General features: G+C 69.5%; 56 protein-coding genes and 1 pseudogene (2 of these 57 running past the window's edge). 43 read left to right on the top strand and 14 right to left on the bottom strand.

What is annotated here, in order from left to right; genetic code table 11:
- From ACFYVR_RS15635 to ACFYVR_RS15620, 4 genes are all read left to right on the top strand, one after another.
- Window positions 1-1,131, top strand: the 3' portion of a protein-coding gene (locus ACFYVR_RS15635; RefSeq protein ID WP_387474560.1) for an AI-2E family transporter. 105 nt of this gene lie to the left of the window's left edge; 1,131 of the gene's 1,236 nt are visible here — the last part of the coding sequence; its start codon lies beyond the left edge, outside the window; its stop codon occupies window positions 1,129-1,131.
- 47 nt (window positions 1,132-1,178) lie between these two features.
- On the top strand, window positions 1,179-1,766 hold the full coding sequence (locus ACFYVR_RS15630; protein ID WP_387474558.1) for a PH domain-containing protein: 588 nt from the start codon (window positions 1,179-1,181) through the stop codon (window positions 1,764-1,766).
- A gap of 76 nt (window positions 1,767-1,842) precedes the next feature.
- A complete protein-coding gene (locus tag ACFYVR_RS15625) occupies window positions 1,843-2,520 on the top strand; it encodes a response regulator transcription factor (protein WP_387474556.1) in 678 nt (225 codons plus the stop codon).
- A 10-nt stretch (window positions 2,521-2,530) separates the two neighbouring features.
- Window positions 2,531-3,835 carry a sensor histidine kinase gene (locus ACFYVR_RS15620; RefSeq protein ID WP_387474554.1) on the top strand — a complete coding sequence of 435 codons (1,305 nt, stop codon included), beginning with the start codon at window positions 2,531-2,533 and terminating at the stop codon, window positions 3,833-3,835.
- Here ACFYVR_RS15620 and ACFYVR_RS15615 read toward each other — a convergent pair.
- Window positions 3,832-4,368: a GtrA family protein gene (locus tag ACFYVR_RS15615; RefSeq protein WP_387474552.1), complete on the bottom strand. Its 537-nt coding sequence runs from the start codon at window positions 4,366-4,368 to the stop codon at window positions 3,832-3,834. The two genes, ACFYVR_RS15620 and ACFYVR_RS15615, sit on opposite strands and share 4 nt — an antisense overlap.
- Before the next feature lie 187 nt (window positions 4,369-4,555).
- Here ACFYVR_RS15615 and ACFYVR_RS15610 point away from each other — a divergent pair, with 187 nt between their 5' ends.
- The 5 genes from ACFYVR_RS15610 (at window position 4,556) to ACFYVR_RS15590 (ending at window position 9,564) form a co-directional block, all read left to right on the top strand.
- The gene (locus tag ACFYVR_RS15610; protein ID WP_387474611.1) at window positions 4,556-5,785 is read left to right on the top strand and encodes a 5-(carboxyamino)imidazole ribonucleotide synthase; all 1,230 of its coding nucleotides are present in this window, start codon (window positions 4,556-4,558) and stop codon (window positions 5,783-5,785) included.
- Window positions 5,786-5,822: 37 nt separating this feature from the next.
- The gene (gene purE, locus ACFYVR_RS15605) at window positions 5,823-6,332 is read left to right on the top strand and encodes a 5-(carboxyamino)imidazole ribonucleotide mutase (protein WP_387474550.1); all 510 of its coding nucleotides are present in this window, start codon (window positions 5,823-5,825) and stop codon (window positions 6,330-6,332) included.
- 92 nt (window positions 6,333-6,424) lie between these two features.
- Window positions 6,425-7,531 carry a hypothetical protein gene (locus ACFYVR_RS15600; protein ID WP_387474548.1) on the top strand — a complete coding sequence of 369 codons (1,107 nt, stop codon included), beginning with the start codon at window positions 6,425-6,427 and terminating at the stop codon, window positions 7,529-7,531.
- A gap of 80 nt (window positions 7,532-7,611) precedes the next feature.
- Window positions 7,612-8,283: a TetR family transcriptional regulator gene (locus ACFYVR_RS15595; RefSeq protein ID WP_387474546.1), complete on the top strand. Its 672-nt coding sequence runs from the start codon at window positions 7,612-7,614 to the stop codon at window positions 8,281-8,283.
- Between the two features lie 123 nt (window positions 8,284-8,406).
- On the top strand, window positions 8,407-9,564 hold the full coding sequence (locus ACFYVR_RS15590) for an acyl-CoA dehydrogenase (protein WP_387474544.1): 1,158 nt from the start codon (window positions 8,407-8,409) through the stop codon (window positions 9,562-9,564).
- 239 nt (window positions 9,565-9,803) lie between these two features.
- On the opposite strand, the gene ACFYVR_RS15585 is transcribed toward ACFYVR_RS15590, so the two are convergent.
- The gene (locus ACFYVR_RS15585; RefSeq protein ID WP_387474542.1) at window positions 9,804-10,526 is read right to left on the bottom strand and encodes a TIGR03089 family protein; all 723 of its coding nucleotides are present in this window, start codon (window positions 10,524-10,526) and stop codon (window positions 9,804-9,806) included.
- 24 nt (window positions 10,527-10,550) lie between these two features.
- On the bottom strand, window positions 10,551-11,987 hold the full coding sequence (locus ACFYVR_RS15580) for an LCP family protein (protein ID WP_387474609.1): 1,437 nt from the start codon (window positions 11,985-11,987) through the stop codon (window positions 10,551-10,553).
- Window positions 11,988-12,207: 220 nt separating this feature from the next.
- Here ACFYVR_RS15580 and rfbD point away from each other — a divergent pair, with 220 nt between their 5' ends.
- The 4 genes from rfbD (at window position 12,208) to ACFYVR_RS15560 (ending at window position 15,930) form a co-directional block, all read left to right on the top strand.
- Complete coding sequence (rfbD, locus tag ACFYVR_RS15575; RefSeq protein WP_387474540.1) at window positions 12,208-13,053, top strand: dTDP-4-dehydrorhamnose reductase; 846 nt, start codon at window positions 12,208-12,210, stop codon at window positions 13,051-13,053.
- 10 nt (window positions 13,054-13,063) lie between these two features.
- On the top strand, window positions 13,064-13,945 hold the full coding sequence (locus ACFYVR_RS15570; RefSeq protein WP_387474538.1) for a glycosyltransferase family 2 protein: 882 nt from the start codon (window positions 13,064-13,066) through the stop codon (window positions 13,943-13,945).
- 1 nt (window position 13,946) lies between these two features.
- Window positions 13,947-15,041, top strand: a complete 1,095-nt coding sequence (locus ACFYVR_RS15565) for a sugar phosphate nucleotidyltransferase (RefSeq protein WP_387474536.1) — start codon at window positions 13,947-13,949, stop codon at window positions 15,039-15,041.
- 88 nt (window positions 15,042-15,129) lie between these two features.
- Window positions 15,130-15,930, top strand: a complete 801-nt coding sequence (locus ACFYVR_RS15560; protein WP_387474534.1) for an SGNH/GDSL hydrolase family protein — start codon at window positions 15,130-15,132, stop codon at window positions 15,928-15,930.
- Window positions 15,931-15,939: 9 nt separating this feature from the next.
- On the opposite strand, the gene ACFYVR_RS15555 is transcribed toward ACFYVR_RS15560, so the two are convergent.
- The 4 genes from ACFYVR_RS15555 to cofD all read right to left on the bottom strand — a co-directional run bounded on the left by ACFYVR_RS15555 (window position 15,940) and on the right by cofD (window position 19,570).
- Complete coding sequence (locus tag ACFYVR_RS15555) at window positions 15,940-16,596, bottom strand: O-methyltransferase (RefSeq protein WP_387474532.1); 657 nt, start codon at window positions 16,594-16,596, stop codon at window positions 15,940-15,942.
- 78 nt (window positions 16,597-16,674) lie between these two features.
- Window positions 16,675-17,226, bottom strand: coding sequence for an NUDIX hydrolase (locus ACFYVR_RS15550; RefSeq protein ID WP_387474530.1), 552 nt, complete (start codon window positions 17,224-17,226; stop codon window positions 16,675-16,677).
- Entirely contained in the window at window positions 17,223-18,614 is a 1,392-nt protein-coding gene (locus tag ACFYVR_RS15545) for a coenzyme F420-0:L-glutamate ligase (RefSeq protein WP_387474528.1), read from the bottom strand. The genes ACFYVR_RS15550 and ACFYVR_RS15545 overlap by 4 nt, the downstream gene beginning before the upstream one ends.
- Window positions 18,611-19,570, bottom strand: a complete 960-nt coding sequence (cofD, locus tag ACFYVR_RS15540; RefSeq protein ID WP_387474526.1) for a 2-phospho-L-lactate transferase — start codon at window positions 19,568-19,570, stop codon at window positions 18,611-18,613. Before cofD ends, ACFYVR_RS15545 begins: the two co-directional genes overlap by 4 nt.
- A gap of 509 nt (window positions 19,571-20,079) precedes the next feature.
- On the opposite strand from cofD, the gene ACFYVR_RS15535 reads away from it, so the two are divergent.
- Window positions 20,080-20,313, top strand: coding sequence for a WhiB family transcriptional regulator (locus tag ACFYVR_RS15535; RefSeq protein ID WP_387474607.1), 234 nt, complete (start codon window positions 20,080-20,082; stop codon window positions 20,311-20,313).
- A gap of 98 nt (window positions 20,314-20,411) precedes the next feature.
- Here ACFYVR_RS15535 and ACFYVR_RS15530 read toward each other — a convergent pair whose 3' ends face one another.
- The gene (locus ACFYVR_RS15530) at window positions 20,412-20,906 is read right to left on the bottom strand and encodes a metallopeptidase family protein (RefSeq protein ID WP_387474524.1); all 495 of its coding nucleotides are present in this window, start codon (window positions 20,904-20,906) and stop codon (window positions 20,412-20,414) included.
- A gap of 117 nt (window positions 20,907-21,023) precedes the next feature.
- Between ACFYVR_RS15530 and ACFYVR_RS15525 the strand changes: the two genes are divergently transcribed.
- The 17 genes and pseudogenes from ACFYVR_RS15525 (at window position 21,024) to secA (ending at window position 40,728) form a co-directional block, all read left to right on the top strand.
- Entirely contained in the window at window positions 21,024-21,401 is a 378-nt protein-coding gene (locus ACFYVR_RS15525; protein WP_387474522.1) for a DUF3499 domain-containing protein, read from the top strand.
- 167 nt (window positions 21,402-21,568) lie between these two features.
- On the top strand, window positions 21,569-22,945 hold the full coding sequence (locus ACFYVR_RS15520; RefSeq protein ID WP_387474520.1) for a phosphomannomutase/phosphoglucomutase: 1,377 nt from the start codon (window positions 21,569-21,571) through the stop codon (window positions 22,943-22,945).
- A gap of 129 nt (window positions 22,946-23,074) precedes the next feature.
- Window positions 23,075-24,211, top strand: a complete 1,137-nt coding sequence (locus tag ACFYVR_RS15515; protein ID WP_387474518.1) for a tobH protein — start codon at window positions 23,075-23,077, stop codon at window positions 24,209-24,211.
- Window positions 24,212-25,438: a mannose-6-phosphate isomerase, class I gene (manA, locus tag ACFYVR_RS15510; RefSeq protein WP_387474516.1), complete on the top strand. Its 1,227-nt coding sequence runs from the start codon at window positions 24,212-24,214 to the stop codon at window positions 25,436-25,438.
- A 121-nt stretch (window positions 25,439-25,559) separates the two neighbouring features.
- A complete protein-coding gene (locus tag ACFYVR_RS15505; protein WP_387474515.1) occupies window positions 25,560-27,122 on the top strand; it encodes an amino acid permease in 1,563 nt (520 codons plus the stop codon).
- A gap of 189 nt (window positions 27,123-27,311) precedes the next feature.
- The gene (locus ACFYVR_RS15500; RefSeq protein ID WP_387474605.1) at window positions 27,312-28,523 is read left to right on the top strand and encodes an alkane 1-monooxygenase; all 1,212 of its coding nucleotides are present in this window, start codon (window positions 27,312-27,314) and stop codon (window positions 28,521-28,523) included.
- Window position 28,524: 1 nt separating this feature from the next.
- Window positions 28,525-28,692, top strand: coding sequence for a rubredoxin (locus tag ACFYVR_RS15495; RefSeq protein WP_387474513.1), 168 nt, complete (start codon window positions 28,525-28,527; stop codon window positions 28,690-28,692).
- The gene (locus ACFYVR_RS15490) at window positions 28,689-28,862 is read left to right on the top strand and encodes a rubredoxin (RefSeq protein ID WP_387474511.1); all 174 of its coding nucleotides are present in this window, start codon (window positions 28,689-28,691) and stop codon (window positions 28,860-28,862) included. The genes ACFYVR_RS15495 and ACFYVR_RS15490 overlap by 4 nt, the downstream gene beginning before the upstream one ends.
- A 58-nt stretch (window positions 28,863-28,920) precedes the next feature.
- The gene (locus ACFYVR_RS15485) at window positions 28,921-29,556 is read left to right on the top strand and encodes a TetR family transcriptional regulator (RefSeq protein ID WP_387474509.1); all 636 of its coding nucleotides are present in this window, start codon (window positions 28,921-28,923) and stop codon (window positions 29,554-29,556) included.
- A 52-nt stretch (window positions 29,557-29,608) separates the two neighbouring features.
- Window positions 29,609-31,087, top strand: a complete 1,479-nt coding sequence (ahcY, locus tag ACFYVR_RS15480) for an adenosylhomocysteinase (RefSeq protein ID WP_387474507.1) — start codon at window positions 29,609-29,611, stop codon at window positions 31,085-31,087.
- Between the two features lie 85 nt (window positions 31,088-31,172).
- A complete protein-coding gene (locus ACFYVR_RS15475) occupies window positions 31,173-31,814 on the top strand; it encodes a dTMP kinase (RefSeq protein WP_387474505.1) in 642 nt (213 codons plus the stop codon).
- Window positions 31,815-31,911: 97 nt separating this feature from the next.
- Entirely contained in the window at window positions 31,912-32,589 is a 678-nt protein-coding gene (gene mtrA / locus ACFYVR_RS15470; protein WP_387474503.1) for an MtrAB system response regulator MtrA, read from the top strand.
- Between the two features lie 14 nt (window positions 32,590-32,603).
- A pseudogene (gene mtrB, locus ACFYVR_RS15465) lies at window positions 32,604-34,214 on the top strand (MtrAB system histidine kinase MtrB); the annotation flags it as partial.
- Between the two features lie 112 nt (window positions 34,215-34,326).
- A complete protein-coding gene (gene lpqB, locus ACFYVR_RS15460) occupies window positions 34,327-36,090 on the top strand; it encodes an MtrAB system accessory lipoprotein LpqB (protein ID WP_387474501.1) in 1,764 nt (587 codons plus the stop codon).
- A gap of 45 nt (window positions 36,091-36,135) precedes the next feature.
- On the top strand, window positions 36,136-36,795 hold the full coding sequence (locus tag ACFYVR_RS15455) for a ComF family protein (protein ID WP_387474499.1): 660 nt from the start codon (window positions 36,136-36,138) through the stop codon (window positions 36,793-36,795).
- A 173-nt stretch (window positions 36,796-36,968) separates the two neighbouring features.
- The gene (gene hpf / locus ACFYVR_RS15450; protein ID WP_387474497.1) at window positions 36,969-37,637 is read left to right on the top strand and encodes a ribosome hibernation-promoting factor, HPF/YfiA family; all 669 of its coding nucleotides are present in this window, start codon (window positions 36,969-36,971) and stop codon (window positions 37,635-37,637) included.
- Window positions 37,638-37,830: 193 nt separating this feature from the next.
- Window positions 37,831-40,728 carry a preprotein translocase subunit SecA gene (gene secA / locus ACFYVR_RS15445; RefSeq protein WP_387474495.1) on the top strand — a complete coding sequence of 966 codons (2,898 nt, stop codon included), beginning with the start codon at window positions 37,831-37,833 and terminating at the stop codon, window positions 40,726-40,728.
- 14 nt (window positions 40,729-40,742) lie between these two features.
- Here the strand turns inward: secA and ACFYVR_RS15440 are convergent, their stop codons facing one another.
- On the bottom strand, window positions 40,743-41,279 hold the full coding sequence (locus ACFYVR_RS15440) for an Rv3235 family protein (RefSeq protein ID WP_387474493.1): 537 nt from the start codon (window positions 41,277-41,279) through the stop codon (window positions 40,743-40,745).
- 178 nt (window positions 41,280-41,457) lie between these two features.
- On the opposite strand from ACFYVR_RS15440, the gene ACFYVR_RS15435 reads away from it, so the two are divergent.
- From ACFYVR_RS15435 to ACFYVR_RS15410, 6 genes are all read left to right on the top strand, one after another.
- Window positions 41,458-41,898 carry an HAD-IA family hydrolase gene (locus ACFYVR_RS15435; RefSeq protein WP_387474491.1) on the top strand — a complete coding sequence of 147 codons (441 nt, stop codon included), beginning with the start codon at window positions 41,458-41,460 and terminating at the stop codon, window positions 41,896-41,898.
- Window positions 41,895-43,328, top strand: coding sequence for a wax ester/triacylglycerol synthase family O-acyltransferase (locus ACFYVR_RS15430; protein WP_387474489.1), 1,434 nt, complete (start codon window positions 41,895-41,897; stop codon window positions 43,326-43,328). The genes ACFYVR_RS15435 and ACFYVR_RS15430 overlap by 4 nt, the downstream gene beginning before the upstream one ends.
- Window positions 43,329-43,337: 9 nt before the next feature.
- Complete coding sequence (locus tag ACFYVR_RS15425) at window positions 43,338-43,871, top strand: DUF6912 family protein (protein WP_387474487.1); 534 nt, start codon at window positions 43,338-43,340, stop codon at window positions 43,869-43,871.
- A 93-nt stretch (window positions 43,872-43,964) separates the two neighbouring features.
- Window positions 43,965-45,080 carry a ferredoxin reductase gene (locus ACFYVR_RS15420; protein ID WP_387474486.1) on the top strand — a complete coding sequence of 372 codons (1,116 nt, stop codon included), beginning with the start codon at window positions 43,965-43,967 and terminating at the stop codon, window positions 45,078-45,080.
- Between the two features lie 8 nt (window positions 45,081-45,088).
- Window positions 45,089-46,306, top strand: a complete 1,218-nt coding sequence (locus tag ACFYVR_RS15415; protein WP_387474484.1) for a fatty acid desaturase family protein — start codon at window positions 45,089-45,091, stop codon at window positions 46,304-46,306.
- 90 nt (window positions 46,307-46,396) lie between these two features.
- Window positions 46,397-47,638: a fatty acid desaturase family protein gene (locus ACFYVR_RS15410; RefSeq protein ID WP_387474483.1), complete on the top strand. Its 1,242-nt coding sequence runs from the start codon at window positions 46,397-46,399 to the stop codon at window positions 47,636-47,638.
- 338 nt (window positions 47,639-47,976) lie between these two features.
- Here the strand turns inward: ACFYVR_RS15410 and rsgA are convergent, their stop codons facing one another.
- Together rsgA and aroA are read right to left on the bottom strand one after the other, a co-directional pair.
- Window positions 47,977-48,888, bottom strand: coding sequence for a ribosome small subunit-dependent GTPase A (gene rsgA, locus ACFYVR_RS15405; protein ID WP_387474482.1), 912 nt, complete (start codon window positions 48,886-48,888; stop codon window positions 47,977-47,979).
- Window positions 48,889-48,989: 101 nt separating this feature from the next.
- Window positions 48,990-50,291, bottom strand: a complete 1,302-nt coding sequence (gene aroA, locus ACFYVR_RS15400; RefSeq protein ID WP_387474481.1) for a 3-phosphoshikimate 1-carboxyvinyltransferase — start codon at window positions 50,289-50,291, stop codon at window positions 48,990-48,992.
- Window positions 50,292-50,397: 106 nt separating this feature from the next.
- On the opposite strand from aroA, the gene ACFYVR_RS15395 reads away from it, so the two are divergent.
- Window positions 50,398-51,189 carry an SOS response-associated peptidase gene (locus ACFYVR_RS15395; RefSeq protein ID WP_387474480.1) on the top strand — a complete coding sequence of 264 codons (792 nt, stop codon included), beginning with the start codon at window positions 50,398-50,400 and terminating at the stop codon, window positions 51,187-51,189.
- Between the two features lie 60 nt (window positions 51,190-51,249).
- Here the strand turns inward: ACFYVR_RS15395 and ACFYVR_RS15390 are convergent, their stop codons facing one another.
- Both ACFYVR_RS15390 and ybaK read right to left on the bottom strand, forming a co-directional pair.
- On the bottom strand, window positions 51,250-52,245 hold the full coding sequence (locus tag ACFYVR_RS15390) for an LLM class flavin-dependent oxidoreductase (RefSeq protein ID WP_387474479.1): 996 nt from the start codon (window positions 52,243-52,245) through the stop codon (window positions 51,250-51,252).
- Between the two features lie 79 nt (window positions 52,246-52,324).
- Entirely contained in the window at window positions 52,325-52,819 is a 495-nt protein-coding gene (ybaK, locus tag ACFYVR_RS15385; RefSeq protein WP_387474478.1) for a Cys-tRNA(Pro) deacylase, read from the bottom strand.
- Between the two features lie 253 nt (window positions 52,820-53,072).
- Here ybaK and ACFYVR_RS15380 point away from each other — a divergent pair, with 253 nt between their 5' ends.
- The 4 genes from ACFYVR_RS15380 to ACFYVR_RS15365 all read left to right on the top strand — a co-directional run bounded on the left by ACFYVR_RS15380 (window position 53,073) and on the right by ACFYVR_RS15365 (window position 55,812).
- Window positions 53,073-53,726, top strand: a complete 654-nt coding sequence (locus ACFYVR_RS15380; RefSeq protein WP_387474603.1) for a sigma-70 family RNA polymerase sigma factor — start codon at window positions 53,073-53,075, stop codon at window positions 53,724-53,726.
- On the top strand, window positions 53,723-54,004 hold the full coding sequence (gene rsrA / locus ACFYVR_RS15375) for a mycothiol system anti-sigma-R factor (protein ID WP_387474477.1): 282 nt from the start codon (window positions 53,723-53,725) through the stop codon (window positions 54,002-54,004). Before ACFYVR_RS15380 ends, rsrA begins: the two co-directional genes overlap by 4 nt.
- 181 nt (window positions 54,005-54,185) lie before the next feature.
- Window positions 54,186-54,593: a YciI family protein gene (locus ACFYVR_RS15370; RefSeq protein WP_387474476.1), complete on the top strand. Its 408-nt coding sequence runs from the start codon at window positions 54,186-54,188 to the stop codon at window positions 54,591-54,593.
- A gap of 67 nt (window positions 54,594-54,660) precedes the next feature.
- Entirely contained in the window at window positions 54,661-55,812 is a 1,152-nt protein-coding gene (locus ACFYVR_RS15365) for an RNA polymerase sigma factor (protein ID WP_387474474.1), read from the top strand.
- A 60-nt stretch (window positions 55,813-55,872) separates the two neighbouring features.
- Here the strand turns inward: ACFYVR_RS15365 and ACFYVR_RS15360 are convergent, their stop codons facing one another.
- Window positions 55,873-55,947, bottom strand: coding sequence for a 50S ribosomal protein bL37 (locus ACFYVR_RS15360; RefSeq protein WP_095887907.1), 75 nt, complete (start codon window positions 55,945-55,947; stop codon window positions 55,873-55,875).
- Window positions 55,948-56,042: 95 nt separating this feature from the next.
- Here ACFYVR_RS15360 and ACFYVR_RS15355 point away from each other — a divergent pair, with 95 nt between their 5' ends.
- Window positions 56,043-56,153 carry the 5' portion of a biotin/lipoyl-binding carrier protein gene (locus ACFYVR_RS15355; RefSeq protein ID WP_387474472.1) on the top strand. 105 nt of this gene lie beyond the right edge of the window, so 111 of the gene's 216 nt are visible here — the first part of the coding sequence; the start codon lies at window positions 56,043-56,045; its stop codon lies off the right edge, out of view.

Here is a 56,153-nt window from a genome sequence, read left to right as displayed (position 1 = left end):
GTCGTCGCGATCGCCGGTGTCCATGCGTTCTCCGGCATCCTCGGCCCGGTGTTCCTGGCGTTGATGCTCGTCGTCGCGGTGCAGCCCCTCGGGAACCGGCTCCGCCGCAAGGGCGCACCGATGTGGGTGGCGGTGCTCGCGACACTGGCGTCCGTCTACTTCGTGCTGTTCGGATTGATCGGGGCGCTCGCCGTGTCGGTGGCGCAGCTCGCGACGCTGTTGCCGCAGTACGCGGACAAGGCCGATCAGCTGGTCGCCGACGTGCAGACTCGACTCGGGCAGTTGGACATCGGTTCCGACCAGGTCGAGACGGTGCTGTCGAACATCGACTTCGGCAAGCTCGTCGGATTGCTCGACGACGTCCTGCTCGGTCTGCTCGGGGTCTTTTCCAACCTGTTCTTCCTGGTTGCGGTGCTGCTGTTCATGGCGATCGATGCGGCGTCGTTCGGTGACCGCATGCGCGCGGTCGCGTTCTCGCGTCCCGACATCGCGTACGCCTTCTCGGCATTCGCGTCCGGCACCCGCAGTTACCTCATCGTGTCGACGGTGTTCGGTTTGATCGTCGCGGTGATCGACGCGGGCGCGCTGTGGGCGATGGGTATCCCGCTGCCGCTGCTGTGGGGACTGCTCTCGTTCATCACCAACTACATCCCGAACATCGGCTTCGTGATCGGGTTGATCCCGCCCGCCCTCATCGCACTGCTCGAGGGTGGCCCGGTGATGATGCTGTGGGTGATCGTCGTCTACAGCGTCATCAACGTCACCATCCAGTCGGTGATCCAGCCCAAGTTCGTGGGCGACGCCGTCGGGTTGTCGGTGACGGTGACGTTCCTGGCGTTGGTGTTCTGGGGATGGGTGCTCGGCCCGCTCGGCGCGTTGCTGGCGATTCCGGCGACGCTGCTCGTCAAGACGCTGCTGCTGGACATCGATCCGACGACGAGGTGGGCGAACGCGCTGATCTCGGGGTCGGCACCGACCCCGGAGGAGATGGTGGTCGCGGAGCAGGAGGCCGAGGTGCGAACGCGCGAACTGCAGAGCGCCGCCGAAGAGGATCTCACCGACGGCGAACGCGGCGAGGTTGTCGGGACCGTGGTCGGCGACGACGTGGACGGTGAGGTGGAGCGGGCGTAGGACGAGGGGAACGAAGGTGCCACGTCCGAGGTGGCAGACTTTTGGGAATGGGCTACCCGGACGACGCGCTCGCCGCAGACGAGGAACTGTTGCTGCACAGGCATCCCCACTGGAAGATGCTCGTGCTGCCCGCGCTGACGTTCATCGTCGCGACCGCAGTCGCGGGATTCGCCGCCGGTCTCGCGCAGGCCCGCCTGGACGGCACCGCCCGGACCGTGGTGTCCGTGATCGTGCTCGTCGCGTGGCTGGCCCTCGTCGGGTGGCGGTGTGTGGTCCCCCTGATCTCCTGGAAGTCCACGCATTTCATCGTCACCGACCGCCGGGTGCTGATCCGCCAGGGGGTGCTGACGCACAGCGGAATCGACATCCCGCTCAGCCGGATCAGCAACGTGCAGTTCCGGCACGGACTGCTCGACCGGATGATGCGGACCGGCACCCTCGTGATCTCGTCGGCGGCCGACGATCCGCTCGAGTTCGACGACATCCCGGACGTGCAACGCGTGCATTCGCTGCTCTACCACCAGGTTTTCGACGCCATGCAACTCGGCGACCGGCCGGGCGGCGAGCACCTCGACCACGGCACGGACGGTGGGGACGGCGAGGGCAGGCAGCCACGACGAGGCTGGCGCCGCTGATCCGCATGGCGCGGCGGTGCCGCTGATCCGCATGGCGCGGCGGCGCCGCGGCGTGGACGCTCCGTACTGTGGTGACGTGACTTCCGTACTACTGGCCGAGGACGACGAGGCCATCGCCGCGCCGCTGTCCCGGGCCCTGGGCCGTGAGGGCTACGACGTGACGGTCGAACAGACCGGCCCCGCCACCCTCGAGCTGGCGCTGAGCGGCACCTTCGACCTCCTGATCCTCGACCTCGGTCTGCCCGGCATGGACGGACTCGAGGTGTGCAGGCAGCTGCGCGTCAACGGGTCCGAACTCGCTGTTCTCATGCTCACCGCCCGCACCGACGAGGTGGATTTCGTTGTCGGCCTCGACGCCGGCGCGGACGACTACGTCGGCAAACCGTTCCGGCTGGCCGAGCTGATGGCCCGTGTGCGAGCGCTGCTGCGTCGCCGCGGCGGCCCGGACGACTCGGCGATCGAGGTCGGGGACCTGCGTCTCGAGCCGGCCGCCCGGCGGGTGCTCGTCGGTGGAAACGAGATCTCGCTGGCCAACAAGGAATACGAACTCCTCAAGGTCCTGATGGACCGGGCCGGTGAGGTGGTCTCACGCGATGTGATCCTGCAGGAGGTGTGGGGCGACGTCGACCTGCGCGGCTCGAAGACCCTCGACATGCACATGTCCTGGTTGCGGCGCAAGATCGGCGACGAGGGCCCCATCGCGGAACGCCGCATCGCGACCGTGCGCGGAGTCGGATTCCGCCTGAACACCTGAGTGCAGCGGAATGCGTCGCCGCATCCTGCTCTCCATCCTCGCCGTGGTCCTGGTGACCGGGCTGCTGCTCGGTCTGCCGCTGACCTACACGGCGTGGCTGTGGGTTGAGGACTTCACCCGTCGTGACCTGCAGGCCCGCCTCGACCGGATCTCCGCGGAGATCATCGACCAGGAGGGCCAGAGCGGGGTGGTCGAGGGCAGTCTCGACGTCGGTTCGCTGCGAGTGGCGGTGCCGGCGGGGGGACGCCTGTCGGTGGTCTATCCGTCGCGCGACGATCCGAACGCCCGGATCGACATCGGCGCCGCGGAGGTCGAGGACCCGCTCGTGGAGGCCATCTCGATGGGACGGTCCGGGTCGCTGCGGCTCGAGACGCCGTCCGCGGCGATGCGGACCCTGCAACAGCAGGCCGTCGGCGGGGTGGCGCTCATGGTGCTCGTGTCCCTCGCGGTCGGCACCGCGATCGCGACGGTCACCGCCCGGCGCCTCGCCGACCCCATGCAGGACGTCGCGGACCGGGCGGCGCGACTGGCCAAGGGCGACTTCCGCACCGACGCACGCCGGTACGGCATTCCGGAGCTGGACCGCGTCTCCGACGTCCTCGACTCCGTCACCGTCGAGATCGCGGGCCGGTTGCAGCGCGAGCGGGCGCTGGTCGGGGACGTGTCGCACCAGTTGCGCAGCCGGTTGACGGCGGTCCGGCTGCGACTCGACGAACTGTCGGTGCATCCGGATCCGGATGTCGTCGACGAGGCCAACGCGGCCATGGCCCAGGTGGACCGATTGACCGTCGCGATCGACGAACTGGTCCGTTCCTCGCGCATCGACGGTGTGGACCGCCAGTCGTTGTCGGTGGTGCGGGAGCTCGACGCGGTCGTCGCCGAATGGCAGCCGCAGTACCAGCAGGAGGGACGGTCGCTGGTGTTGCGGGGCGATCGCACCGTCCGGACGTCCGCGACCCCGTCGCGGCTGCGTGAGGCGGTCGCGGTGCTCGTCGACAATGCCCTGATGCACGGAGGGGGAACCTGCACCGTCGTGGTCCGGGTGCTGCCCGGTGTCGGTCCCCGGCGGGAGGCGATGGTGTGCGTCGAGGTCGGCGACGAGGGTGACGGTGTCAGCGATCAGCTCGCGCCGCACATCTTCGACCGCGGGTTCTCCGCTGGTGGTTCCACCGGTGTCGGGCTGGCGTTGGCGCGTGCGCTGGTCGAGGCCGACGGTGGACGTCTGGACCTGCAACGCAGGCGGCCGGCGCTGTTCGCGCTGTTCCTGCCGACCGAACCGCGCACGGACGTCGAGGCGTCGCTCGAGCCGCGTTAGCGCGCGGCCAGTTCGTCCGGTGTCGGGTCGAAGTCGGATCCGCCGCGCGCGTTCTCGTCGGGGAACGCGAACCGGCGCAGCGCCCAGAACCGGAACGCCATCTGCAGTAGGTTGCCGATGATGTAGTTGAGCACGAAGTCGATGATCACGACCGTCGTCACGCTGGCCTGGTCGGCGCGGACGTCGAAGATGTTGTTCGCGATCCACAGCGGCGCCGCGGAGATGACGACGCCGATCAGGCTGATCACGAAGAACAGGATCGCCTCGTGGTGGCGTTCGCGTCCGCCGCGGTTCTTGAACGACCACTCCCGGTTGAGGACGTAACTCAGGATCGTGGCCATCACACCGGAGATGACCTTGGCGATCACCGGCTTCTGCTCGAGCACCGTGAGGCTGAGGGAGTAGAAGATCGCCAGGTCGAAGACCATGGTGGTGCCGCCGACGATCGCGAACTTGATCAGTTCGCGGTGACGCAGCACAACGTCCCGTAACGGCCTGGGCACGTGGCTGAGCGCCTGATCGACAAAAGACACAGGAGGACATTCTACGAACCTCGTCGCGCCGGGTTCGACCGGACACTCCGATCACAGCCTGTTCTCAGATTCGGACCACGGAACCTGGGGACGGCCCGGGGGAGGCGTCGTGACACCATGGACAACCGTGAGCACCGATTCCGGATCCCAGCCCCGCCCCACGACTCCCCGCGGCCGGGATGCCGCGATGCCGGTGGTCACGATGATCGGCGGCGGCCAGCTGGCCCGGATGACGCACCAGGCGGCAATCGAACTCGGACAGTGCCTGCGGGTGCTCTCCGGCGGGCCCGACGAACCGGCCGCGCAGGTCAGCGCCGACATCGTGCTCGGCTCCCACACCGACCTCGACGCGTTGCGTGCCGCCGCCGTCGGGTCGTCCGCGCTGACCTTCGACCACGAGCACGTCCCCACCGAGCACCTCGACGTGCTGATTTCGGAGGGCGTGAACGTGCAGCCGCCGCCGCAGGCGCTGATCTACGCCCAGGACAAGCTCGCCATGCGTCGCAAGCTCGCCGAGCTGGACGTTCCGATTCCGGCATTCGCCGAGGTGACCTCGGTCACCGACGTCGAGAAGTTCGGGGACGAGCACGGCTGGCCGATCGTGATCAAGTCGATCCGCGGCGGCTACGACGGTCGCGGCGTGTGGATGCCCGACGAGCTCGGGGAGGCGTCGGAGATCGTCACCGAGCAGCTCGGCAAGGGTGTCGCGCTGATGGTGGAGCAGAAGGTCCCGATGCGCCGCGAGCTGTCGGCGATGGTGGCGCGGTCCCCATTCGGGCAGGGCGCGACGTGGCCCGTCGTCGAGACCGTGCAGCGCGACGGCCAGTGCGCCGTCGTGATCGCGCCGGCGCCGGAACTGTCCGACGAGCGGGCCGCGCAGGCCGAGCAGTTGGCGCTGACCATCTCGTCGGCGCTGGGCGCGACCGGTGCGATGGCGGTCGAGCTGTTCGAGACCGTCGACGGGGAGCTGGTCGTCAACGAGCTCGCGATGCGCCCGCACAACTCCGGGCACTGGACGCAGGACGGCGCCCGCACCTCGCAGTTCGAGCAGCACCTGCGTGCCGTGCTGGACTACCCGCTCGGCGACACCGCCCCGATCGCCCCGGTGACCGTGATGGCGAACGTGCTCGGCGCACCCGAGGCGCCCGAGATGAGCATGGACGAGCGGCTGCACCACCTGTTCGCGCGGATGCCGGACGCGAAGGTGCACATGTACGGCAAGGGCGAGCGCAAGGACCGCAAGATCGGGCACGTCAACGTGGTCGGCCCCGCGGCGGGTTCGCTCGACGACGCCGCGTACGTGGCCGCGGTCCGGGAGCGGGCCGAACGCGCCGCGCACTGGCTCTCCCACGGCGTCTGGACCGATGGCTGGGACCCGCACGCGGGTGGCGGCCGGGATCCGCACGCCGGCCACTGACGCATCAACGACCATCCACGACAGGAGACAGGCGACGATGACGGAGCAGCAGGGACCGCTGGTCGGACTGATCATGGGCAGCGACTCGGACTGGCCGACGATGGAGGCCGCCGCGGAGGCGTTGGCGGAGTTCGGCATTCGGTTCGAGGTCGGGGTCGTCTCGGCGCACCGCACCCCGCAGCGGATGCTCGACTACGCGAAGGACGCCGCCGGTCGGGGCATCCGGGTGATCATCGCCGGCGCCGGCGGCGCTGCCCACCTGCCCGGCATGGTCGCCTCCGCGACCCCGCTGCCGGTGATCGGGGTGCCGGTGCCGCTCAAGTACCTCGACGGCATGGACTCGCTGCTGTCGATCGTGCAGATGCCCGCGGGTGTCCCCGTCGCGACTGTCTCGATCGGCGGGGCCCGCAACGCCGGCCTGCTGGCGGCGCGGATCATCGGCACCACCGACCCGGCGGTCCGCGAGGCGATGGAGAGGTTCCAGGCCGGTCTGGAGTCGATGGTGCTGGAGAAGGACGCGGCGCTGCGGGAGAAGTTGCTCGGCTGATTTCGGCCCGGGGTGCGGGCGGGCGGCGATAGATTCGCGGGGATCGGTTTGCGTATCACCGTGAAACGGAAATCACCCCTGGGAGTGTCGCCATGCCCGCACCGCTCGACGAGTACCCGATCCACCAGACCCCGCTGCCGATGTCCCGAGTGGTCTCGAGCGACAAGAACTTCTACGACCGCTCCTACTTCAACGCCCTCGACGCCGGCAGTGACGTGTTCCTCGTCACCGGGTTCGGGGTGTATCCGAACCTCGGCGTCACCGACGCGTTCGCCACGGTCCGCAAGGGCGACCGGCAGTGGGCGGTGCGCTTCTCCGATGCCCTCGAGCACCGGTCGCTGGATCTTGCCGTCGGGGGCTACCGCATCGAGGTGCTCGAGCCGCTGCGGCGGCTGCGCGTGGTCTGCGAGGGCGACGACGCAGGCGGGGTCGGGTTCGACCTGACGTGGGAGGGTTCCTGCCCGGCCGTGCAGGAACAGCCGCACCTGCTGACCAACGGGTTGCGTCCGCAGCTGGAGTCGAGCCGGTTCGCGCAGACCGGGACCTGGACCGGCGTGTTGTCGATCGACGGCGAGGACGTCGTGGTCACCCCGGACCGGTGGATGGGCACCCGCGACAGGTCGTGGGGGATCCGCCCGGTCGGCGACCCCGACCCGGCGGGGCGGCTCGTCGACCAGCCGTCCGAGGGATTCTGGTGGCTGTACGTGCCGCTGCGCTTCGAGGGCTTCTCGGTGATCGTGATCGTCCAGGAGAACCCGGACGGGTTCCGCACGCTCAACGACGCCACCCGGGTCTGGGACGACGGCCGGGTCGAGCAGCTCGGCTGGCCCCGTGTCGAATTCAAGTACAAGTCCGGGACCAGACAGGCGCTCGCCGCGACCCTGAATCTGACGGCCACCGACGGCAGTCCCGTCACGATCGAGGTCACCCCGCGCACCGGCATCGCCCTGCACGTCGGCGCGGGCTACGGCGGCGACCCGGAGTGGACGCACGGGCAGTGGCGCGGTCGCGGCTGGTCGGACCGCGCGGTGTACGACCTCACCGATCCGGCGATCGCCGGCCGAATCCCGTACGGCGTCAGCGACTTCTCGGCATCCGCCACTTGCAACGGCATTCCCGGCGCAGGCCTGTTCGAGCACGCCAGTATGGGCAGGCACGACCCGACCGGCTTCGCCGATTGGACCTCCGTGGCACCGTGATGCGCTTCGCGCAGTGGTGCACTTGTGGAGGTCGGCACGTCCGTAAGTGCACCACTGGCGAAGCCATCTACCCTGGGCCCATGCCCGACGATGCAGACCGCTTCCGGCTCCAGGTGGTGTCGGAGGCTCTCCGGCTGTTCTCCGAGCAGGGGTACGAGGCCACCTCGGTCGACGAGATCGCCGAAGCTGCGGGCATTTCGCGGCGGACGTTCTTCCGGCAGTTCCGGTCCAAGGAGGACGTGGTCTTCGCCGACCACGAGGTGCTGCTCGAGCAGGTGTCGTCGTTCCTCGCCGCCGAGCATCCGGACCCGTGGAATGCGGTCTGCGACGCGGCGACGATCGTCTTCGAACGGTTCTCCGGCTGGAACGAGGTCGCGCGGCGTCGCTATGCGGTCGTGCACGAGGTGCCCGCGCTGCGGGACCGGGAGATCGTGACGATCTACCGCTACGAGCGACTGTTCGTCGAGTACCTGCGACGCGCTGCGCCGGGTGCGCCGGATCTGATGCGGGTGCAGTTCGCGGCCTCGGTCATCGCCACGCACAACTATCTGCTGCGCCGGATGGTGCGGGACGGCGCGCGGACGACCTCACCCGAGCTGCGCGCCGCACTCGCCGACATCCGCCGTCGTCTCGATCACGTCCCGGACGGCGCCCCCGGTGACGACGTGGTGGTCGCGGTGTTTCGGCGCGGCCTGTCTCCGAGCGCGATCGTCGACGTGATCGCGCAACGTCTCGAGCAGGACCAACTCTAGCTTGGCACTCGGTGCCGACCACGTGGCACGTCGGGCCTGGATGCTTGTGAAGTCGTCGGGTATGCTGAGCCAAGCGTGGCACTGAGTGCCGACCCTCCGACTACTCTCCACGAGGAGCGACTGATGGCTGGAAACCCGGACTTCGACCTGTTCAAGCTCGCCGACGAGCACGACGAGCTGCGGGCCGCGATCCGCGCGCTGTCCGAGAAGGAGATCGCGCCGTTCGCCAAGGAGGTCGACGAGAAGGCCCGCTTCCCGAAGGAGGCACTCGACGCCCTCGTCGCGTCCGGCTTCAACGCCATCCACGTCCCCGACGCCTACGACGGCCAGGGTGCCGACTCCGTCGCCACGTGCATCGTCATCGAAGAGGTGGCGCGCGTGTGCGGTTCCTCGTCGCTGATCCCGGCCGTCAACAAGCTCGGCACCATGGGCCTGATCCTCAAGGGCTCCGAGGACCTGAAGAAGAAGGTGCTCCCCGAGATCGCGGCCGGCGCGATGGCGTCCTACGCGCTGTCCGAGCGCGAGGCCGGCTCCGACGCCGCGTCGATGCGCACCCGCGCCAAGGCGGACGGCGACGACTGGATCCTCAACGGCTCCAAGTGCTGGATCACCAACGGTGGTCAGTCCAGCTGGTACACCGTCATGGCCGTCACCGACGGCGACAAGGGCGCCAACGGCATCTCCGCGTTCATGGTCCACAAGGACGACGAGGGCTTCGTCGTCGGCCCGCTCGAGCACAAGCTCGGCATCAAGGGCTCGCCCACTGCGGAGCTCTACTTCGAGAACTGCCGCATCCCCGGCGACCGGATCATCGGTGAGCCCGGCACCGGCTTCAAGACCGCGCTCGAGACCCTCGACCACACCCGCCCGACCATCGGCGCGCAGGCGATCGGCCTGGCGCAGGGCGCATTCGACGCCGCGGTGGCGTACACCAAGGACCGCAAGCAGTTCGGCACGTCCATCGCGTCGTTCCAGAACACCCAGTTCATGCTCGCCGACATGGCGATGAAGATCGAGTCGGCCCGGCTGATGGTCTACACCGCCGCCGCGAAGGCCGAGCGCGGCGAGAAGAACCTCGGGTTCATCTCCGCAGCCGCCAAGTGCCTCGCCTCCGACGTCGCGATGGAGGTCACCACCAACGCCGTGCAGCTGTTCGGTGGCGCCGGCTACACCACCGACTTCCCGGTCGAGCGGATGATGCGCGACGCCAAGATCACGCAGATCTACGAGGGCACCAACCAGATTCAGCGCGTCGTCATGTCGCGCGCGTTGCTCAAGTGAGCTGACTGTCCGGAGCGGGTTCCCGTTCGACGGCTTCTCACGCAATCGCGCCGTCGAACGGGAGACCGCTCCGAACGACGGTCGGCGACGCCTGTCCGTTCGGCGGTCCTGCGGAAACGCCCTCGTCTGTGGATGGATCAGCGGCTGTGGACACCCCGGAGCCGATGCACACGTCGTGCCCTCCATCCGTGGGTTCCGCGCTCCGAGGGCACGGAGCGTGTGCGGACTCCGTGCCGGGGTCAGTGGCGCTGTGCGGTGACCTTCTCCGATTCGATCCGCCGAGCGCGGCGCTCCTCGTCGGGGTTGGTCACCTGCACGAGTGACGCGCCGACGGCCAGCACGGCCAGCAGCCCGTCGACGAGTTCGTCGGCGGTGGCCCAGTCCGTGGTCGAGAGCACGCGGTCGACCGAGGAGAACCCCTGCGCGGCAGCGGAATCGGCGGCCCGCTCGAGAACGTCGGCGACGCTGCGTCCGTCGAGGGCGGGCGCTCCGGCCGGAGCTGGGTCGGGTCGGAACTGGTCGCCGTGCACCCGCACCGCCGTGGCGTAGTCGGTGACCCCGACCGGAAGGTCGGCGACCGGTCGTCCGAATGCGTCGAGGGACAGCACCGCGACCTCCGCCGCGTCGGCCGCCTCGTCGAGCCGGTCCGCGGTGACCAGCGCGAGGTCCGCGTCCGGGTCCGGTTCGAGCACGACCTCGGTTCCCGCCCACCAGCAGCCGAGCAGCACGGCCGCGGTCTGCCAGTGCGCCGGCAGCAGCACGCACACCCGCGCGCCGGGAACGAGGCCGAACTCGTCGCGGACCAGGTTCGCGGTCTTGGCCGCCCAGTTCGCCAGTGTCAGCGCCGACAGTTCGATCCGGGCACCGGTCTCGTCGTCGTAGTGCGTGATCCGCGGCCCGGCCGGATCGGTGCGCAGGATCGGATCGAGCAGTGCCGCAGTGAGATTGGTCGCTGCTGTCATGGTGGTGCGGTGCTCCTCACGCCGTCAGTTCACGCATTGCGGTCCGCTGCGGCCCGCGTCGATCGACGGGCCCGATGGAACCGGAGTCGGGCTGGTGCCCTGGTCCACGATGTCGGTGGCCGCGCCGGTCGTCGTGACCGACCCGGTTCCCGGACCCTCGTAGTCCGCGGCGAGGACCACCACGACGGTGTCGCTCGTCAGGGAGGAATCCTGCACCACCTCGAGTCCGCCGAGCGCGGCGGCCACCGACTTCGCCGCCTCCGAGTCGGGGTCGGCAACCCGCACGACGCTCGACGAGACCGGGGAGCCGTCGTTGTTACCGACGACGCCGGGTCGATATCCCTTGGTGGCCAGGGCCTGCGACACCCGCGCCGCGAGCCCGCCGATGCCGCTGTCGTTCGCGACGTCGACGGTCACCGTCGCCGGGTCCACCGTCGGGGTGGTGTCGGTCCGTGCATCCTCGGCGTCGTCCTCGCCGGCGAGGTCCGCCACGAACGCCCGCACGGCAACGGGATCGACCTGGACGACGGATTCGCCGTAGTCGGTCATCGCGTTGATGTCCTCGACGGGAATCGTCCGGAACTGCACCTGCCCACCGGCGAGATTCTGCAGCTCGCGGGCGAAACCGACGATGTCCCAGTCCTCGTCGAGCACCACCGACCGCTGCACCGCCGACGTCAGCTGGCCGAGCTTGCCCGGGCTGCTCAGGGTCTTCGCGCTGATCACCTCCTGGACCAGCGACGCCATGAACACCTGCTGTCGCACGATGCGGTCGAGGTCGCCACGCGGCAGGCCGTGCCGTTGCCGCACGAACGACAGCGCGCTCGCACCGTCGAGGGTCTGCTCGCCGGCCGGGAAGTTCGCCCCCGAGAACGGCTCGTCGACGGCGGCGTTGAGGCAGACGTCGACGCCGCCGACCGCGTCGGTGAGCAACACGAAGCCGAGCAGCCCGATCTCGGCGTAGTGGTCGACGGTGACCCCGGTCAGGTCGGCGACCGACTTGATCAGCGCCTCGCGGCCGGCCTGGGTCGCGTCCTTCTCGGCGGTCGCGTCGTCGACGCCCTCGTCGATCAGCTCCTGCTTCTCGGTCGCCTTCGTGGCGCCGAAGGCGGCGTTGATCTTCGACATCCCGATTCCGGGGACCTTCACGTAGGAGTCACGGGGAATCGAGATGGCGGTCGCGGACTCGCCGTTGTTCGGGATCCGGACCAGGACGATGGTGTCGGTGTTGTCGGATTCGGCGTCACCGGCACGCAGCGACGCGAGTTCCTGTTCGCTGAGCGGGTTGCCGTGCGCGTCGGTGCGGCTGTCCGTGCCGACCAGGAGCAGGTCGAGTGCGCCGTCCTTCGCGCCGCCGAGCCCGAGTCGGGCAGTGGCGAGACTCGACTCGAGGGCGTCGATGCCGCGCCAGGCGAAACCCGTCACCACCAGTGCGAGAACCGATGCCGCGGCGACCGCGATCCGGAGCGGGCGCTCCCCGGGTGTGCCGGTGCGGGGTGCGGGTTCGCGCCGCGAGCGTGGCCTCCGCGTGGTCGGCCGGCCCGGTGAATCCTCGCCCGGTTCCCTGTTGTCCGGCAACACTGCCCCTAATCCGTCTCGCAACTCACAGCTCGCGTCTCCACGTTACTGGGCGGTGGGCGCCTTCCGCGGCAGCCGCAACCGGCGTGCCAGACTTTGCCGTGTGATGAAGATCCTCGTGACCGGTGCCGGTGGCCAGCTCGGCACGCAGCTGATGCGGCGTGCGCCCGACGGCGTGAACATCGTGGGTGTCTCGTCGTCGGAGCTCGACATCACCGATGCCGCCGCCGTCCGGGACGCCGTCGAGCCGGGAACGGTCGTGCTCAACTGCGCCGCCTACACGGCGGTCGACGCGGCCGAGACCGACGAGGCAGCGGCGGTCGCGGTCAACGCGACCGGGCCGCGGAATCTGGCCGAGGCGACGGCCCGCGTCGGTGCCCGGCTCGTGCACGTGTCCACCGACTACGTCTTCCCCGGCGACGCGACCGAACCGTACGACGTGGATGCGCCGACCGGGCCGCGGACGGTGTACGGGCGGACGAAGCTGGCGGGGGAGCAGGCGGTGCTCGCCGCCGATCCGTCCGCCTCGATCGTGCGGACGGCGTGGGTGTACACCGGGACGGGGTCGGACTTCGTCGCCACGATGCGGCGCCTCGAGCGTGAGCGCGACACCGTCGACGTCGTCGACGACCAGATCGGGTCCCCGACGTACGCCGCCGATCTCGCCGACGGCCTCCTCGAACTCGCGACGGGGAACCGGGCGGGAGGGGTCCTGCACGCGACGAACAGCGGGCAGGCCAGTTGGTTCGAGCTGGCGCGGGCGGTGTTCGCCGGCGTTGGGGCGGACCCGGAGCGGGTGCGTCCGTGCACCAGCGCCCAGTTCCGGCGGCCGGCGCCGCGGCCCGCGTACTCGGTGCTGTCGCCGGCCGCCTGGCATTCCGCGGGCCTGACACCGCTGCGGTACTGGGGCGATGCCCTGGCCGCCGCCCTGGCGGAGGTTGCCGACTAGGGTGACGGGCGTGAGTTCGCAGCTGGCCGTGGTGACGGTGACGTATTCGCCCGGCAAACATCTCGAGGAGTTCCTCGACACCCTCGAGGACGCGACGGAGCTGTCGATGCAGGTCGTCCTCGCCGACAACGGGTCCACCGACGGCACGCCGGAGGCCGCCGAGCAGGCGCGGGACAACGTCCGGCTACTGCGGACCGGCGGCAACATCGGGTACGGCGGCGCGATCAACCGGGCCGTGGCGGAACTGGATCCGGCCGCGGAGTTCGTGGTCGTCGCGAACCCGGACATCCGCTGGGGTGCCGGGTCGATCGACGAGCTGCTGAAGGCGGCGGCCCGGTGGCCGCGGGCCGGCGCGTTGGGGCCGCTGGTGCGCGAACCCGACGGCACCGTGTACCCGTCGGCGCGGCACGTGCCGGGTCTGGTGTCCGGGGCCGCGCACGCGGTGCTCGGCACGGTGTGGCCGTCCAACCCGTGGACCACGCGGTACCGGCAGGAGGACGAGCAGCTCACCGAGCGTGGCGTCGGCTGGCTGTCCGGGTCGTGCCTGCTGGTGCGGAGGGCGGCGTTCGACTCCATCAACGGTTTCGACTCCCGGTACTTCATGTACATGGAGGACGTGGACCTCGGCGACCGGCTCGGCCGGGCCGGCTGGCACAACGTGTTCGTGCCGTCGGCGGAGGTCACCCACGCGAAAGGGCATGCGGCGGGACGGCATCCGGAGCTGATGTTGCCGGCCCACCACGCGAGTGCCTACCGCTTCCAGGCGGATCGTCATCCGCACTGGTGGCAGGCGCCGCTGCGGTGGGCGCTCAAGGGGGGTTTGGCGGTGCGATCGAAGGTGGTCGTGGCCGCGGCAGTACGAAACAGGGCGAAAGACGACGAGGGGAACTGACATGACGAACGCTGATGCGCCCGATGCCGGTGACGTGGATGCGGTGGTCCTGGTCGGCGGCAAGGGAACCCGGCTGCGGCCACTGACGCTGTCGGCGCCGAAACCGATGCTGCCGACGGCGGGCCTGCCGTTCCTGACACATCTGCTCGCCCGGATCAAGGCGGCCGGGATCACCCACGTGGTGCTGGGCACCTCGTTCAAGGCGGAGGTGTTCGAGGAGCACTTCGGTGACGGCTCCGAGCTCGGTCTCGAGATCGAGTACGTGACCGAGACCGAACCGCTCGGCACCGGCGGCGGCATCCGCAACGTGCTGCCGAAGTTGCGGGCGGACAACGTGGTCGTGTTCAACGGGGACGTCCTCGGCGGCATGGACCTGCGGGACGTTCTCGCGACGCACAGCAAGCACGAGGCCGACGTGACCCTGCACCTGGTGCGGGTCGGCGATCCGCGTGCGTTCGGCTGCGTCACCACCGACGAGGACGATCGGGTCACCCACTTCCTCGAGAAGACGCAGGATCCGCCGACGGACCAGATCAATGCCGGCTGCTACGTGTTCAAGCGCGAGATCATCGAGAAGATCCCGGCTGGGCGACCGGTGTCGGTCGAGCGCGAGGTGTTCCCGGGTCTGCTCGCGGACGGCCGCCGCGTGTACGGCTTCGTCGACAGCTCGTACTGGCGCGACATGGGCACCCCGGAGGACTTCGTCCGCGGTTCCGCCGACCTGGTTCGCGGTATCGCGCCGTCCCCGGCCCTCGACGGCCAGCGCGGCGAGTCGCGGGTGCATCCCGGCGCGGGGATTGCTCCGGGAGCGGTCCTGATCGGTGGCACCGTCGTCGGGCGCGGCGCGGAGGTCGGGGCCGGTGCGCGCCTCGACGGCGCCATCCTGTTCGACGGGGCGGTCGTCGAGGCCGGGGCGACGGTGGAGCGGTCGATCATCGGGTTCGGTGCGCGGATCGGTCCGCGGGCGCTGGTGCGGGACGCGGTGATCGGCGACGGCGCCGACGTGGGTGCTCGCTGCGAGTTGCTGCGCGGTGCGCGGGTGTGGCCGGGCGTGGCGCTGCCGGACGGCGGCGTACGGTTCTCCACCGACGTCTGAGACGCGAGGCGCTCCGGCTGCCCGTGCGTTGTTGCACGACGCAACCCGAGCGTCGGTGGTGACGGTGGCGGTGGCAGGATGGTTACCCGTGAGTACGCCGGAACCCGTTCTGCACCGTCCCGTCTTCCACCGCTACGTCGCCCTCGGCGACTCGTTCACCGAGGGACTGGGTGACCCGGCACCCTCGCGGCCGAACGGGCTGCGGGGCTGGGCCGACCGCGTCGCCGAGCAGCTCGCCGCGCGCACCGACGACTTCGCGTACGCGAATCTCGCCGTCCGCGGCAAGCTGCTCGGACAGGTCCTCGACGAGCAGTTGGACGCGGCGCTGGCCATGTCGCCGGACCTGGTGACGATGTACGCGGGCGGCAACGACATGATGCGGCCGTCGGTGGACATCGACGCGCTCGTCGCCCGCTACGACGACGCCGTCGGGAAGCTCACCGCCGCCGGCGCCCGGGTGGCGATCTGGACGGCCTACGACGCCGGCTGGGACTCGGTGTTCAAGGTGTTCCGGGGTCGCACCGCGATCTACAACGAGTTGGTGCGCGAGGTCGCCGAGCGGCACGGCGCGACACTGGTCGACTTCTGGCGGTTCGACGGCTACGACGACGACCGGATGTGGGACTGGGACCGGCTGCACATGTCGGCGGCCGGGCACCAGCGCATGTGCGTCGAAGTCCTCGACGCGCTCGGCGTCCCCCACGAGGTCACCGCGCCCGACCTCGGCCCCGCCCCCGTCCGCGGCAGGGCGGAGCAGAAGAAGATCGACTCGACGTGGCGCCGCGAGTTCCTGGTTCCGTGGTTCGGACGCCGGCTCACCGGAAAGTCGTCCGGCGACAACGTCGCTCCGCGTCGACCCGTCCTCGGGCCGATCGCGGCGACGGACTGACGGTTCGCCTCAGGTCCGGCAGCTCAGCTCGATCGTGTCGTGACGTTTCCCCGGCAGGTTGACCGAGGTGTAGCCGTTTCCGGGGTCGCGCACGTAGTCGAGATAGGGCATGGCGTCGGCACTCTCGGCGTTGTCGGCCAGGACGAGGGTGCCGGACGGCAACCGGTCCTCCAACAGGGTCAGCACCGGAAGGTAGAGGTCCTTCCAGCCGTCGAGGAGCACGAACCCGATGGGGCCTGTCACCTCGCCGAGGGTGGTCAACGCATCGCCTTCCAGGACGGTGACGAGATCGTCGATGCCCGCCTCGGCGAACGTCGCCGACGCCTGCGCGATCTTCTTCGCACTCATCTCGGTGGTGTGGATGTGACCGACACCGTTGTCGCGGACCGCCGCCGCCAGGTGCAGGGTGGAGATGCCGTAGGACATCCCGAACTCGACGATCTGTGCGGGTCGGGACGCACGGATCAGTGAATACGCCAGCCGGCCGGTGTCCGGGCTGATCGGCATGTAGATGTCGCTCGCGGCGTCGGCTCGTTCCTGCGCGGTCGCGGTGGTCGAGTGGTGGCGGCCGGTTCCACGGGGGCGGCCCGTACGCCCGGCGGCGTCCGCGTCGTACAGCCTCGCGAGGATGCCGGCGAGCGGCTCGGTGGTCAGCGAAGAGGTCATGAACCGAGAGACTATCCACCGATGCCGGCAATTCGGTGTGCGTCAGTGCCGCCGCGGCGGCGAGTGATCCGCGTCCGGTCACCGCCGCCGGCGGGCGAGAGCGACCAGGTGGTCGATGGTGTCGTGCTCGGCGGTGTCGGGGAGGGCGTCGACGGGCCACCAGCGCAGGTCGTCGGACTCGTCGCTGCGCACCGGCTCCGACCCGGTCGGTGCCCACACCAGGAATCGCAGGTCCAGGTGCCGGGTCGGCCTGCCCAGGGAGCACGTGATCGGGTGGGTGTGCGCGGACAACAGCAGCGGATCGATGCGCAGGCCGGAGATACCGGACTCCTCGGTGGCCTCGCGCAGGGCCGCCGTGACGACGGTGTCGTCGGCGGGCTCGCAGTGTCCGCCGAGCTGAATCCACCTGCCCACTCTGGGGTGCAGGGTCAGCAGCACCTGCCGCGCGTCCTCCGTGAGGACCAGTGAGGAGGCGGTGATGTGGCCCGGCTCGTGTTCACGCAGACACCCCGACGGCGACGCGTCGAGGAACGCGAGCATGGTGTGGCGCAGCGACTCGTCGGCCTCGTTCGGGGTCTGCCACTGCAGCAGGGCGGCCCGCGCCGACGTGTGCAGTGACTGTGCGCTCACCGCTCCACCAGGAGTTCGTGTGGCTCGACGGGCGGGCGCGGTGACAGCGGCTCGGACGGGTGCCCGATCGCGACCGATCCGAGCGGTGCCCAGTCGTCGGGCAGTCCGAGTTCGGTACGGACCAGTTCGGGCGTGAAGATCGTCGATCCGATCCAGCAGCTGCCGAGCCCCCGGGCGGCCAGCGCGACCAGCAACCCCTGCACGGCCGCACCGGCCGCCACGGTGAACATCGTCTGTTCGGCCGCGGTGCGAGCGGCATCGGGATACGAGTGCGCGCCGTCGGGAACGCAGAAGGGGATCACCAACTCCGGTGCGTCGAACAGTATGGCGCCGCGGTCGAGGCGTCGGATGATCGCCCGTTCGTCGAGACCGTCGGCCGTCAGGTCCGCCCGCCACCTCTCGCGCATCGCCCGCAGCAGTCGGTCGCGGGCCTGCGCCGTCCGGAGCCACACGAACCGCACGGGCCGGGTGTGGTGCGGCGCCGGTGCGGTCAACGCGTCGGCGATCGAATTCCGAATCGACTGGGGGTCGACGGCTTCGGCGGAGAACTCTCGGACGGACCGGCGCAGCAGCAGGGCTTCGCCGCGACCGCGCGTGATCGCCTCGTCGGCGCCGAGCCAGAACAGGTCCTCCTCGCCGCGGCGGATCAGGTCCGACGCGCTCGACCCGTCGTCGACGAGGGCGAGGCCGCGGACGACCGCGACCGGCAGACTGCCGGTCTTTCCCTTCACCAGATCGCCCGCGGCAGCCAATTCGTCGGCCACCGCGACCGAGGTGACCATCAGCTCGTTGCCCTGTGCGTCAACGGATCCCGCGTACCCGTGCAGCACCGGAACGCCGGCGGATCCGATGGCGGCATCGGTCTGGCCGTTGCGCCACGCGCGTCCCATGGTGTCCGTGATCACGACCGCCACCCGCACGCCGAGCAGGTCGGCGATCCGCGCGCGCAGCGTCCGGGCGCTGGCATCGGGATCCTCGGGCAACAGCGCGAGCTCGGTGGGGAGGACGTTCGAGCCGTCGATGCCGGAGGCGGCCTGCACGATTCCCAGCCGGTTCTCCGTGATGAGGGTGCGACCCTTGCGGGCGAGCACGCGGACCGCCTCCTGGTCCACCAGGCGTCGCCGTGCCGCGTCGCGTTTCTCGGGGTCGATGGGGGAGGCCACGATTCGGCCCTCGACCTTCGAGACGATCTTGCTCGTCACGACCAGGACGTCGCCGTCCGCCAGCCACGGTGCTGCCGCGACGAGTGCCGCGGCCAGGTCGTCGCCGGGTCGGAACTCGGGCAGTCCGGGGACGGGAAGGATCTCGATCGCGTCGCCGGCGCCGTGGTCGCCCACCTCGCTGCCGTGGTTCCCGACACCCGCGATCGCCGCGCCGTTGTCGTTCACAGCTCCACCCCGGCCAGGCGCAGCGCGGTGCGCGCCATCTCGGCGGTCGTCTCGGGGTCCGTCATCAGCAGTGGTACCGCCTGCACCTGAACGCCGGGCACCTCGGCGGTGTCCGTCTCGTGGATCAGCCAGCCGTCGAGGATGCCGGTGGTCGAGCGCGCGCCGTAGTGGCGGCCGACGGCCTCGGCGGAGGTCTCGACGCCGATGACGTCGAGGCACTCGTCTGCCATGCCGCGCAACGGTTTTCCGCCGACGACTGGCGAGAGTCCGACGACCTTGGCGCGTCCGGTGCGCAGGGCTCCGCGGATTCCGGGTACGGCGAGGATCGCGCCCACGCTCACCACCGGATTCGACGGGGCCAGCAGGACCGCGTCGGCGTCCGCGAGCGCCTCGAGGACGCCCGGTGCCGGCGTCGCGGAGTCCGCGCCGACATACGCGAAGCTGTGTGTCGGGATCTGCGCGCGATGCCGGACCCACCATTCCTGGAAGTGGATCGCGCGCTGCTCGCCGTCCTCGGGATCGGTTACGACCACGTGTGTTTCGCTGCGATCATCGGTCACGGGGAGCAGGCGTACACCCGGCTGCCAGCGATTGCACAGCGCTTCGGTCACGGCGGAGAGCGGGTAGCCGGCACGGAGCATCTGCGACCGGATCAGGTGCGTGGCGATGTCCCGGTCGCCGAGGCCGAACCAGTCCGGCTTCGCCCCGTAGGCGGCGAGTTCCTCCTTGGCATTCCAGGTTTCGCCGACATGTCCCCAACCGCGGACGGGATCGATGCCGCCGCCGAGGGTGTACATGCAGGTGTCGAGGTCGGGGCAGATCCGCAACCCGTGCATCCACACGTCGTCGCCGACGTTGACGATCGCGGTGATCTCGTCCGTGTCGGCGAGCAGACTGCGCACGCCCTGGAGGAAACGCGCCCCACCGACACCGCCGACCAATACAGTCACTCTCACGTTCCAAGAGCCTAGGCGTCGCTGCGAACGAGGTGGGCGGCGCACCCCCGGCCGGGGGCCGCCGACGCGACACGCCGGTGACGCGCACGAACGTGATTTCGTCATGGATTCGGGGTGTGTGATGGTAGGGCAATCGCCACTGACGGCTTGACCCTGTCCGGTGGGCCGTGTCTAATCACAGATGTGTCATTCCGCGGTCGCCGTGAGAACGATTGAGGTGGCTCCAGTTTCGAACACGCGTTCCCATTGGGGTGGGAGCGATGGTCGGGGGTTGGGGAACGGCATTGTCGGGGAGGCATTTTCAACTGTTCAGGAAGTTCTGCGCTATCAAAGGTGAGGAGGCGGAACGGATGCTCAATCAGCCCGAGTCGAAGACTCATCTCAGCGTGCTTGGCTACGAACCGCAGACCGATTCCAGGGCGGGCGCAGCGGGGGGCGTCTGCCAATCACAGGAGGAGCGGGAGGTCGATCGCCCGATCCTCAGTCTGATCGTCAACGGTTTCGACGAGATGTTCGACGCCGTGGAGGATCAGTGGCAGGACCGCGCACTGTGTGCGCAGACCGATCCCGAGGCGTTCTTCCCGGAAAAGGGTGGTTCGACACGGGAGGCGAAGCGCATCTGCCTCGGTTGTGAGGTGCGTGACGAATGCCTCGAATACGCGCTCGCGCACGACGAGCGATTCGGGATCTGGGGTGGGCTCTCCGAGAGGGAACGCCGACGCCTCAAGCGGGGCATCGTCTAGCGCGCGCCGAATTCCGAAAGGGATTGGCGCGCATTTGTTTTCGGACCGTGGATCACAGTCGGGTCACCATATGATCTCGGCGCTGTCACGGTTGATCGTCACTCGTCGGAGTCGTCCGGCAGGTCGGGGTCGATGATCTCGGGCTCCACGCCGAGGTAGGTCGCGACCTGCCGGACGAGCACCTCGTTGAGCAGATCGACGAGGTCCTCCGGGCGTTTCGCACGCAGTTCCAGCGGGCGACGGAACAGCACCAGGCGGGCGCGGGTCGCGTTTCCGTGCCGGTCGACGCCCGCCGGAACCAGACGCGACAGTGGCACCGGACCTTCGGCGACGACCTCCGGTGGCCACGTCACCGAGTCGGGATCGAGAGCGCGGATCTTGGGTACCTCGTCGACGGCGATGTCGAGTTTCGTGATGCGGTCGTGCCAGCGCGCGTCGATCGGCGCGAAGGCCTCCAGTACCAGCATGTCGAACTTCTCGGCGCGGCTGCGCCAGGCCGGCACGCTCGGCGGCAGTACGGGTCCACGGATTCCACGGCCACGCCTGGCCACCGAACGGGAAGACAGTGGTCGACCGTGTCGGGCTCTACGCATAACCGTTGATGCTACCGACGCCCACCGGCGGCCCGGTTCCCCCCGACTGTGCGGCGTCGAGCCCTTTCGGTGTGTCCGAGTAGGTCTCGTCGGGTCCGGGGCGTTACCCTCTCAGTCGTGAGAGGACTGCGTCGATGCTGCCGGCCCGGGTGCAAGAACCCCGCCGTTGCGACCCTGACGTACGTCTACTCCGATTCGACCGCGGTCGTCGGGCCGCTGGCCACCGTCGACGAACCGCATTCCTGGGATCTGTGCGAACAGCACGCGTCCCGGATCACCGCGCCCAAGGGGTGGGAACTCGTCCGCCACGAGGGCGGCTTCTCCAGTGCCACTCCGGACGAGGACGACCTGACTGCGCTCGCCGAGGCGGTCCGCGAGGCCGGTCGTGGTGAGCGGGGTGACGCGCGTGTGTCCGATGCCTCGGCGCCGACGTCGTTGACGGCCCGCACCGGCCGGCGCGGGCACCTGCGGGTATTGCCCGACCCCGGCAACTGAACGCGCTCGTAGACGCGACACCCCGGCAAACGACGGTGGGGCGGTGGCCCACTCCGGGCACTAGGGTGATCGGAGTACCGACGTCGTCTCGGTACGGGACGACGTCGGTACCGCGTTCGTCCGGTACCGCGTGACCGACACCGAAGTTCCGAACTAGGAGAACCGCTGTGGCCCGAACCGCCGAATCCGTCCATGCCCTGATCAAGGCATACGACGTCCGCGGTGTTGTCGGTGAACAACTCGACAGCGACTTCGTGCGGGACGTCGCGGGCGCGTTCGCCCGACTGGTTCGCCAGGATCCGACGCAGAACGCCACCCGCGTCGTGATCGGGCACGACATGCGGGCCTCGTCACCGGAGTTGGCCGCGGCGTTCGCCGACGGTGTCACCGCGCAGGGGCTCGACGTCGTGCTGATCGGTCTCGCGTCGACCGACGAGCTCTACTTCGCCTCCGGCCTGCTGGACTGCCCGGGCGCGATGTTCACCGCAAGCCACAATCCCGCGCGGTACAACGGAATCAAGATGTGCCGGGCCGGCGCGAAGCCCGTCGGCCAGGACACCGGGCTGTCCACGATCGCGAACGAGGTCATCGCCGGGGTTCCGGGTCACGAGGGACCGGTGGGCAGTGTCACGGAGAAGGACGTGCTCGGTGACTACGCCGAGTTCCTGCGCGGCCTGGTGAACCTGTCGGGGATCCGCCCGATGACCGTCGCCGTCGACGCGGGCAACGGCATGGGCGGGCACACCGTCCCCGCCGTGCTCGCGGGCCTGCCGCTGTCCGTCGAACCGCTGTACTTCGAACTCGACGGCACCTTCCCGAACCACGAGGCCAACCCGCTCGACCCGAAGAACCTGGTCGACCTGCAGGAGTACGTCCGGTCGACCGGTGCCGACGTCGGACTCGCCTTCGACGGCGACGCCGACCGCTGCTTCGTCGTCGACGAGAAGGGCGATCCCGTCTCGCCGTCCGCGGTGACCGCGCTCGTCGCCGAGCGGGAGCTGTCGAAGACGCCGGGCGCCACAGTGATTCACAACCTGATCACCTCGCGGGCGGTGCCCGAACTGGTCACGGAACTGGGCGGCACTCCGGTCCGGACCCGGGTCGGACACTCCTTCATCAAGCAGCAGATGGCCGAGACCGGTGCGGTGTTCGGTGGGGAGCACTCCGCGCACTACTACTTCCGCGACTTCTGGGGCGCGGACTCCGGCATGCTCGCCGCGCTGCACGTGCTGGCCGCGCTCGGCGAGCAGGACGAGCCGCTGTCCGAGCTGATGGCGTCCTACAACAAGTACGCGGCGTCCGGCGAGATCAACTCGACGGTCGAGGACGCCGGAGAGCGGACCGCGGCGGTGCTCGCGGCGTTCGTCGAGCGCACCGCATCGGTCGACCGACTCGACGGGGTGACGGTCGATCTCGGCGACGGTGCGTGGTTCAACCTCCGCGCCTCGAACACCGAGCCGCTGCTGCGCCTGAACGTGGAGGCGCCGACCGCCGAGCAGGTCGACGCCCTCGTCGCCGAGATCCTCGCTGTGGTGCGTGCCTGAGCCAGCCTCGATGAGCACCACACACTCGCGGGGCCTGCGGTGCGAGAATGGTGGCACCGGGCAGCGTGAGAGCCCCCGGCAGTGCGCACGGGCCGAGTTCCCGAGCGGTGGCGAGAAAGGAAGGTTGCCATGACGGCTCCGTCACCCCTTCTCGATCTCGACGACGCCGCGAGCGTCGCCGCCGCCGACACCGAAGGCGCCATGCGTGCCGCCGCGCTCGGTGGGGCGCAGGTCCGGTCGGTCGCCGCTGCCGTCTCCGAGGGCGCACTCGACCGAATCCGGGGCCTGCGGCCGCGCAGCGTCGTGCTGGTCACGACGGGAGGACGCGCCGGACGCGCCGCGGCACTGCTGCAGGCGGCGCTCGGTGCGCGACTGGGATTGCCGATCGTCCACGCGTCCGCTGTTCCGCCCTGGCTGGGTTCGCTCGACGTCGTGGTCGTGGCCGGCGAGGATGCCGGTGACCCCCGCCTGGTCGCCGCCGCCGACTCCACGTTGCGGCGCGGTGCAGAACTGGTGGTCGTGGCCCCCGCGGAGGGGCCGCTGCAGGCGGCCGCGGCCGGGCGGGGGTCGCTGCTCCCGCCGCGCCTTCCGGTGCCGGACCGGCACGGATTCCTGCGGTACGTCGCGGCCGGGCTGGCGGTGCTGTCGGTTCTCGAGTCGGGCCGGTCCGCCGGTCTACCGGCCGACCTGTCGACCCTCGCCGACGTCCTCGACGCCGAGGCGGCGCGCAACAGTCCGTCCGCCGAGGTGTTCCACAATCCGGCGAAGACGCTGGCCGTGCGCATGCAGGGGCGGCGCGTGCTGCTGGTGGGCGACGACGCCGCGACCAGCGTCCTGGCCGACCACGGCGCGGACATGATGCTGCGCACCGCCGGGGTGATCGCCGGAGCGGCCGGTCTGGCGGACGTGCTCGCCTCCGCGGCTCTGCTGAGCGCGGCGGCGGACGCCCCGCCCGGATACGACCCGATCTTCCACGACGAGGAACTCGACGGACCCGCACCCGTTGCGCCGGCCCGGGTGTTCGTCCTGGCCACGACGGAGTCGCGCGGATACACGGGGCGTCGGATGGCGGCGCTCGCGGATGCGGAACTGATCACGACCGCTGAAGAGGTCGACGAAATGGGAACGGGGGACAGGGAGATGACGGGTCGGGCCGCGGAGGGTCCCGCTCAGGGTGGGGGGAACACCGAGGTGGAACAGTTGGCCGTGATGGCCGTCAGGTTGGAGATGGCGGCCGTGTACCTGCGACTGATCGGCGGGCGATAAGTGCATCCGCTGCAGGGCGCGATCCGTACCTACGCCTGGGGGTCGCGCACCGCGATCGCCGAACTGTGCGGTCGTCCCGTCCCGTCGAACCATCCGGAAGCCGAACTCTGGCTCGGCGCGCACCCGGCGAACCCGTCCCGGTTGCTGATCGGCGACTCCGAGGTGTCGTTGCTGGCCGCGATCACGCAGGACCCGGTCGGTCACCTCGGTACCCGGGCCCGCGCGGGGTTCGGTGACCGGCTGCCGTTCCTGCTCAAGCTGCTCGCCGCCGACGAACCGCTCTCCCTGCAGGCGCATCCGAGCGCCGCACAGGCCAAGGAGGGCTTCGCCCGCGAGGAGGCCGCGGGGATCCCCCGGGACTCCCCGGTGCGGAACTACCGCGACGACAGCCACAAGCCGGAGCTGGTGGTCGCACTGACCCGATTCGAGGTGCTCGCCGGCTTCCGGGATCCGCGGCGCACGGTCGAGTTGCTGCGGGCGCTCGACGTGCCCGCGCTCGAGCACTACATCGCCCTGCTGGAGGGACAACCGGATTCGTCGGGGCTGCGCGCCCTGTTCACCACCTGGATCACGCTGCCGCCGCCGGCCCTCGGCACGTTGCTGCCGCAGATCCTCGACGGGTGCGTGCGGTACCTGTCCGGGCCGGCCGAGGCGCGCGAGTTCGCGGGCGAGGTGCAGACGGTCCTCGGTCTGGGGGAGTCCTACCCGGGTGACGCGGGTGTCCTGGCGTCGATGCTCCTGAACCGGATCACGCTCGAACCGGGAGAGGGCCTGTACCTGGCCGCGGGCAACCTGCACGCCTACCTGCACGGTCTCGGCGTCGAGGTGATGGCCAACTCGGACAACGTGCTCCGGGGCGGACTGACGCCGAAGCACGTCGACGTGCCGGAACTGTTGCGGGTACTGGACTTCGAGCCACTGACCGGTCCGGTGCGCACCGCGACGGCGGCGGAGGGAAGCGCGGGCGGCCCGGTCCACCTCTACGACACCCCGGCACCCGAGTTCTCCCTGTCCCGGATCGAGCTGACGGCGGACACACCGGCGGCCGAACTGGGATCCGCCGGCCCCCGGATCCTGCTGTGCACGTCCGGATCCGTCACCCTCCGGTGCGGCGACGACACCCTGGTCCTGGCGCGGGGTGAGTCGGCGTGGATCGCGGCGTCCGATCCGCCGGTGACGGTCACCGCGGAGACGGCCGCCCAGGTGTTCGGCGCGACCGTCGGCTAGGGGGTGTCTCGCGCCTCGTTGCCGAATCGTCGCCGCGGGGGACCCTCGAAATCGCCAAGTGTGACGGAGACGGCAATAGGCTCGGATCCGTACCCTTGTCGCCCTTGTCGAGGAGGCCGCCATGTCAGTGCACGAGGGACCGGGCGAGACGTCCGGACGCAAGGCCGGACTGTTCCGCACCAAGTCGGTCGAGCAGTCGATCGCCGACACCGACGAGCCGGACAGCAAACTCCGGAAGGACCTGACGGCATGGGACCTGACGGTCTTCGGTGTCGCCGTCGTCGTCGGTGCCGGCATCTTCACGCTGACCGCGCGGACGGCGGGCAACGTCGCGGGACCGTCGGTGTCGCTGGCGTTCGTGCTCGCCGCGATCGCCTGCGGTCTGGCGGCGTTGTGCTACGCGGAATTCGCGTCGACGGTGCCCGTCGCAGGCAGCGCCTACACCTTCTCGTACGCGACGTTCGGCGAACTCGTCGCCTGGATCATCGGCTGGGACCTGATCCTCGAGTTCGCGCTCGCCGCATCGGTGGTCGGGAAGGGCTGGTCGCTGTACCTCGCCGACGTCATCGGTGTCGAGTCGACGGTGGTGCAGATCGGCGACCTCGACTTCGACTGGGGTGCGGTCCTGCTGATCGCAGCCCTGACGGCGCTGCTGGCGACCGGGACGAAGCTGTCGTCGCGGGTGTCGGCGGTGATCACCGCGGTCAAGGTCTTCGTCGTGCTGTTGGTGATTGTCGTCGGTGCGTTCTACATCACCGGGTCGAACTACTCGCCGTACATTCCGCCGTCGGAGCCCGGCGAGACCGGGGAGGGAATCCACCAGTCGCTGTTCTCGTTCCTCACCGGAGCCGGCGGCAGCACGTTCGGCTGGTACGGCCTGCTGGCGGCGGCGTCGCTGGTGTTCTTCGCGTTCATCGGTTTCGACGTGGTCGCGACGACGGCGGAGGAGACGAAGAATCCGCAGAAGGCGCTGCCGCGCGGCATCCTCGGATCGCTCGCGATCGTGACCGTGCTCTACGTCGCGGTGACGCTGGTGCTGACCGGGATGGTCAAGTACACCGAACTCTCCGGTGAAGGGGCGACGCTCGCGACCGCGTTCGAGTTCCACGGCATCACCTGGGCGCAGTGGGTGATCAACCTCGGAGCGCTCGCCGGCCTGACCACCGTCGTGATGGTCATGCTGCTCGGTCAGACCCGGGTGGCGTTCGCGATGTCCCGGGACGGGCTTCTGCCGCGCCCGCTGTCGCACACCGGCAGGCACGGGACCCCGGTCCGGATCACCGTGATCGTCGGCGTGGTCTCCGGTGTGCTGGCCGCGTTCTTCCCGATGGGCACCCTCGAGGAGATGGTGAACATCGGCACGCTGTTCGCGTTCGTCCTGGTCTGCGTCGGTGTCATCATCCTCCGGCGCACCCGGCCCGACCTGCCGCGTGGATTCCGGGTGCCGCTCGTTCCGCTGATCCCGATCCTCGCGGTCGCGGCGTGCCTGTGGCTGATGATCAACCTCTCCGTCGAGACGTGGATCCGGTTCGTCGTCTGGATGGTGATCGGCATCGTCGTGTACTTCCTGTACGGACGCCGTCATTCGGTGTTGGGGCAGGGCGGCCGTCCCGTTCCCGGGGTGGCGGCGCGGGCACTCGACCACCTCGGCGGGCCCGACGAGCCCCGGCACCGCGGTCGATAGCCCCCACCCTCTCCCCGGCTGAAGGCCGCCTTCGTCTCGATCAACCGCACGAAGGGCGCCTTCAGCCGGAAACGAGGATTGTACAAATAGCGATAGTTTGTCTAGACAGAAGACATCTCGTGGAATATTGTCGTCACCCGAGTGGCTTGAATCACACTGTCGTCTTCTCGGGTGGAGGTAGTGGTGCGGATGCACAGCGAGGCGGGGGAGCGGATCCCCGTGCCGTGGCGGGACAGGAAGCGTCACCTGTGGTTGCTCGGTCTCGTCCCGCCGACCGCGGTGTTCGTGGCCGCCGGGCTGGTGTGGGGCTTCAACGAGCTCGGCTGGTCGGCGATGTCGCCGATCTGGTGGTGGATCGGCCCGATCCTGGTGTACGCGTTGCTACCGGTGCTCGACCTCTGGTTCGGGCCGGACGGGCAGAACCCGCCGGACGAGGTGATGGAGCGGCTCGAGAACGACCGGTACTACCGGTACTGCACCTACGCCTACATCCCGTTCCAGCTCGCCAGCCTGGTCTTCGCCTGCTACCTCTGGTCTGCGGACGACCTGGGTTGGCTCGGGGTGCCGGACGGTCTGGGTCCGGTGTCGAGGATCGGTCTCGCCCTGAGCATCGGAGTGATGGGCGGCATCGGCATCAACACCGCGCACGAGCTCGGGCACAAGAAGGACGACCTCGAGCGCCGGCTGTCGAAGATCACCCTCGCCCAGACGTTCTACGGGCACTTCTACATCGAGCACAATCGTGGCCACCACGTGTGGGTGTCGACTCCCGAGGATCCGGCGAGTTCGCGTCTCGGTGAGTCGTTCTGGGCGTTCCTGCCGCGCAGTGTGTGGGGCAGTCTGCGGTCGTCGTGGGAGCTGGAGAAGGCGCGCCTGCAGCGACTGGGGAAGGGGCCGTGGACGATTCGTAACGACGTCCTGAACGCCTGGCTGATGTCGGTGGTGCTGTGGGCGGGGCTGGCCGCAGTCTTCGGCTGGGAGGTGTTGCCGTTCCTGGTGATTCAGGGTGTGTACGGGTTCTCGCTCCTCGAGACCGTCAACTACCTCGAGCACTACGGGCTGTTGCGGCAGAAGACGGCCGGCGGGCGTTACGAGCGGTGCACGCCCGAGCACAGCTGGAACTCCGATCACATCTGCACCAACATCTTCCTGTGCCACCTGCAGCGGCACAGCGACCACCACGCCAATCCGACCCGCCGCTACCAGACGTTGCGCAGCATGGACGGTGCGCCGAACCTGCCCGGCGGGTACGCGAGCATGATCACCCTTGCGTACTTCCCGCCGGTGTGGCGGCGAGTCATGGACCGCCGGGTGCTCGCCCACTACGACGGCGACATCACGCGGGTGAACGTGCAGCCGTCCCGTCGGGAGAAGATCCACGCCCGTTACGGGGTGGCGTGAGATGGCCGCCTACGTCTGCCCGGTGTGCGACTACGTCTACGACGAAGCGAAAGGTGCTCCGCGGGAGGGGTTTCCGGCCGGAACACCGTGGGGTGCCGTCCCCGACGACTGGTGCTGCCCCGACTGCGGGGTACGCGAGAAGATCGACTTCGAGAGGAACGCGTCATGAAGCTGTACCGCTGTGTCCAGTGCGGATTCGAGTACGACGAGGAACTCGGCTGGCCCGAGGACGGGATTGCGCCCGGCACCCGCTGGGAGGACATCCCCGACGACTGGAGCTGCCCGGACTGCGGCGCGGCGAAGGCGGACTTCTACATGGAGGAGGTCGCCCGACCGTGACACGCCCCCGGCGGGGCCGGTGTTGACGGCCCACCGGTCTGCTGCCACCCTCGCGATCATGGCGCAGTCGTCCCGAGTCCCGTACCAGCAGGCCACCCGCACCCTCCTCCGGGAGTCGGTGCTCGGGGCGATGCGGGACCTGCTCGCCGGGAAGGACTGGTCCGACATCACGATGACCGAGGTCGCGACCGAGGCGGGGGTGAGCAGGCAGACCGTCTACAACGAGTTCAAGTCCCGTCAGGGTCTCGCCGAGGCCTACGCGCTCTCGCTCGCCGACACGTTCGTCAGCGCCGTGGACGACGCCGTGTACTCCAACGTCGGGCGGCCGCGGGAGGCGCTCGTCGACGGCTTCACGACCTTCTTCCGACGCGCCGCCGCCGACCCGCTCGTGCAGTCGCTGCTGACCGGTGACGTGAAGCCGGATCTGCTCCGGCTGATCACCACAGGCAGTGCGCCGCTGATCGATCGCGCGGCCACCCGGCTCGCGGACACCTTCACGCGGAGCTGGGTGCAGGCGTCGGACGAGGACGCCGCGATCCTCGGTCGCGGGATCGCACGCCTGGCCATCAGCTACGTCTCGATGCCGCCGGAATCGGATCGGGATGTGGCCGAGGATCTCGCGCGGGTGTTCTCGCCCTTCGTGGAGGCGATCACCGCCGCCGGGACTGCGCAGGTCACCACGCGATACCCGTAGCTCCGCCGGTACCGATAGCCTCTATGGGGATATTGCCAACCAGGAGAGGCAGATGACGACCAGCGTGTCTGAGAACAAGCTCGTGGCGGACAGCCGCAACGGTATCGACTTCAAGGTGGCGGATCTCTCGCTCGCCGAGTTCGGCCGCAAGGAGATTCGCCTCGCGGAGCACGAGATGCCGGGTCTGATGGCGCTGCGCCGCGAGTACGCCGAGGTGCAGCCGCTCAAGGGCGCACGCATTTCCGGGTCGCTGCACATGACGATCCAGACCGCCGTGCTGATCGAGACCCTCACCTCGCTCGGCGCGGAGGTGCGCTGGGCGTCGTGCAACATCTTCTCCACTCAGGATCACGCGGCGGCCGCGATCGTCGTCGGCCCGCACGGCACGCCCGAGGAGCCCAAGGGCACCCCGGTCTTCGCCTGGAAGGGCGAGACTCTCGAGGAGTACTGGTGGGCGGCCGAGCAGATGCTCACCTGGCCCGGCGAGCCGGCGAACATGATCCTCGACGACGGCGGCGACGCCACGATGCTCGTCCTCAAGGGCGCGCAGTTCGAGAAGGCCGGCGTCGTCCCGCCGACCGACGAGGAGCACGACTCCGACGAGTACAAGGTGTTCCTGGCGCTGCTGCGCAGGTCCCTCGAGGCCGACAAGTCCAAGTGGACCGCCGTCGCGGAGTCGGTCAAGGGTGTCACCGAGGAGACCACCACCGGCGTGCTGCGTCTGTACCAGGTCGCCGCGGCCGGTGAACTGACGTTCCCGGCGATCAACGTCAACGACTCGGTCACCAAGAGCAAGTTCGACAACAAGTACGGCACCCGGCACTCGCTGCTCGACGGCATCAACCGCGGCACCGACGTCCTCATCGGTGGCAAGAAGGCGCTGATCTGCGGCTACGGCGACGTCGGCAAGGGCTGCGCGGAGTCGCTCGCCGGTCAGGGTGCGCGGGTGCAGGTCACCGAGATCGACCCGATCAACGCGCTGCAGGCGCTGATGGACGGCTTCGACGTCGTGACGGTGGAGGAGGCGATCGGGGGCGCCGACATCGTCATCACCTCGACCGGCAACAAGGACATCATCCGGCTCGACCACATGAAGTCGATGAAGGACCAGGCCATCCTCGGCAACATCGGTCACTTCGACAACGAGATCGACATGGCCGGCCTCGAGCGTTCCGGTGCCACGCGCCTGAACATCAAGCCGCAGGTCGACCAGTGGACCTTCGAGTCGGGCAAGTCGATCATCGTGCTGTCCGAGGGCCGGCTGCTCAACCTCGGCAACGCCACCGGGCACCCGTCGTTCGTGATGAGCAACAGCTTCTCGAACCAGGTCATCGCCCAGATCGAGCTGTGGACCAAGCCCGACGAGTACGACAACGAGGTGTACCGGCTGCCCAAGCACCTCGACGAGAAGGTCGCGCGGATCCACGTCGAGGCGCTCGGCGGCTCGATCACCAAGCTGACCAAGGACCAGGCCGAGTACATCGGTGTGGATGTCGAGGGTCCCTACAAGCCGGAGCACTACCGGTACTGAGCGGCTCCGCCGCCCGTGAGTCCTGTCGGTCCCGTGGGGGTCCGGAAGTGCTCACGGGCGCGCAGCGCCTCTAGGCTGGCCCGTCGTGGGCATACTCATCGCACTCGAAGGCCTGGACGGCGCAGGCAAACGCACCCTCGTCGACAAGGTGGTGGCACACCTGGAGGCGGCGGATCTGAAGGTCGCCGTCCGAGCGTTCCCGCGGTACGGCGAGTCCGTGCACGCGGATCTCGCCGCCGAGGCGCTCAGGGGCGGTCACGGCGACCTCGCGCAGTCGGTGCACGGGATGGGCCTGATGTTCGCGCTCGACCGGGGCGGATTCGCCGACGAGTTGCACAACCTGTTGGGCGACAACGACATCGTTCTGCTCGATCGCTACGTGGCCTCGAACGCCGCCTACGGCGCCGCGCGGTTGCGTCAGGGCGCCGACGGTGACTACGTGCGGTGGGTCCACGACCTCGAGTTCGGGCGGCTCGGCCTGCCGCGGCCGACCCTGCAGCTGTTGCTCGACGTCCCGGTCGAACTCGCCCGGTCCCGGGCCCGCGCGCGGGAGGCGCAGGACGCGACCCGTGAACTCGACGCCTACGAGCGCGACGGCGACCTGCAGACCCGCACCGGGCAGGTGTACCGGGAACTGGCCGCCGCGAACTGGGTCTCGACCTGGCGAGTGCTCGCCCCCGACATCGATCCGGCCGCCCTCGCCGCGGATCTGGCACAGTGGTTGTGAGCGTGCACCACGCAGTTCACGCGCGGTGAACGCACGACACGCCACCGGAGCGGCGTTTGCGCCGGTTTTCGGGGTGGAGGGATGACACGATAGGGACATGAAGCCACGCATTCTGGTTGTCGACGACGACACGGCACTTGCCGAGATGCTCACCATCGTGCTGCGAGGGGAGGGATTCGAGCCCTTCGTGGTCGGGGACGGAACCCAGGCGCTCTCCGCGGTGCGGGAGATCCGCCCGGACCTGGTGCTGCTCGACCTGATGCTGCCGGGGATGAACGGCATCGACGTGTGCCGTGTGCTCCGCGCCGATTCCGGGGTGCCGATCGTGATGCTGACCGCGAAGACCGACACCGTCGACGTGGTGCTCGGGCTCGAGTCCGGTGCCGACGACTACGTGATGAAGCCGTTCAAGCCGAAGGAACTCGTCGCCCGGGTCCGTGCCCGGTTGCGCCGGACCGAGGAGGAACCGGCGGAGTTGCTGTCGATCGCGGACATCGTCATCGACGTACCCGCGCACAAGGTCACCAGGGACGGGCAGCTCATCTCGCTCACACCGCTCGAGTTCGACCTGTTGGTCGCGCTCGCCCGGAAGCCGCGCCAGGTGTTCACCCGTGAGGTCCTGCTCGAGCAGGTGTGGGGATACCGCCATGCCGCCGACACCCGGCTGGTGAACGTGCACGTGCAGCGACTGCGCGCGAAGGTCGAAACAGATCCGGAGAATCCGCAGGTGGTGCTCACGGTCAGGGGGGTCGGCTACAAGGCCGGACCGCCGTGATCCGTTCCACCCGCATGCGGCGCCGTATCAACGGCACGTTCACGCCGGTGATACGGCGGTTCCGTGACCTGAGCCGCTACCTCACACACCTGTGGCGTCGGTCGTTGCAGCTCCGGGTCGTCGTCTCGACCCTGTCCCTGTCCTTGGTGGTCATCACGATCCTCGGTGTGGTGCTGACCAGTCAGATCACCGACCGCCTCCTCGAGGCGAAGATCGCGGCGGCCACCGAGGAGATCGATCGCGCCCGGGGCACGGTGCAGAGCGAGCTCGCCGGGACCGACGACGCGGCCGCCGTCAGCACGCGGCTCGAGGGTGCGCGCGCCTCGCTGACCAACCGCAATTCCGAAGTCGGACCCGCGTCGGGTGCGGCAGGCACCTTCGATCCCGTGCTGATCGCCCGCGCCGAGGACTCGGCCGAGGAGCCGGTGGCGGGCCCGTCCGACCAGATTCCTCGGAACCTGCGCGAATTCGTGCACAACGGACAGATCAGCTACCAGTTCTCCACCGTGAACGATCCCGACGGCTACTCGGGTCCGGCGCTGATCGTGGGCAGCCCCGTGGTCACGGACATCCCGAACCTCGAGCTGTACCTGGTGTTCCCGCTGGCCGGTGAGGACCGCAGCCTCTCGCTGATGCGGAGCACCCTGCTGATCGGCGGCGCGGTGCTGCTGGTGCTGCTCGCGGCGATCTCGCTGATCGTCGCGCGTCAGGTCGTCCTGCCGATCCGCTCCGCGTCGCGGATCGCGGAACGGTTCGCCGAGGGCAAGTTGCGGGAACGGATGCCGGTGCGCGGCGAGGACGACATGGCGCGCCTGGCGATGTCGTTCAACGACATGGCCGAGTCGCTGTCCAAGCAGATCGCCCAGCTCGAGGAGTTCGGCAACCTGCAGAAGCGGTTCACCTCCGACGTCAGCCACGAGCTGCGAACGCCGCTGACCACCGTCCGGATGGCCGCCGACCTGATCCACGACGGCAGCGCCGACCTCGATCCGGCGCTGCGCCGGTCCTCGGAACTGCTCGTCGCCGAACTCGACCGCTTCGAGTCCCTGCTGAACGACCTGCTCGAGATCAGCAGGCACGACGCCGGTGTCGCCGAGCTCGCGGCCGAGAAGCTGGACCTGCGGATGAGTGCTCGCGCCGCGGTGTCCACGATCCGGCACCTGGCCCGTGAGACGGCCACCGAACTGATCCTCGACCTGCCCGAGGAACCGGTCCTGGCGACCGTCGACCCGCGGCGGGTCGAGCGAATCCTGCGCAACCTGCTCGCCAACGCGATCGATCACGGTGAGGGCAAGCCGGTGCTGCTGCGGCTGCGGGCCGACGACGACGCCGCGGCGTTCATCGTCCGCGACCACGGCGTCGGCTTGCGTCCCGGCGAGGAGAAGTTGGTGTTCAACCGGTTCTGGCGATCGGATCCGTCGCGGGTCCGCCGCTCCGGCGGCACCGGGCTCGGCCTGGCGATCAGCGTGGAGGACGCACGCCTGCACGACGGCCGACTCGACGCCTGGGGCGAACCGGGGGTCGGTGCCTGCTTCCGGCTGACGTTGCCTCTGGTACGCGGCCACAAGGTCACCAACAGCCCGCTGCCGCTGCGCCCCCCGAACCCGAAACGCGTCCAGGGCCGGGAACCGGACGGGGGGAGACGTCGTCGCCTCCGCAACAGCCGGAGTCGACGAAGAGCGAGCCGCTGGATCCGGACGAGACGGCGAGCGTCCCCGTGCTGCGGGAGCGTCGTCCGTGAACCGGGGTGCGGTGGCGGGGGCGCTCGCGGTGGTCGCGCTGCTGATCGGCGGCTGTGCGAGCGTGCCGTCCTCGTCGACACCACAGGCGATCGGCACCATCGAACGCGAGCCGGTGAACTCCGCGGTTCCGGAGCCCACGCCCGGCAGGGAACCGGATCTGCTGCTGCGGGACTTCTTCGCCGCGAGCACCGATCCCACCGACCGGCACGCGGCGGCACGGCAGTTCCTGACCGCGGACGAGAACGCCACCTGGGACGACTCGGCGAGCACGTCGATCGTCGACAAGGTCGACGTGCTCCCGGAGTCCCGGTCCGGCGACACCGCGAGCTACACGATCCGGGCCAACCGCGTCGGCGAGCTCGATGCCGGTGGTGTGTACCGCGCGGTCGAGGGCACGTTCGAGGAGACCGTGGAACTGGTGCGGAGCGGCGGCGAGTGGCGGATCGACGAACTGCCGCCGGGTGTTCTCCTCGACCGACCCCAGTTCCTGCGGACCTACCAGCGCAAGGCGCTGTACTTCCTCGACCCGACCGGCACCACCACCGTCCCGGACCTGCGGTGGATCGCGGCTCCGCCGCAGGACATGGCCGAGACCCTGATGCGGATGCTCGTCGCGGGCCCGAAGCCCGCGCTCGCGTCGGCGGTGTCCAACCAGTTGGCCGACGTCACGCTCGATGAACCGATCACGAAGGCCGACGGCCGCAGTGTCGGCGTCGGCATCGGTTTCGGAGGGCTGCGCATCGAATTCAGCGGCACCGGCACGCTCGACGTGGTCAGCCGGGACCGGATGGCGGCACAGATCGTCTGGACGCTCGCGAACGCCGACATCCCCGGCCCCTACGTGCTGATGGGCGACGGCAAACCGCTCGACGACCGGTATGTGAACGGGTGGACCACCGCCGACGTGTCCTCGACGAATCCGGCCGTGTCGGCGGAGAACGAGGTCGGTCTGCACGCACTGCGGGACGGCGCGCTCGTCCGGGTGACCGACGACCAGATCACCGCGTTGCCCGGGTACTTCGGATCGGGCCCCGGCCTGCGGTCGATCGCGCTGTCGCGGGACGGCAGCCTCGCGGCCGGCGTGGCGACCACCCAGCGGCCGGGTCAGTCGGATCAGGTCGCGAGCCTGATGGTCGGCCCCGTCGAGGGACTCGCGACGTCGGTGGTCGAGGGCGGGACACTGACGAGGCCCACGTGGGCGTTCGACGATTCCGCGGTGTGGACGGTCGTCGACGGTTCGAAGGTCGTCCGGGCCGCGCGTGCGCCGTCCGGGGAGTTGGTCGCCCAGCCCGTCGACACCGCCGAGATCGCCGGTCTCGGAACGAACATCACCGAGTTCCGGCTCTCCCGCGACGGCGTGCGGGCCGCGGCCATCATCGACGGCAAGGTGTACGTGACGACGGTCCAGAGCCGTGACGACGGCACCTACCGATTGGTGGGTGCGTTGCCGGTCGCGGTCGGGCTGGGCAGCCCGGCGGTCGGGTTGGACTGGTCGACCGGCGACGCGATCGTCGTCTCGCGCGCGGCCTCCGACATCCCGGTGGTGACCGTCTCGGTGGACGGTTCGCGGATGGACGCGCTGCCGAGTCGCAACCTGACGCCCCCCGTGGTGTCGGTCGACGCGTCGCCGACGATGACATTCGTCGCCGATTCCCGTGCGGTGTTCCAACTCAACGGCAACGACCCCCTCGGCGACCGGTACTGGCGGGAGGTTCCCGGACTGACCGGGGTCAAGGCGATCCCGGTGCTGCCGGGGTAGGGCACGTGCGTCGAGTGTGTCGGTACGGCGGTGCACACTGCCGCCATGCGCACCCTCCTCGATCTGGTCCTGCCCCGCGAGTGCGGGGGCTGTCGTGCGGTCGGCACCCTGTGGTGCCCGCGCTGCGCCGAGCAGCTGGCAGGGGAGCCGATCGCGGTTGCGCCGCGGGTGGATCCGGGACCGCCGGTGTGGGCGTTGGGAACTCACGCCGGACCGCGGCGCGAGGCCGTCGTCGCGGCGAAGGAACGGGGCCGGCGCGACCTGACCCGTCCGCTCGGAACTGCGCTCGCCGACGCGCTCCGCGCGCTTCGGGAGGCCGGTGAGATCGACCCACCGGAGCTGGCCCGCTTGACCCTGGTGCCCGCGCCGACGCGGCCTCGTGCGGCACGCGCTCGTGGTGGCGATCCGGTGCTGGCGACGGCGCGCCGTGCCGCCTCGGCGCTGGACAGGGAACCGGTTCGGGTCGCGCCGATTCTGAAATTCTCTGCGGGAGTGAAGGATTCGGTCGGTCTTTCGGCTCGCGAACGGGTGGCGAACCTCACCGGCCGGATTCGGGTGGCGCCGACGCGGGCCACCGGTCCGTCGGATTGCGTGGTGCTGACCGACGACGTGCTGACCACCGGGGCGACCGCCGCCGAGTCGGTTCGGGCGCTCGCGGCGGCGGGGGTGCGCGTCGACGCGATCCTTGTGATCACGACCGCATGAATCAATCGAGGTCAATACTGGCACTTGGCCCGAACTCGTACTAGCGTCGCCACCACAACCGACGAACAGGTGGGAGGTGATAGTTCCGATCCTGACGCCGGGCGGTCCCCTTCCCGGCGTAGCTCATCCGCCGCAGTCCAACTCATTGACTCGGCCGTATTCGGGAGGTACGCGTGACGACCCCTTCGACAGCAACTGCCTTTGTTCAGGACGCTGCAGAAACCACCGGGCAAACCGATGCCCCACGCTCCGAAATCGTGGTGAAGGGCCGCAATGTCGAGGTCCCGGACCATTTCCGGGTTTACGTTTCCGAGAAGCTCGCTCGACTCGAGCGATTCGACCCCACGATCTACCACTTCGACGTCGAACTCCAACACGAACGAAATCGACGGCAGGCGAAGAACTGCCAACGGGTCGAGATCACCGCGCGGGGCAAGGGCCCCGTCGTCCGCGCGGAAGCCGCAGCCGACAGTTTCTACGCCGCCTTCGAGAGTGTCACCGCGAAGCTGGAGAGCCGGCTCCGCCGAACCAAGGACCGCAGGCGCGTGCACTACGGTGACAAGACGCCGGTGTCCGTCGCGGAAGCGACCGCGGTCCTCGCCGAGGACGAGTCGCTCGGCATCTCACCGGAGCTGTCGCTCGAGCCGGAGCAACCGGAGGGTCCGGGACAGATCGTCCGGACCAAGGTGCACTCCGCGGTGCCGATGTCCGTGGACGACGCACTGTACGAGATGGAGCTCGTCGGGCACGACTTCTTCCTCTTCCAGGACAAGGAGACGGACCGCCCCTCCGTCGTGTACCGAAGGCACGCCTTCGACTACGGCCTGATCCGGCTCGCGTGACCGACGGCCGAAACCGCCGGACAAGCCTGAGCAACAGACAAGAATGAGCGGTCGATCGACTCGATCGGTCGCCGCAACGCCTACCATGGGATCCGGTCGAGGGGTTTGCTCCTCTCGACCGGATCCTGCTGTGAAGGCAGCCGGGGTCCACCGCGTACACACTGCCCACCGAGACCCGAGGACGTTCAAGCCCGTGCCGTCGCTGTCACTGTCCAAGCTGCTCCGTTTTGGTGAAGGTCGCATGGTCAAGCGGCTCAAGCACATCGCCGAGCACGTCGATTCGCTCTCGCCGGAGTACGAGACGCTGTCCGACCAGGAGCTGCGCGGCAAGACCGCCGAGTTCCGGGAGCGGTACGGCAACGGCGAATCGCTCGACGACCTGCTGCCGGAGGCCTTCGCGGTGGCTCGCGAGGCGTCGTCGCGGGTACTGGGGCAGAAGCACTATCTCGTGCAGATCATGGGCGGCGCGGCCCTGCACTTCGGCAACGTCGCGGAGATGAAGACCGGTGAGGGCAAGACCCTGACCTGTGTGCTCCCCGCCTACCTCAACGCCATCGCGGGCGACGGCGTGCACGTCGTGACCGTCAACGACTACCTGGCCAAGCGCGACTCCGAGTGGATGGGCCGCGTGCACCGCTCCCTCGGCCTCGAGACCAGCGTGATCCTGTCCGGCATGACGCCGGCACAGCGACGCGAGGCGTACGCCGCGGACATCACCTACGGCACCAACAACGAGTTCGGGTTCGACTACCTGCGCGACAACATGACGCACAGCCTCGACGACCTGGTGCAGCGCGGCCACAGCTTCGCCATCGTCGACGAGGTCGACTCGATCCTCATCGACGAGGCCCGCACCCCGCTGATCATCTCCGGGCCCGCCGACGCGTCGAGCAAGTGGTACGGCGAGTTCGCGCGGATCGCGCCGCTGCTGAAGAAGGACGTGCACTACGAGGTCGACATCAAGAAGCGCACCGTCGGCGTGCACGAGGCGGGCGTCGAGTTCGTCGAGGACCAGCTCGGAATCGACAACCTGTACGAGGCCGCCAACTCGCCGCTGGTCAGCTACCTCAACAACGCGGTCAAGGCCAAGGAGCTCTACCAGCGCGACAAGGACTACATCGTCCGCGACGGCGAGGTCATCATCGTCGACGAGTTCACCGGCCGCATCCTGGTGGGCCGGCGGTACAACGAGGGCATGCACCAGGCGATCGAGGCCAAGGAGAAGGTCGAGATCAAGGCCGAGAACCAGACCCTCGCGACCATCACGCTGCAGAACTACTTCCGGCTCTACGACAAGCTGTCCGGTATGACGGGTACCGCCGAGACGGAGGCGGCGGAACTGCACCAGACGTACAGCCTCGGTGTCATCCCGATCCCGACGAACAGGCCGATGATCCGCGCCGACCAGGGCGACCTGATCTACAAGACGGAGGAGGCGAAGTTCGACGCCGTCGTCGACGACGTCGCCGAGCGGCACGCCAAGGGGCAGCCCGTCCTGATCGGTACCACCAGCGTCGAGCGGTCCGAGTACCTGTCGAAGCAGTTCACCAAGCGCGGGATCGCGCACAACGTCCTCAACGCCAAGTTCCACGAGAAGGAGGCGCAGATCGTCGCGGAGGCCGGCCGGACCGGCGCGGTGACCGTCGCCACGAACATGGCCGGACGCGGTACCGACGTCGTCCTGGGCGGCAACCCGGACATCATCGCCGACGTCCTGCTGCGCAAGCAGGGCCTGGACCCGGTCGAGACGCCCGACGAGTACGAGGCCGCGTGGGACGACGCCCTCGCCCAGGTACAGGCCCAGGTGAAGGCGGACGCCGACCAGGTGCGCGCCGCCGGCGGCCTGTACGTGCTCGGAACCGAGCGGCACGAGTCCCGGCGGATCGACAACCAGCTGCGCGGTCGTTCCGGCCGGCAGGGCGACCCCGGTGAGTCCCGCTTCTACCTGTCGCTGGGCGACGAGTTGATGCGCCGGTTCAACGGCGCGGCGCTCGAGTCGATCATGACCCGACTCAACCTCCCCGACGACGTCCCGATCGAGGCGAAGATGGTCTCGAAGGCGATCAAGAGCGCGCAGACGCAGGTCGAGCAGCAGAACTTCGAGATCCGCAAGAACGTCCTCAAGTACGACGAGGTGATGAACCAGCAGCGCACCGTCATCTACGACGAGCGCCGCCGGATCCTGGCCGGCGAGGACATGGAGGGCCAGGTCGAGAAGATGATCACCGACGTGGTCACCGCCTACGTCGACGGCGCCACGGCCGAGGGTTACGTCGAGGACTGGGACCTCGACCAGCTGTGGGCGGCGCTCAAGACGCTGTACCCGGTCGGGATCGAGCACCGGGCGCTGACCGGCGAGACCGAGGACGGCGAGCGGGGCGACCTGTCCCGCGACGAGCTGCGGGAGGCGCTGCTCGAGGACGTCCGCGCCGCATACACCACCCGTGAGGCGCAGATCGACGCGATTGCGGGCGAGAACGGCATGCGGGAGCTCGAGCGGCGGGTGTTGCTGTCGGTCCTCGACCGCAAGTGGCGCGAGCACCTCTACGAGATGGACTACCTCAAGGAGGGCATCGGCCTGCGTGCGATGGCCCAGCGCGACCCGTTGGTGGAGTACCAGCGCGAGGGATACGACATGTTCACGGCGATGCTCGACGGCCTGAAGGAGGAGTCCGTCGGGTTCCTGTTCAACCTCCAGGTCGAGGCGGCACCGGCGCAGGCGCAGCAGCAGCCGTCCGGATGGACGGCCGCGGCCGCCGCCGCGCGCAGCGGCGCCGCCGCCGGTCAGCAGGCCGTTGCGCCCGCCTCGGGTGGGACCGCCCCGCTGCCGACCGAGGAGGCGGCGCGCGAGGGCGGGCGCACCGCCGCCCCCGCCGCCCCCGCCGCGCTGCGGGCGAAGGGTCTCGACGAGAAGGACGAGACCCGCCTGACGTTCTCCGGTCCCGCCGAGGACGGGACGGCGGCCGTGCGCACCAGCGACGACGGTGCGGGCGACGGCGGCGAGACCGCCGCTGCCGCCGGCACGCGGCGCCAGCGGCGGCAGGCGGAGCGGGACAGCCGGAAGGCGTCCCGGCCCAAGCGCAAGCGCTGAGTCGCCGCGGCGACTCAGCCGATCTGCAGGGACGTGAACATCCAGCCGCCCCGGGCGCCGGTTCCGCCGGTGCCCGGGGCCGCTGCCGTGTTCTCGAGCCGGCCCGCGATCGCGAAGGTCCGGTCGCCGCGGGTGTAGCTGCCGAACAGTTCGGCGCTGCCCGCGCCGGCGGGACACACGTGAATGCGCCGCACCCGCGCGACGCCGAGCCGCCGCCCCGGCAGGTCCCGGCGGCTGAGTGCGACGACGAGGTCGAACGGGGCCGGTGCGAGCATCGCGCGCAGCCGTGGTGGCTGGCGTCGCCGGTCGAGGACCTCGAGCGTCAGGCGCAGCGCGGTCTCGGCGAATCGGTGGGCCTCGGCGCAGAGCTGTGCCGGGTTCGGGTCCAGGCGTCCGGTCACCGCTGCCGTCGCGTGCCGGTGGCGCGGCGAGACCGCGTCGTGGGGGACGCGGCGCGGAGCGCGCAGGTCGGGTCGGCGGGGGCACCGCGGTGGAAGCGCTGCGGTGGCAGGGGGTTCCGCGTTCGGTGCGGCGGTCAGGTAGGTCCTCATGTCGGCTCTCCTCGTCGCGCCGGAGGGCGCGCAGGGCGTCGGGTGGTGCGCTGGGCGCGCGGTGGTCGAGCCCGGGGAGAGTCCGGACGATGCAGAGGATCGCACGAATCTCGATTGCTCGCACGGGTTCCGCGCCCTTGCGTCGCGCACAGCGGGCGGCCGCCCTATGGTTGGCGCCATGTGGGGCTTGCTGTTGGACGTCGGTGGTGTGCTCGACGGTGCGCGCGCGGACGTGGAGGTGCTGACCGCGTACGTCGCGGAACTGCGGTCGCGCGGGGTGCGTACGGCCCTGCTCAGCAACGACCCCGGCGGCCCCGGCGGTGAGCCGCTGCGGAGGCTGGGTGACGGGCGCTTCGTCGACGAGGTGGTGCTGTCCGGGGATGTCGGTGTCGCCAAACCCGATTCGCGGATCTATCGGCACGCCGCGGCGCAGCTGGATCTCGATCCGGGTCAGTGCGTGTTCGTCGACGACCTGGCGGTCAATGTGCGGGGTGCCGTCGCGGTCGGCATGGTCGGTGTCCACCACACGGATACCGCGACGACCGTGGCGGAGCTCCGGATACTGTTCGACCACGAGTTCGGTCACGGGCACGTCGGGACGGGGGACAGCGGGGAATGAACACGAGGTTGACGACGCAGGACGCGTCCTTCTACTTCCTGGAGGCGAGCAGCACTCCAATGCACCTGGGGTCCCTGGCGATCCTGCGACCCCCGGAGGGTGGGCTGGATTACGAGGACCTGCTCACCCACGTCGAGCGCAGGCTGCCGTTGGCGCCGCGATACCGGCAGCGGGTCCGGGAGGTCGCGTTCGGCCTGGCTCGGCCGGTGTGGGTCGACGACAGGGACTTCGACATCACCTACCACGTGCGCCGGTCCGCGCTGCCGAAGCCGGGTTCGGACGAGCAACTTCACGATCTGGTCGCCCGGTTGACGTCGCGGCCACTGGACCGCAGCCGCCCGTTGTGGGAGATGTATCTCGTCGAGGGGCTGGCCGACGATCGGATCGCGATCTTCACCAAGTCGCATTCGGCGTTGGTCGACGGTCTCGGCGCTCTCGAGATCGGCCAGGTGATCTTCGACGCCTGCGGCAAGCCGCGCGAGGTCGACGAGGAACTGTGGCGGCCGGAGCGGGAACCGCACGAGGCGGAACTGGTGGCGGGCGCGATCGCGGAGATGATCACGCGTCCCGCGGAGGGGATCGCGACGCTCCGGATGCTGGTCGGTGACATCGTCGGCTCCGCGACGAGCGCGGTGGGAAACGTGGCCGCACTGTTGCGGACCGCGGCCACGGTCGCGCCCGCGTCGCCGTTGAACGCCACCATTTCGCGCAATCGCCGGTTCACGACGGCGAAGACGTCGCTCGAGGACTATCGAACGGTCCGGGCGAAGTTCGGCTGCTCGGTCAACGACGTGGTGCTGTCGGTCCTGACCGGTGCGCTGCGGAACTGGTTGCTGTCGCGGGGGGAGCCGGTCACCGCGTTCTCGACGATCCGCGCGATGGTGCCGATCGCGGTCCACCGCCCGGGTGAGGGGCCTCCGGGCATGGATCAGGTGAACGGACCGGTCGAGCCGGGTACGGCGTCGGGCAACGAGGAGCGTCGCACATCGTCACTGTTGATCGATCTTCCTGTGGGAGAACCGAATCCGATCGTCCGGCTCTCGCACATCGCGCACGCGACGGAGGCGCACACCCGGCAGAACCGAACGATGACCGCGCAGACGCTGGTGCGGGTCTCGGGGACGGCACCGGCGACCCTGCACGCGATGGGCCTGCGGATGGCGAGCGGTCTGTCGCAGCGCATGTTCAACGTGATGATCACGAACGCGCCGGGGCCGCAGGCGGGCTTGTGCCTCGGCGGCGCCCACCTGCTCGAGACGTACCCGGTGTCACCGCTGATCCGGAATCAGGCCCTGAGCATCGGCCTGACGTCGTACGACGGCCACGTCTACTACGGTTTGAACGGTGACAGGGACGCGATGTCGGACGTCGATGTGATCACCGCGTTGCTGTACGAAGCACTGGACGAGTTGGTGGAAGCCTGCCGGTAAGGGGAATGCATGAGGGTCTACGTGCCCGCGACGATCGCGATGCTGCAGCGGTTGGTGGCCGAGGAGGAGCTCGTGCCGGTCAGCCGGACGGCGTTCGCGGTGACACCGACGCTGCGCGAGTCCTATGCGGCCGGCGACGACGACGAGCTGGCCGAGGTGGCCATGGCGGAGGCGGCGCGCGCGTCGTTGCGGCTGATCGCCGCCGAGACCGGTGACGCCGAGACGGGTGACTCGTCGTCCGGTGCGCGTGAGGGTGTGGTGTTCCGGCGGGCGGTGATCGCCGCCGACGTCGACGACGTGACGCTGCGGCCGGACCTGGACGACGCCGTCGTCCGGCTGGGTGCGCCGCTGACGCTGGCGTCGGTGGCGTCGGTGCACGTGGACCTGTCGGAGGCTGAGCGCGCGATCGAACGGGCGTCCGCGGTCGTGGACGACGCGGATCTGGGCGATGCGGACGCGGAGTTCGTGCTCGGCGACGCCGAGGACCACGAGCTGGCCTGGTACGCCACCCAGGAACTGCCCTTTCTGCTCGAGCTTCTCTGACGCCCGGACGGGTACCGTGGAGACTGCGTGACAGGTTGGCCGCCCGACGGGTAACCTACGGAACCGTAACCTGGGCGAGTGGACGGAATTTTCATGGGTTTGAGGAAGTGGCTCGAGGCACCGGCGGCTGACGTCTCGGCACCGCGACGGCCGAGTGTGAACATGTTGCGCGGCGCGGTGACAAGGGTGACGACCCCGCTGCTGCCGGACGACTTCCTGCACCTGGCGAATCCGCTGTGGTCGGCGCGGGAGTTGCGCGGCAAGATCGTCGAGGTCCGCGAGGAGACCTCCGATTCGGCAACCCTCGTCATCCGGCCGGGATGGGGTTTCGACTTCGACTACAAGCCCGGTCAGTACATCGGCATCGGGATCCTCGTCGACGGGCGCTTCCACTGGCGGTCGTACTCGTTGACCTCACCGCCGAGTCGGGACCACAAGCTGATCACCATCGCGGTCAAGGCGATGCCGGAGGGCCGGCTGTCGAGTCACCTGATCAACGGTGTCCCGGCGGGCACCGTGGTGCGGCTCGCCGCCCCGCAGGGCAACTTCTTGCTGCCGGAACCGCCGCCGGAGAAGATCCTGTTCCTCACCGCGGGCAGCGGCATCACCCCCGTCATGGCGATGTTGCGGTCGATGGTGCGCCGGGACACGCTCCCCGACGTGGTGCACGTGCACTCGGCCCCCACCGAGCAGGACGTGATGTTCGGCGACGAACTGGCCCGGTTGCACGACTCCCACCCGAGTTTCGTCCCGCATGTCCGGCACACCAGCACCGGTGGCCGGTTCCGGCTAGACGAGCTGGACGCGTTGTACCCGGACTGGCGGGATCGGCAGACCTGGGCGTGCGGTCCGGTCGAGATGCTCGACGAGGTCGAGAGGAAGTGGGCCGAAGCCGGCATCGCCGATCGTCTGCACACCGAACGCTTCACGATCTCCCGCGCGGACATGTCGGGGCAGGGCGGAACGGTCACGTTCGCCAAGTCCGGCCGGTCCGCCAAGATCGACGGCGCCACAACCATTCTCGAATCCGGAGAGAATCTCGGTGTGCAGATGCCGTTCGGCTGCCGGATGGGGATCTGCCAGACCTGCGTCGCGCCGCTGGTGTCGGGGCATGTGCGGGACCTGCGGTCGGGCCGTGAGCACGGCGAGGGCGAACGGGTCCAGACCTGCATCTCCGTTGCTGCCGGCGACTGCACGATCGACCTGTAGCGCACGTCATGGCCATCACCGACATCGCCGAGTTCGCCCACCTGACCGACGCCGACATCGACGAACTCGGTCGGGAGCTCGACCGGATCCGGCGGGACGTCGAGGACTCGCGCGGTGCGCGGGACGCGCGGTACATCCACAACGTGATCCGGCTGCAGCGGGCGTTGGAGTTCGGCGGCCGGCTGATCCTGCTCGGCAGCCGGTACCGGCCCACATGGCTGGCGGGCACCGCGATGCTCGGCGTGGCGAAGATCATCGAGAACATGGAGCTCGGGCACAACATCGTGCACGGCCAGTGGGACTGGATGAACGACCCGGAGATCCACTCGACGACGTGGGAGTGGGACCAGACCGGCCCGTCGGCGCAGTGGAAGCGCGCCCACAACTACTCCCATCACACGTACACGAACGTCGTCGGGATGGACGAGGACGTCGAGTTCGGGATCATCCGCATCACCCGGGACGTGCCGTGGCGCCCGGTCAACCTGGTGCAGCCGCTCGCGAATGTCGTTCTCGCGCTGGCCTTCGAGTGGGGAATCGCGCTGCACGACTGGCACATCACCCGGGAAGCCGAAGCACTGCGGGGGGAGGAGCACCGCCGCGAGGTGGACCGCGAGTTCGCGCGCAAGGCGACGCGGCAGGTGGTCAAGGACTTCGTGATCTTCCCGGCGCTGACCGGCCCGGCGTGGCGCACCACACTGACGGCGAACCTGGCCGCGAACGTGATCCGCAACGTGTGGGCGCACGCGGTGATCTTCTGCGGTCACTTCCCCGACGGGGCCGAGAAGTTCACGATCGAGGAGCAGAAGCGGGAGACGAAACCGCAGTGGTACCTGCGGCAGATGCTCGGCAGCGCCAACATCTCGGGGGGGCGGGTCACCGACTTCATGACCGGGAACCTCAGCTTCCAGATCGAGCACCATCTGTTCCCGGACCTGCCCAGCAACCGGCTGCGGGAGGTCTCGGTGCGGGTGCAGGAGTTGTGCGACAAGTACGACCTCCCCTACACGACCGGCCCGTTCGCCAGGCAGTATCTGCAGTCGTTGCGGACGGTGTTGAAGCTGTCCCTGCCGGACCGATACCTTCGGGCGACGGCCGACGATGCGCCGGAGACGTCGTCGGAGCGGAAGTTCCGTGGCGACCTGGCGAGGGTGGGACGGGTCGACCCGGTGACGGGACGTCGCGTGGGACTGCGCTCGGCGCTGCGGCGCCTGCGGGGCCTGTGAGTCTACTCACAGGAACTTGGCCGTAACCTACGGAGCCGTAACCTACGGTATGGTAAGGCCGGTAACCGCAGTCTACGTCCGGGAGATTCGATGGCTATATCGGACATCAAGGAATACGCACACCTCACCGAGGCCGACATCGAGACGCTCGGTCGAGAGTTGGACGCGATCCGCCGGGACGTCGAGGAGTCGCGCGGAGAACGCGACGCCCGGTACGTGCGCAACACCATCCGCCTGCAGCGGTCCCTGGAGATCGGTGGTCGTGCGGTGCTGTTCGGCAGCCGCCGGCGTCCCCTGTGGCTGCTCGGGGCCGGCATGCTCGGCGTCGCGAAGATCATCGAGAACATGGAACTCGGGCACAACGTGATGCACGGGCAGTGGGACTGGATGAACGACCCCGAGGTGCACTCCGCCAACTGGGAGTGGGACAACGCCGACCCCTCCGCGCACTGGAAGCAGACGCACAACTACCTGCACCACAAGTACACGAACATCCTCGGCATGGACGACGACGTGGGATACGGCCTGCTGCGGGTCACCCGCGACCAGCGGTGGTCGCCGTTCAACTACGGCAACATCGCCTACAACGCCCTGCTGGCACTGCTGTTCCAGTACGGCGTCGCGATCCAGCACCTCGAGCTGGGCAAGGTGGCCAAGGGTCGTGACGACCGCGAGGAGACCAAGCGCAAGCTGCGCGAGGTCGGCGAGAAGGTCGGCAAGCAGGTCCTCAAGGACTACGTGCTGTTCCCGGCGCTGACCGGCAAGGCGTGGAAGTCCACGATGACCGCGAACATGACCGCGAACGTGATCCGCAACCTGTGGACGAATGCCGTCATCTTCTGCGGACACTTCCCGGACGGCGCCGAGAAGTTCACGAAGGAAGACATCGAGAACGAGAATCAGGCTCAGTGGTACCTGCGTCAGATGCTCGGCAGCGCCAACATCTCCGGTGGTCGCGGCATGGACTTCATGACCGGCAACCTCAGCTACCAGATCGAGCACCACCTGTTCCCCGACCTGCCGTCGAACCGGTACGCGGAGATCGCGGTGCGGGTGCGCGAGTTGTGCGAGAAGTACGACCTGCCGTACACCACGGGGCCGCTCCTGGTGCAGTACGCGAAGTCGTGGCGCACGATCGCCAAGCTGTCGCTGCCGAACAAGTACCTCGTCGACACCGTCGACGATGCGCCCGAGACCGCGTCCGAACGCAAGTGGGACGGTCGTGAGACCGTCCTCGTCGTGGACCCGGCCACCGGCCGGGCGCGGGGCCTGCGGACGGCGATCCTCGAGTCGAGGAAGAAGCGCGGACTGCGCCGCCTGGTCAGGCGTTGACACGCCGACGCCGCGTCCGGGTGCCCTCGGTGCATCAGGACGCGGCGTGTCGGTTCAGGAGCCGACGATCGACGATCCGAGATCGACGAGGGTGGCGATGATGCTCTTGACGTCGCCGAGAATCGAGGACCCGGCCGCGAGGACTTCGTCGAAGCTACCCATCTGGAAATCTCCCTTGTGTCGTGACGGCGGACGATCCGTCCGGATCGTGATGGCGGGCGACCGCCGGTGCCGTGACCTTGTGAGCTGATTCGAATCAGAGTGAGCTCGTACAGTGTAAACACCGGTGTCGCGTGATTGTTGCGCCCGTCACACGCTCGACGTGCAACCGTGATCTGTCACCAGGTGTCGTTGGACGACAGCGCGACCAGGAGTTGACGCACGGCGCCCGCCCGGCGGGCGGCCTGGCCGTCGAGTCGGTCGAGTGCACATTCGGGGTCGGCGGGCGGGCCGAGGTGGGTGCAGCCGCGCGGGCAGTCCTCGATGGCGGCGGCGAGGTCGGTGAATGCACCCATCACGTCGTCGGGGGAGATGTGCGCCAGCCCGAACGACCGGATGCCCGGGGTGTCGACGACCCAGCCACGCGCGGGGTCGGGTGCTTCATCGGCCAGGGCCGGCAGCGGTAGCGCGACCGACTGCGTGGAGGTGTGTCTGCCCTTGCCCACGCCGGAGACCACGCCGGTGGCCCGATCCGCATAGGGCACAAGACGATTGACGAGGGTCGACTTGCCGACGCCGGAGTGTCCGATCAGTGCGGTGACCGTGCCTGCCAGGGTGTGCCGCAGCGCGTCGAGTGGCTCGGCGGTGCCGGCCAGCACCACCGGCACGTCGAGGTCCTCGAACGCGGCGGCGAACTCGCGGTGATCGGCGAGATCCCCCTTCGTCAGGCACAGGATCGGCTCCAGTCCGCCGACGTACGCTGCGACCAGAGCCCGCTCGACGAATCCGGTGCGCGGGGGAGGGTCGGCCAGCGCGACCACGATCAGCAGCTGTGACGCGTTGGCGACGACCACGCGTTCGTACGGGTCGGTGTCGTCCGCGGTGCGGCGCAACACCGTCGTGCGGTCCTCGACGCGGACGATGCGGGCGAGGGTGTCCACTCGGCCGGAGAGGTCGCCGACCACGCCGACCCGATCGCCGACGACGATCGGTGTCCGCCCGAGTTCGCGTGCCCGCATTGCCACCACCAGGCGGTCCGGGTCGCCGCCCAGTACGCACCCCCACCGCCCGCGGTCCACCGAGACCACCATCGCGGTCTCCGCGGCCTTGTGCTCGGGCCGGGTCTTGGTGCGCGGCCGCGAGCCCTTGCCCGGACGGATCCGGACGTCGGACTCGTCGTACCGGCGGGCGTTCAGGAGTGGGCCTCGATCGGGCGGTTGAGCATTGTCTCCCAGAGCTTTTCGAATCCGGGGAGGGTCTTCGCCGTGGTCTCGACGTCCTCGATGTCGACGCCGTCGACGACCAGCCCGACGATCGCACCGGCGGTGGCCATGCGGTGGTCCGCGTACGAGTGCCAGCTGCCGCCGTGCAGGTCGCGAGGTTCGATGCGGAGGCCGTCCTCGGTCTCGCTGACGGCGCCGCCGAGTTTGTTGATCTCGGTGGCCAGCGCGGCGAGGCGATCCGTCTCGTGGCCTCGGAGATGTGCGATGCCGCGCAGGACGGACGGGCCGTCGGCGAGGGCCGCGAGGGCCGCGACCGTCGGGGTCAGCTCGCCGATGTCGTGGAGGTCGATGTCGATGCCGCGCAACGACTCCGGGCCCGTCACGGCGAGTGTGCCGTTCTCGAGACGGACCTGCGCGCCCATGTCGGTGAGGATGTCGCGGATGGCGTCGCCCGGCTGCGTCGTGCGCGACGGCCACAGCGGCACCCGCACGGTGCCGCCGGTGACGGCGGCGGCCGCGAGGAACGCGGTCGCATTCGACAGGTCCGGCTCGACCACCCAGTCCACGGCACTCACCGTGCCGGGCAACACCGTCCAGGTGTCCGCCGTGCCGCCGTCGCGGGGTGTCAGGACGGTCACCCCGGCGGTGCGCAGCATCTCGACCGTCATGTCGATGTGCGGCATCGACGGCAGCGACCCGCCGGAGTGGCGAACGGTGACGCCCGCGTCGAAGCGGGGCGCGGAGAGCAGGAGACCGGACACGAACTGCGACGACCCGGACGCGTCGATCGTGACGTCGCCGCCGGGCACCGCTCCGCGTCCCGTCACGGTGAACGGGAGACCGTCGCCGTCGACGGTCACCCCGAGGCGGCGCAGTGCGTCGAGGATGGTGGCGAGCGGCCGGGTGCGTGCCTGCTCGTCACCGTCGAACGAGACGGTGCCCGCGGCCAGCGCGGCCGCCGACGGCAGGAACCGCATGACCGTGCCGGCGAGGCCGCAGTCGACCGCTGCGCCGTGCAGCGGCCCGGGGGTGACGCGCAGGGTCGTCGGTGTGCCGTCGACCTCGTCGATCCGGACGCCGAGCCCGCGCAGGCCGTCGATCATCAGGTCGGTGTCGCGGCTGCGCAGCGCGCCGGTGATCGTGGAGGGTCCGTCCGCGAGCGCCGCGAGAATCAGGGCCCGATTGGTGATGGACTTCGACCCGGGCAGGGTGACCGTCGCGTGCACGGGCGATTCGGCGAGGGGCGCTCTCCACAGACTCACGTGCACCATCTTCCCGCATCGCCGTCGGTTCCGGTGCAGCGCCCGGCATCGCGGTCGTTCGTCGACCCGAGGTGCGCCGATCGCGGTTGTCGGAGAGCGGGGACACAATGGGGTCATGTGCGGCAGATATGCGACGACCGTGGACCCGGCGCTGCTCGCGGTCGAGCTGGATGCGATCGACGAGGCGGCGTCGGCGCCACCCCAGCCGACGGAGCGGTACAACGTCGCGCCCACCGATCCGGTGCTGGCGGTGGTTGCGCGCCACGACCACGACCATCCGGAGGGCCCCGCGACGCGGCGGATCCGCCGGATGCGCTGGGGTCTGGTGCCGCCGTGGACGAAGGCCGGTGACGACGGTGCCCCGGTGCGGTCGGCGCCGCTGTTCAACGCCCGCTCGGACACCGCTGCCGACAAACCCGCGTTTCGGGCGGCGGTGAAGTCCAAGCGGGCCCTGGTGCCGATGGACGGCTGGTACGAGTGGACGAGTGAACCCCGAGCGGGCGGCAAGGTCGCGAAGGTGCCGCACTTCATGACCCCGGCGGACGGGTCCACCCTGTTCATGGCCGGACTGTGGTCGGTGTGGCACGCGCCGGGCGCCCGGCCCGGCGCGGCGCCGCCCCTGCTGAGCTGCACCATCCTCACCACCGACGCGGTCGGTGCGCTGCAGTCGGTGCACGACCGGATGCCGCTGATCCTCACCGCCGAGCACTGGGACCGCTGGCTCGATCCCGACGCGGACGTGCCTGCCGACCTCCTGGCCGCGGGGATCTCGGAGGAGATCGCCGCGGGCATCGAGATCCGGGATGTCTCCGACCGCGTGAACAGTGTGCGCAACGACGGCCCCGACCTGATCGCGCCCGCCGGACCCGCCGGATCCGCGGTGGGGGAGCAGATCAGCCTGCTCTGACCGCCCGGGGCCGGGCATCCGACAGCGACGTCACGGTCCTGTCTCCGACAGGACCCGGAGTCAGTGGGCGAGGCTGGTCAGCTCGCTGACCTCGGCGACGAGCTCGAGCGAGCGCAGCCACGCGGCGCGTTCGGTGACGGAGGAGACGACCATGAGCTCGTCGGCTCCGGTCCGGTCGGTGAAGGAGTCGAGGTAGTCGCGCACCTGCCGCGCGGTGCCGACGCCGGTGTGGCGCATCATGCCCAGCACCTGCCGGCCCGCCGGCGACTCGAGGACGAGGTCGGTCTCCTCCGGGGTGAAGGTCCGGCCGCGCCCGACGAACCGTTGGACGCGACTGCGTTTGGTCGCGGTGAAGAGGCGCTGGGCCTCGTCCTCGGTGTCGGCGGCGATGACGTTGACGGCGGCGATCAGGTACGGCTGCTCGAGCTGCGCGGACGGCCGGAACTCGCGACGGTAGAGCGCGACGGCGTCGTCGAGTGCGTCCGGCGCGAAGTGCGACGCGAACGCGTAGGGCAGGCCCAGCATCGCGGCCAGCTTGGCGCCGAACAGCGACGAACCGAGGATGTACAGCGGCACCCCGGTGCCGCGGCCCGGCACCGCCTCGATCCCCGGGATCCGGGACGGTCCCGTGAGATACCCCTGCAGTTCGAGCACGTCCTGCGGGAACGAGTCCGCGGACGACGGATCGCGGCGCAGTGCCCGCATCGTCTGCTGGTCGCTGCCGGGCGCCCGGCCGAGCCCGAGGTCGATGCGTCCGGGATGAAGTTCCGCGAGGGTGCCGAACTGCTCGGCGATCGTCAGCGGCGCATGGTTGGGCAGCATGACGCCGCCGGAACCGAGCCGGATGGATTCGGTGTTGGCGGCGATGTGTGCGATCAGCACGCTGGTCGCGGAGGACGCGATGGACGGCATGTTGTGGTGCTCGGCGTACCAGATGCGCCGGTAGCCCTGGCGTTCGGCGGCCTGGGCCATCCGGACGCTCCACCGGAAACTGTCCCCGGAGCTCTCGCCCTCGCCGATCTGTGCCACGTCGAGGATGGAGAGGGGGACGGTCACGAGGGCACCCGCTTTCTTCGCTGTCGGAAACATGTTGTGTCGTGCAACCGTCCGGCCGGAGAGAGTATTTCCCGACGCGTCAACCAGCGGTGATCGGAGCGAGCACGGCGCCGGTGAGGCGGACGAGATCCGCCGGATCGAGATCGATCTCGAGGCCGCGTCGTCCCGCACTGCACAGCACCCGGTCCCAGGTGGTGGCCGAGGAGTCGATCACGGTCGGGAGCGTGCGGCGTTGGCCGAGCGGGGAGATGCCGCCGAGCACGTATCCGGTCGAGCGCTGCGCCTCCGCCTGATCGGCCATCACCGCCTTGCCCGAACCGAGAGCCGCGGCGGCGGCCTTGAGGGAGAGCTTGTGCGGCACCGGGAGGACCGCCACGGCGAGTTTGCCGTCCGCGGTCTTGACGACGAGCGTCTTGAAGATCTGCGCCGCGTCCAGGCCGAGCTCGCCGGCGAGCGCGTCGACGGCCTCGGTGCCGTACGAGGCGCTGCCGGGATCGTGGTCGTAGCTGTGGACCCGGTGCGCGACCTTGGCCTTGACCAGCGCCTGCGTTGCGGGAGTAGCGGAACCTGCCATGCCGTCCGACTCTAGGTCCCCGCCGTGCGTCCCTCGCGAGCGGGAACAGTCGCCGCCCTCGGCGCGTTGCACGAAACACCCTGGTCCATGTCGGAAGGAGCCGCCGGTGTCGGTGCAGTGCCTCGAACGTCCCGCAGTGCAGAGTTCGCGTGATGCTGCCGCTCGGTCGGTCGGTGCGGGGGCGGTAGCCTTGATCTCTGACGAGAGCGAAGGGATCACCGTGCCCAACGACCTGAGCGAAGTGCCCAACGACCTGAGCGGACCCGGCGACGTCGCCGCGGACGCACCCCCCGGGGCAGACCCGGCCGTCGAGTCGGAGGCGGAGCTGACGCAGCGTTTCGAGCGGGACGCCCTCCCGCTCCTCGACCAGCTGTACGGCGCTGCGCTGAGGATGACCCGCAATCCGGCCGATGCCGAGGACCTCGTGCAGGAGACGTACGTCAAGGCGTACTCGGCGTTCCGGTCCTTCAAGGAGGGCACCAACCTCAAGGCGTGGCTGTACCGGATCCTGACGAACACCTACATCAACTCGTACCGCAAGAAGCAGCGTCAGCCCGCGCAGTACCCCACGGACGAGATCACCGACTGGCAGCTCGCCGCGACCGCCGAGCACACCTCCCAGGGGCTGCGTTCGGCGGAGGTGGAGGCGCTCGACGCGCTCCCCGACGACGACATCAAGAACGCCCTGCAGCAGCTTCCGGAGGAGTTCCGGATGGCCGTGTACTACGCGGACGTGGAGGGTTTCCCGTACAAGGAGATCGCGGAGATCATGGGCACCCCGATCGGCACCGTGATGTCGCGGCTGCACCGCGGCCGCAAGCAATTGCGCGGACTGCTCGCCGATGTGGCCCGCGACCGTGGTTTCAACCGGGCCGGCGCAGGCCAGGAGCAGGAGGCGTCCCGGTGAGCGAGCAGAACGAATTCGACCGGCTCGACTGCTCGGCCGTGATCGCCGACGTGTGGTTGATGCTCGACAACGAATGCGACGACCGCACCCGTGCGCGGCTGCAGCAGCACATGGAGGACTGCGGGTCCTGCTTCGAGGCGTACGGCATCGAGGCCAAGGTCAAGTCGTTGCTCGCGCGCAAGTGCGGCGGCGAACACGCCCCGGACAGCCTGCGGCAGCGGCTGCGCGTCCAGCTGAGCCAGACCACGATCATCACCCGGGTGGATCCGGGGCAGTAGGCGTCCGCGCCACAGCGAAGCCACCACAACGAACCCACGGCCCGGGCCGGGACCAGTCGGTCCCGGCCCGGGTCGTTTTCTCTCCGACGAGTTCGACAGGTGATGTCGAGAAGCCGAAGCCTGCTCCGTCCCAGCTGTGAACGCGACCACAATGGGTTGCACAGCGCAGAGGAGAATCACCATGGCCAAGTACCTGCTGCTCAAGCACTACCGCGGCGCGCCGGCCGCGGTCAACGACGTCCCCATGGACCGGTGGACGCCGGAGGAGATCTCGGCCCACATGCAGTACATGAACGACTTCGCGGCGAAGCTCGAGGAGACCGGCGAGTTCGTCGACGCCCAGGCGCTGGCTCCCGAGGGCACGTTCGTCCGGTACGACGGCGAGGGTCGTCCGCCGGTCACCGACGGACCGTTCGCCGAGACGAAGGACCTCGTCGCCGGGTGGATGGTGATCGACGTCGACAGCTACGAGCGGGCCCTCGAACTCGCCGGCGAGTTGTCCGCGGCTCCCGGGGCGGGTGCGAAGCCGATCCACGAATGGCTCGAACTGCGTCCGTTCCTGACCGCGTCGCCCACCATCACCGAGTGATGCCTGCGTGAACGGGGCTCGTGTGAACGGGGCTCGTGTGGACGGGGCTCGTGTGGACGGTGCAGTGGTGGACGCGGACCTGCTGCGCGGCCTCACGCCGACGGTGCTCGGGATCCTCGTCCGCCGCGGCGCGGATTTCGCGGCGGCCGAGGACGCCGTACAGGACGCGTTGCTCGAGGCGGTCCGGGTCTGGCCGACCGACCCGCCGCGTGATCCGAAGGGCTGGCTGGTCACCGTGGCCTGGCGCCGGTTCCTCGACGCCACCCGGGCGGACGTGGCACGTCGACGGCGCGAGGACGCAGTCGACGGGCAACGGACGTCCGGGCCCGTGTCCGCGGTGGACGACACCCTGCAGCTCTACTTCCTCTGTGCGCACCCCTCGCTGACGCCGTCGTCCGCGGTCGCGCTGACGCTGCGCGCCGTGGGCGGGCTGACCACCCGTCAGATCGCCCGGGCGTACCTGGTGCCCGAGGCGACGATGGCGCAGCGGATCAGCCGGGCCAAGCGCACGGTCGCCGGCGTGCGGCTCGACCGGCCCGGCGATGTCGCGACCGTGCTGCGGGTGCTCTACCTGGTGTTCAACGAGGGCTACTCCGGTGATGTGGACCTCGCTGCCGAGGCCATCCGGCTCACCCGGCAGCTGGCGTCCGCGATCGACCATCCAGAGGTGTCGGGGCTGCTCGCGCTCATGCTGCTCCACCATGCGCGGCGGGCGGCGCGGACCGCGCCCGACGGCAGCCTGGTACCGCTCGCCGAACAGGACCGCGGTCGGTGGGAGACGGCGGAGATCGCCGAGGGCATCGAGATCCTGCAGGCCGCGCTCGCGCGGGACCGGCTGGGCGAGTACCAGGCCCAGGCGGCGATCGCGGCACTGCACGCCGACGCGGCCACGGCCGAGGAGACGGACTGGGTGCAGATCGTCGAGTGGTACGACGAGCTCGTGCGCCTGACCGACAGCCCTGTCGCCCGGCTCAACCGCGCGGTGGCCGTCGGCGAGGCCGACGGGCCGCGGGCAGGTCTGGCCGCGCTCGCGGAGTTGGACGACTCCCTGCCCCGTCACACCGCGGTGGCGGCGTACCTTCACGAGTGTGACGGTGACCCGGTGACAGCGGCCCGGCTGTACGCCGAGGCGGCGGGGAAGGCGCCCACCCTCGCCGAGCGCGACCACCTCGCGCGCCGGGCCGCCCGCCTGAACACCCACCGGGATCCGCGGCCGTGAACGCGACGAGGGCCGGACACCGTGCTGGTGTCCGGCCCTCGTGAGGCTTCGTCTACGCGCTCAGGCGTTGGGACGCTTGCCGTGGTTGGCGGCACTGCCCTTGCGGCTGCGCTTCTTGCGACCACGCTTACCCATGGTTGTCTCCCTTCTTTCCGATCTCGCTCGGGACCATTGTTCCATGTGTGGTTGGCTGTACTTTCACTGGCAGGTCTACACAAGCGAGGTGCCCGATGGCAGAGGACGTGCGCGCCGAGATGGTTTCCACCGTCTTCGAGGTCGTTGTCTCCACGGGAGACGAGGTGAAGGAGGGTGACACCCTGGTGATCCTGGAGTCGATGAAG

Source organism: Rhodococcus sp. NPDC003318 (genome assembly GCF_042879035.1).
Classification (GTDB): Bacteria; Actinomycetota; Actinomycetes; order Mycobacteriales; family Mycobacteriaceae; genus Rhodococcus_G.
The sequence above is the reverse complement of the archived record's forward strand: the minus strand, read 5'-3'. Positions and strand labels throughout refer to the sequence as shown.

Excerpts from the sequence above, each read along its gene's own strand:
- ACFYVR_RS15630 (WP_387474558.1), top strand. The coding sequence starts at position 1,179 with ATGGGCTACCCGGACGACGCGCTCGCCGCAGACGAGGAACTGTTGCTG.
- ACFYVR_RS15620 (WP_387474554.1), top strand. The coding sequence starts at position 2,531 with ATGCGTCGCCGCATCCTGCTCTCCATCCTCGCCGTGGTCCTGGTGACC.
- ACFYVR_RS15610 (WP_387474611.1), top strand. The coding sequence starts at position 4,556 with ATGCCGGTGGTCACGATGATCGGCGGCGGCCAGCTGGCCCGGATGACG.
- purE (WP_387474550.1), top strand. The coding sequence starts at position 5,823 with ATGACGGAGCAGCAGGGACCGCTGGTCGGACTGATCATGGGCAGCGAC.
- ACFYVR_RS15600 (WP_387474548.1), top strand. The coding sequence starts at position 6,425 with ATGCCCGCACCGCTCGACGAGTACCCGATCCACCAGACCCCGCTGCCG.
- ACFYVR_RS15595 (WP_387474546.1), top strand. The coding sequence starts at position 7,612 with ATGCCCGACGATGCAGACCGCTTCCGGCTCCAGGTGGTGTCGGAGGCT.
- ACFYVR_RS15590 (WP_387474544.1), top strand. The coding sequence starts at position 8,407 with ATGGCTGGAAACCCGGACTTCGACCTGTTCAAGCTCGCCGACGAGCAC.
- ACFYVR_RS15585 (WP_387474542.1), bottom strand. The coding sequence starts at position 10,526 with ATGACAGCAGCGACCAATCTCACTGCGGCACTGCTCGATCCGATCCTG.
- ACFYVR_RS15565 (WP_387474536.1), top strand. The coding sequence starts at position 13,947 with ATGACGAACGCTGATGCGCCCGATGCCGGTGACGTGGATGCGGTGGTC.
- ACFYVR_RS15555 (WP_387474532.1), bottom strand. The coding sequence starts at position 16,596 with ATGACCTCTTCGCTGACCACCGAGCCGCTCGCCGGCATCCTCGCGAGG.
- ACFYVR_RS15535 (WP_387474607.1), top strand. The coding sequence starts at position 20,080 with ATGTTCGACGCCGTGGAGGATCAGTGGCAGGACCGCGCACTGTGTGCG.
- ACFYVR_RS15530 (WP_387474524.1), bottom strand. The coding sequence starts at position 20,906 with ATGCGTAGAGCCCGACACGGTCGACCACTGTCTTCCCGTTCGGTGGCC.
- ACFYVR_RS15515 (WP_387474518.1), top strand. The coding sequence starts at position 23,075 with ATGACGGCTCCGTCACCCCTTCTCGATCTCGACGACGCCGCGAGCGTC.
- ACFYVR_RS15505 (WP_387474515.1), top strand. The coding sequence starts at position 25,560 with ATGTCAGTGCACGAGGGACCGGGCGAGACGTCCGGACGCAAGGCCGGA.
- ACFYVR_RS15500 (WP_387474605.1), top strand. The coding sequence starts at position 27,312 with ATGCACAGCGAGGCGGGGGAGCGGATCCCCGTGCCGTGGCGGGACAGG.
- ACFYVR_RS15495 (WP_387474513.1), top strand. The coding sequence starts at position 28,525 with ATGGCCGCCTACGTCTGCCCGGTGTGCGACTACGTCTACGACGAAGCG.
- ACFYVR_RS15490 (WP_387474511.1), top strand. The coding sequence starts at position 28,689 with ATGAAGCTGTACCGCTGTGTCCAGTGCGGATTCGAGTACGACGAGGAA.
- ACFYVR_RS15485 (WP_387474509.1), top strand. The coding sequence starts at position 28,921 with ATGGCGCAGTCGTCCCGAGTCCCGTACCAGCAGGCCACCCGCACCCTC.
- ahcY (WP_387474507.1), top strand. The coding sequence starts at position 29,609 with ATGACGACCAGCGTGTCTGAGAACAAGCTCGTGGCGGACAGCCGCAAC.
- mtrA (WP_387474503.1), top strand. The coding sequence starts at position 31,912 with ATGAAGCCACGCATTCTGGTTGTCGACGACGACACGGCACTTGCCGAG.
- ACFYVR_RS15455 (WP_387474499.1), top strand. The coding sequence starts at position 36,136 with ATGCGCACCCTCCTCGATCTGGTCCTGCCCCGCGAGTGCGGGGGCTGT.
- ACFYVR_RS15440 (WP_387474493.1), bottom strand. The coding sequence starts at position 41,279 with ATGAGGACCTACCTGACCGCCGCACCGAACGCGGAACCCCCTGCCACC.
- ACFYVR_RS15435 (WP_387474491.1), top strand. The coding sequence starts at position 41,458 with ATGTGGGGCTTGCTGTTGGACGTCGGTGGTGTGCTCGACGGTGCGCGC.
- ACFYVR_RS15430 (WP_387474489.1), top strand. The coding sequence starts at position 41,895 with ATGAACACGAGGTTGACGACGCAGGACGCGTCCTTCTACTTCCTGGAG.
- ACFYVR_RS15425 (WP_387474487.1), top strand. The coding sequence starts at position 43,338 with ATGAGGGTCTACGTGCCCGCGACGATCGCGATGCTGCAGCGGTTGGTG.
- ACFYVR_RS15420 (WP_387474486.1), top strand. The coding sequence starts at position 43,965 with ATGGGTTTGAGGAAGTGGCTCGAGGCACCGGCGGCTGACGTCTCGGCA.
- ACFYVR_RS15415 (WP_387474484.1), top strand. The coding sequence starts at position 45,089 with ATGGCCATCACCGACATCGCCGAGTTCGCCCACCTGACCGACGCCGAC.
- ACFYVR_RS15410 (WP_387474483.1), top strand. The coding sequence starts at position 46,397 with ATGGCTATATCGGACATCAAGGAATACGCACACCTCACCGAGGCCGAC.
- rsgA (WP_387474482.1), bottom strand. The coding sequence starts at position 48,888 with ATGGTGGTCTCGGTGGACCGCGGGCGGTGGGGGTGCGTACTGGGCGGC.
- aroA (WP_387474481.1), bottom strand. The coding sequence starts at position 50,291 with ATGGTGCACGTGAGTCTGTGGAGAGCGCCCCTCGCCGAATCGCCCGTG.
- ACFYVR_RS15395 (WP_387474480.1), top strand. The coding sequence starts at position 50,398 with ATGTGCGGCAGATATGCGACGACCGTGGACCCGGCGCTGCTCGCGGTC.
- ybaK (WP_387474478.1), bottom strand. The coding sequence starts at position 52,819 with ATGGCAGGTTCCGCTACTCCCGCAACGCAGGCGCTGGTCAAGGCCAAG.
- ACFYVR_RS15370 (WP_387474476.1), top strand. The coding sequence starts at position 54,186 with ATGGCCAAGTACCTGCTGCTCAAGCACTACCGCGGCGCGCCGGCCGCG.